At 64.5% G+C, this 56,276-nt stretch carries 52 protein-coding genes (1 of these 52 running past the window's edge); 36 read left to right on the top strand and 16 right to left on the bottom strand.

What is annotated here, in order from left to right; all coding sequences use genetic code 11:
* Nucleotides 1-138 precede the first annotated feature (138 nt).
* Nucleotides 139-1,092, bottom strand: a complete 954-nt coding sequence (locus M2320_RS16390; RefSeq protein ID WP_264598194.1) for a D-2-hydroxyacid dehydrogenase — start codon at nucleotides 1,090-1,092, stop codon at nucleotides 139-141.
* A 220-nt stretch (nucleotides 1,093-1,312) separates the two neighbouring features.
* Between M2320_RS16390 and M2320_RS16395 the strand changes: the two genes are divergently transcribed.
* The 3 genes from M2320_RS16395 (at nucleotide 1,313) to M2320_RS16405 (ending at nucleotide 6,255) form a co-directional block, all read left to right on the top strand.
* The gene (locus M2320_RS16395; RefSeq protein WP_264598195.1) at nucleotides 1,313-2,575 is read left to right on the top strand and encodes an NAD(P)/FAD-dependent oxidoreductase; all 1,263 of its coding nucleotides are present in this window, start codon (nucleotides 1,313-1,315) and stop codon (nucleotides 2,573-2,575) included.
* A 115-nt stretch (nucleotides 2,576-2,690) separates the two neighbouring features.
* Nucleotides 2,691-4,898 carry a sensor histidine kinase NtrY-like gene (locus M2320_RS16400; protein ID WP_264598196.1) on the top strand — a complete coding sequence of 736 codons (2,208 nt, stop codon included), beginning with the start codon at nucleotides 2,691-2,693 and terminating at the stop codon, nucleotides 4,896-4,898.
* Complete coding sequence (locus M2320_RS16405) at nucleotides 4,888-6,255, top strand: sigma-54-dependent transcriptional regulator (RefSeq protein WP_264598197.1); 1,368 nt, start codon at nucleotides 4,888-4,890, stop codon at nucleotides 6,253-6,255. Before M2320_RS16400 ends, M2320_RS16405 begins: the two co-directional genes overlap by 11 nt.
* Before the next feature lie 55 nt (nucleotides 6,256-6,310).
* Here the strand turns inward: M2320_RS16405 and M2320_RS16410 are convergent, their stop codons facing one another.
* Nucleotides 6,311-6,550: a DUF378 domain-containing protein gene (locus M2320_RS16410; RefSeq protein ID WP_184427943.1), complete on the bottom strand. Its 240-nt coding sequence runs from the start codon at nucleotides 6,548-6,550 to the stop codon at nucleotides 6,311-6,313.
* 221 nt (nucleotides 6,551-6,771) lie between these two features.
* Here M2320_RS16410 and M2320_RS16415 point away from each other — a divergent pair, with 221 nt between their 5' ends.
* Both M2320_RS16415 and M2320_RS16420 read left to right on the top strand, forming a co-directional pair.
* Nucleotides 6,772-7,800: a Ppx/GppA phosphatase family protein gene (locus M2320_RS16415; protein WP_264598198.1), complete on the top strand. Its 1,029-nt coding sequence runs from the start codon at nucleotides 6,772-6,774 to the stop codon at nucleotides 7,798-7,800.
* Nucleotides 7,801-7,812: 12 nt separating this feature from the next.
* Nucleotides 7,813-8,517, top strand: coding sequence for an RlmE family RNA methyltransferase (locus tag M2320_RS16420; RefSeq protein ID WP_184427945.1), 705 nt, complete (start codon nucleotides 7,813-7,815; stop codon nucleotides 8,515-8,517).
* 344 nt (nucleotides 8,518-8,861) lie between these two features.
* On the opposite strand, the gene M2320_RS16425 is transcribed toward M2320_RS16420, so the two are convergent.
* From M2320_RS16425 to M2320_RS16445, 5 genes are all read right to left on the bottom strand, one after another.
* Nucleotides 8,862-9,548, bottom strand: a complete 687-nt coding sequence (locus tag M2320_RS16425; protein ID WP_184427946.1) for an outer membrane protein — start codon at nucleotides 9,546-9,548, stop codon at nucleotides 8,862-8,864.
* A 219-nt stretch (nucleotides 9,549-9,767) separates the two neighbouring features.
* Nucleotides 9,768-10,520, bottom strand: a complete 753-nt coding sequence (locus M2320_RS16430; RefSeq protein WP_264598199.1) for an outer membrane protein — start codon at nucleotides 10,518-10,520, stop codon at nucleotides 9,768-9,770.
* A 139-nt stretch (nucleotides 10,521-10,659) separates the two neighbouring features.
* Nucleotides 10,660-12,087, bottom strand: coding sequence for a DHA2 family efflux MFS transporter permease subunit (locus tag M2320_RS16435; RefSeq protein ID WP_264598200.1), 1,428 nt, complete (start codon nucleotides 12,085-12,087; stop codon nucleotides 10,660-10,662).
* A complete protein-coding gene (locus M2320_RS16440; protein ID WP_264598201.1) occupies nucleotides 12,087-12,416 on the bottom strand; it encodes a type II toxin-antitoxin system RelE/ParE family toxin in 330 nt (109 codons plus the stop codon). Before M2320_RS16440 ends, M2320_RS16435 begins: the two co-directional genes overlap by 1 nt.
* A 6-nt stretch (nucleotides 12,417-12,422) precedes the next feature.
* Complete coding sequence (locus M2320_RS16445; protein ID WP_264598202.1) at nucleotides 12,423-12,680, bottom strand: CopG family ribbon-helix-helix protein; 258 nt, start codon at nucleotides 12,678-12,680, stop codon at nucleotides 12,423-12,425.
* Nucleotides 12,681-12,914: 234 nt separating this feature from the next.
* Here M2320_RS16445 and guaB point away from each other — a divergent pair, with 234 nt between their 5' ends.
* The gene (gene guaB, locus M2320_RS16450) at nucleotides 12,915-14,396 is read left to right on the top strand and encodes an IMP dehydrogenase (RefSeq protein ID WP_264598203.1); all 1,482 of its coding nucleotides are present in this window, start codon (nucleotides 12,915-12,917) and stop codon (nucleotides 14,394-14,396) included.
* A 143-nt stretch (nucleotides 14,397-14,539) separates the two neighbouring features.
* Nucleotides 14,540-15,532 carry a glycosyltransferase gene (locus tag M2320_RS16455; RefSeq protein ID WP_264598204.1) on the top strand — a complete coding sequence of 331 codons (993 nt, stop codon included), beginning with the start codon at nucleotides 14,540-14,542 and terminating at the stop codon, nucleotides 15,530-15,532.
* Between the two features lie 55 nt (nucleotides 15,533-15,587).
* On the opposite strand, the gene M2320_RS16460 is transcribed toward M2320_RS16455, so the two are convergent.
* The gene (locus M2320_RS16460) at nucleotides 15,588-15,899 is read right to left on the bottom strand and encodes a hypothetical protein (RefSeq protein WP_264598205.1); all 312 of its coding nucleotides are present in this window, start codon (nucleotides 15,897-15,899) and stop codon (nucleotides 15,588-15,590) included.
* Between the two features lie 207 nt (nucleotides 15,900-16,106).
* On the opposite strand from M2320_RS16460, the gene M2320_RS16465 reads away from it, so the two are divergent.
* On the top strand, nucleotides 16,107-17,402 hold the full coding sequence (locus tag M2320_RS16465; RefSeq protein WP_264598206.1) for an RsmB/NOP family class I SAM-dependent RNA methyltransferase: 1,296 nt from the start codon (nucleotides 16,107-16,109) through the stop codon (nucleotides 17,400-17,402).
* A 118-nt stretch (nucleotides 17,403-17,520) separates the two neighbouring features.
* Here the strand turns inward: M2320_RS16465 and M2320_RS16470 are convergent, their stop codons facing one another.
* The gene (locus M2320_RS16470) at nucleotides 17,521-18,408 is read right to left on the bottom strand and encodes a hypothetical protein (RefSeq protein ID WP_264598207.1); all 888 of its coding nucleotides are present in this window, start codon (nucleotides 18,406-18,408) and stop codon (nucleotides 17,521-17,523) included.
* Nucleotides 18,409-18,605: 197 nt separating this feature from the next.
* On the opposite strand from M2320_RS16470, the gene M2320_RS16475 reads away from it, so the two are divergent.
* From M2320_RS16475 to dnaE, 3 genes are all read left to right on the top strand, one after another.
* Nucleotides 18,606-19,886 carry a lipoprotein-releasing ABC transporter permease subunit gene (locus M2320_RS16475; protein ID WP_264598208.1) on the top strand — a complete coding sequence of 427 codons (1,281 nt, stop codon included), beginning with the start codon at nucleotides 18,606-18,608 and terminating at the stop codon, nucleotides 19,884-19,886.
* Complete coding sequence (locus M2320_RS16480) at nucleotides 19,879-20,568, top strand: ABC transporter ATP-binding protein (protein ID WP_264598209.1); 690 nt, start codon at nucleotides 19,879-19,881, stop codon at nucleotides 20,566-20,568. The genes M2320_RS16475 and M2320_RS16480 overlap by 8 nt, the downstream gene beginning before the upstream one ends.
* 324 nt (nucleotides 20,569-20,892) lie before the next feature.
* The gene (gene dnaE, locus M2320_RS16485; protein WP_264598210.1) at nucleotides 20,893-24,357 is read left to right on the top strand and encodes a DNA polymerase III subunit alpha; all 3,465 of its coding nucleotides are present in this window, start codon (nucleotides 20,893-20,895) and stop codon (nucleotides 24,355-24,357) included.
* Between the two features lie 160 nt (nucleotides 24,358-24,517).
* On the opposite strand, the gene M2320_RS16490 is transcribed toward dnaE, so the two are convergent.
* Nucleotides 24,518-25,393: an alpha/beta hydrolase gene (locus M2320_RS16490; protein WP_264598211.1), complete on the bottom strand. Its 876-nt coding sequence runs from the start codon at nucleotides 25,391-25,393 to the stop codon at nucleotides 24,518-24,520.
* A 197-nt stretch (nucleotides 25,394-25,590) separates the two neighbouring features.
* On the opposite strand from M2320_RS16490, the gene M2320_RS16495 reads away from it, so the two are divergent.
* Both M2320_RS16495 and tsf read left to right on the top strand, forming a co-directional pair.
* Entirely contained in the window at nucleotides 25,591-26,589 is a 999-nt protein-coding gene (locus M2320_RS16495) for a 30S ribosomal protein S2 (RefSeq protein WP_184427956.1), read from the top strand.
* Between the two features lie 232 nt (nucleotides 26,590-26,821).
* Nucleotides 26,822-27,748: a translation elongation factor Ts gene (tsf, locus tag M2320_RS16500; RefSeq protein WP_264598212.1), complete on the top strand. Its 927-nt coding sequence runs from the start codon at nucleotides 26,822-26,824 to the stop codon at nucleotides 27,746-27,748.
* 213 nt (nucleotides 27,749-27,961) lie between these two features.
* Here the strand turns inward: tsf and M2320_RS16505 are convergent, their stop codons facing one another.
* Both M2320_RS16505 and M2320_RS16510 read right to left on the bottom strand, forming a co-directional pair.
* Nucleotides 27,962-28,156 carry a hypothetical protein gene (locus M2320_RS16505; protein WP_264598213.1) on the bottom strand — a complete coding sequence of 65 codons (195 nt, stop codon included), beginning with the start codon at nucleotides 28,154-28,156 and terminating at the stop codon, nucleotides 27,962-27,964.
* A gap of 124 nt (nucleotides 28,157-28,280) precedes the next feature.
* On the bottom strand, nucleotides 28,281-29,204 hold the full coding sequence (locus M2320_RS16510; RefSeq protein WP_184427959.1) for a LysR family transcriptional regulator: 924 nt from the start codon (nucleotides 29,202-29,204) through the stop codon (nucleotides 28,281-28,283).
* 175 nt (nucleotides 29,205-29,379) lie between these two features.
* Between M2320_RS16510 and M2320_RS16515 the strand changes: the two genes are divergently transcribed.
* From M2320_RS16515 to M2320_RS16570, 12 genes are all read left to right on the top strand, one after another.
* A complete protein-coding gene (locus M2320_RS16515; RefSeq protein WP_264598214.1) occupies nucleotides 29,380-30,447 on the top strand; it encodes a class 1 fructose-bisphosphatase in 1,068 nt (355 codons plus the stop codon).
* A gap of 16 nt (nucleotides 30,448-30,463) precedes the next feature.
* Nucleotides 30,464-31,339: a phosphoribulokinase gene (locus tag M2320_RS16520; RefSeq protein ID WP_264598215.1), complete on the top strand. Its 876-nt coding sequence runs from the start codon at nucleotides 30,464-30,466 to the stop codon at nucleotides 31,337-31,339.
* A 49-nt stretch (nucleotides 31,340-31,388) separates the two neighbouring features.
* On the top strand, nucleotides 31,389-33,386 hold the full coding sequence (gene tkt, locus M2320_RS16525) for a transketolase (RefSeq protein WP_264598216.1): 1,998 nt from the start codon (nucleotides 31,389-31,391) through the stop codon (nucleotides 33,384-33,386).
* A 217-nt stretch (nucleotides 33,387-33,603) separates the two neighbouring features.
* Nucleotides 33,604-34,686: a class II fructose-bisphosphate aldolase gene (gene fba / locus M2320_RS16530; RefSeq protein WP_184427963.1), complete on the top strand. Its 1,083-nt coding sequence runs from the start codon at nucleotides 33,604-33,606 to the stop codon at nucleotides 34,684-34,686.
* 42 nt (nucleotides 34,687-34,728) lie between these two features.
* On the top strand, nucleotides 34,729-36,114 hold the full coding sequence (locus tag M2320_RS16535; RefSeq protein WP_184427964.1) for a ribulose-bisphosphate carboxylase: 1,386 nt from the start codon (nucleotides 34,729-34,731) through the stop codon (nucleotides 36,112-36,114).
* A gap of 165 nt (nucleotides 36,115-36,279) precedes the next feature.
* A complete protein-coding gene (rpe, locus tag M2320_RS16540; RefSeq protein WP_264598217.1) occupies nucleotides 36,280-36,984 on the top strand; it encodes a ribulose-phosphate 3-epimerase in 705 nt (234 codons plus the stop codon).
* 217 nt (nucleotides 36,985-37,201) lie between these two features.
* Nucleotides 37,202-37,663: a preprotein translocase subunit YajC gene (gene yajC / locus M2320_RS16545; protein WP_184427966.1), complete on the top strand. Its 462-nt coding sequence runs from the start codon at nucleotides 37,202-37,204 to the stop codon at nucleotides 37,661-37,663.
* Nucleotides 37,664-37,678: 15 nt separating this feature from the next.
* Entirely contained in the window at nucleotides 37,679-39,256 is a 1,578-nt protein-coding gene (gene secD, locus M2320_RS16550; RefSeq protein ID WP_264598218.1) for a protein translocase subunit SecD, read from the top strand.
* Nucleotides 39,257-39,265: 9 nt separating this feature from the next.
* Complete coding sequence (gene secF, locus M2320_RS16555; protein WP_184427968.1) at nucleotides 39,266-40,219, top strand: protein translocase subunit SecF; 954 nt, start codon at nucleotides 39,266-39,268, stop codon at nucleotides 40,217-40,219.
* Nucleotides 40,216-40,605: an Mth938-like domain-containing protein gene (locus M2320_RS16560; RefSeq protein ID WP_319801443.1), complete on the top strand. Its 390-nt coding sequence runs from the start codon at nucleotides 40,216-40,218 to the stop codon at nucleotides 40,603-40,605. The genes secF and M2320_RS16560 overlap by 4 nt, the downstream gene beginning before the upstream one ends.
* Before the next feature lie 163 nt (nucleotides 40,606-40,768).
* Entirely contained in the window at nucleotides 40,769-41,125 is a 357-nt protein-coding gene (locus tag M2320_RS16565) for an endonuclease domain-containing protein (protein ID WP_264598219.1), read from the top strand.
* 203 nt (nucleotides 41,126-41,328) lie between these two features.
* The gene (locus M2320_RS16570) at nucleotides 41,329-42,135 is read left to right on the top strand and encodes a phytoene/squalene synthase family protein (protein ID WP_264598220.1); all 807 of its coding nucleotides are present in this window, start codon (nucleotides 41,329-41,331) and stop codon (nucleotides 42,133-42,135) included.
* Between the two features lie 141 nt (nucleotides 42,136-42,276).
* Here the strand turns inward: M2320_RS16570 and M2320_RS16575 are convergent, their stop codons facing one another.
* Nucleotides 42,277-42,516, bottom strand: a complete 240-nt coding sequence (locus M2320_RS16575; protein WP_264598221.1) for a hypothetical protein — start codon at nucleotides 42,514-42,516, stop codon at nucleotides 42,277-42,279.
* A gap of 55 nt (nucleotides 42,517-42,571) precedes the next feature.
* Nucleotides 42,572-43,978 carry a methylenetetrahydrofolate--tRNA-(uracil(54)-C(5))-methyltransferase (FADH(2)-oxidizing) TrmFO gene (gene trmFO / locus M2320_RS16580; protein WP_264598222.1) on the bottom strand — a complete coding sequence of 469 codons (1,407 nt, stop codon included), beginning with the start codon at nucleotides 43,976-43,978 and terminating at the stop codon, nucleotides 42,572-42,574.
* Nucleotides 43,979-44,304: 326 nt separating this feature from the next.
* Here trmFO and M2320_RS16585 point away from each other — a divergent pair, with 326 nt between their 5' ends.
* The gene (locus M2320_RS16585; protein WP_319801444.1) at nucleotides 44,305-44,724 is read left to right on the top strand and encodes a GIY-YIG nuclease family protein; all 420 of its coding nucleotides are present in this window, start codon (nucleotides 44,305-44,307) and stop codon (nucleotides 44,722-44,724) included.
* 74 nt (nucleotides 44,725-44,798) lie between these two features.
* On the opposite strand, the gene M2320_RS16590 is transcribed toward M2320_RS16585, so the two are convergent.
* Nucleotides 44,799-45,014 (bottom strand): YbdD/YjiX family protein, encoded by a 216-nt coding sequence (locus tag M2320_RS16590; protein ID WP_264598223.1) that lies wholly within the window; start codon nucleotides 45,012-45,014, stop codon nucleotides 44,799-44,801.
* On the bottom strand, nucleotides 44,986-47,073 hold the full coding sequence (locus M2320_RS16595; protein WP_184430219.1) for a carbon starvation CstA family protein: 2,088 nt from the start codon (nucleotides 47,071-47,073) through the stop codon (nucleotides 44,986-44,988). Before M2320_RS16595 ends, M2320_RS16590 begins: the two co-directional genes overlap by 29 nt.
* A 194-nt stretch (nucleotides 47,074-47,267) precedes the next feature.
* Between M2320_RS16595 and M2320_RS16600 the strand changes: the two genes are divergently transcribed.
* From M2320_RS16600 to M2320_RS16645, 10 genes are all read left to right on the top strand, one after another.
* Complete coding sequence (locus tag M2320_RS16600; protein WP_264598224.1) at nucleotides 47,268-47,942, top strand: HAD-IA family hydrolase; 675 nt, start codon at nucleotides 47,268-47,270, stop codon at nucleotides 47,940-47,942.
* On the top strand, nucleotides 47,911-48,729 hold the full coding sequence (locus tag M2320_RS16605) for an ATP12 family chaperone protein (RefSeq protein WP_264598225.1): 819 nt from the start codon (nucleotides 47,911-47,913) through the stop codon (nucleotides 48,727-48,729). Before M2320_RS16600 ends, M2320_RS16605 begins: the two co-directional genes overlap by 32 nt.
* A gap of 296 nt (nucleotides 48,730-49,025) precedes the next feature.
* Complete coding sequence (ssb, locus tag M2320_RS16610; protein ID WP_184427977.1) at nucleotides 49,026-49,535, top strand: single-stranded DNA-binding protein; 510 nt, start codon at nucleotides 49,026-49,028, stop codon at nucleotides 49,533-49,535.
* Nucleotides 49,536-49,739: 204 nt separating this feature from the next.
* Complete coding sequence (locus M2320_RS16615) at nucleotides 49,740-50,171, top strand: hypothetical protein (RefSeq protein ID WP_184427978.1); 432 nt, start codon at nucleotides 49,740-49,742, stop codon at nucleotides 50,169-50,171.
* 119 nt (nucleotides 50,172-50,290) lie between these two features.
* Complete coding sequence (locus M2320_RS16620) at nucleotides 50,291-51,913, top strand: ABC-F family ATP-binding cassette domain-containing protein (protein ID WP_264598226.1); 1,623 nt, start codon at nucleotides 50,291-50,293, stop codon at nucleotides 51,911-51,913.
* 15 nt (nucleotides 51,914-51,928) lie between these two features.
* Nucleotides 51,929-52,159, top strand: coding sequence for a DUF6429 family protein (locus M2320_RS16625; RefSeq protein ID WP_264598227.1), 231 nt, complete (start codon nucleotides 51,929-51,931; stop codon nucleotides 52,157-52,159).
* A 120-nt stretch (nucleotides 52,160-52,279) separates the two neighbouring features.
* The gene (locus tag M2320_RS16630) at nucleotides 52,280-53,806 is read left to right on the top strand and encodes a leucyl aminopeptidase (RefSeq protein ID WP_264598228.1); all 1,527 of its coding nucleotides are present in this window, start codon (nucleotides 52,280-52,282) and stop codon (nucleotides 53,804-53,806) included.
* A gap of 193 nt (nucleotides 53,807-53,999) precedes the next feature.
* Nucleotides 54,000-54,455, top strand: a complete 456-nt coding sequence (locus M2320_RS16635; RefSeq protein ID WP_264598229.1) for a DNA polymerase III subunit chi — start codon at nucleotides 54,000-54,002, stop codon at nucleotides 54,453-54,455.
* A gap of 212 nt (nucleotides 54,456-54,667) precedes the next feature.
* Nucleotides 54,668-55,609 (top strand): septal ring lytic transglycosylase RlpA family protein, encoded by a 942-nt coding sequence (locus tag M2320_RS16640; protein WP_264598230.1) that lies wholly within the window; start codon nucleotides 54,668-54,670, stop codon nucleotides 55,607-55,609.
* Between the two features lie 103 nt (nucleotides 55,610-55,712).
* Nucleotides 55,713-56,276, top strand: the beginning of a protein-coding gene (locus M2320_RS16645; protein ID WP_264598231.1) for a D-alanyl-D-alanine carboxypeptidase family protein. The gene runs 627 nt beyond the window's last position; 564 of the gene's 1,191 nt are visible here — the first part of the coding sequence; it begins with the start codon at nucleotides 55,713-55,715; the stop codon falls past the right edge of the window.

The raw sequence follows: 56,276 nt of genomic DNA on the forward strand, positions 1-56,276 counted from the left end.
TCGCATCCACAGGCCGGAGACATGACCGCACCCGAAATGTTCATACCACGCCAAGAAAACCCTTGATCTAGGGGCGCCGTCCAGACAGGACAGGATCGAATTGCGCCTGACGTCGCAATTCGATCCAGTCCCCTGGTGTCAATCCAGGCGGTTCATCCTTCCGCCCGCGACAAAACTTTCCAGGACCTCGCCAAGCTGGTCCAGCAGCGTCTGCTGCGCCTCCAGGCTGGCCCAGCCGACATGGGGCGTCACCAGCACGTTGGGGCGCTGCGCCAGCCGCATGATCGCGCTGTCGGCGGGCGGCGGCTCGGGGCGGGTCACGTCAATGCCGGCGCCGGCGACATGGCCGGCGTCGAGGGCGCGCTCCAGCGCCGCCTCGTCGACAATGCCACCTCTCGCCGTGTTGATCAGCAGCGGCTTTTTCGCCATCAGCGCGAATTCGCGGTCCGACAGCAGGTTTTCCGTTTCCGCGTTGAGCGGGCAATGCAGTGAGATCACCTCTGACGTCGCGAGCAATTCGTCGAAGGCGATCCGGCCCTCGCTGGCCGGCGCGCCTCTGCGGGCCGCGAACACCACATCCATGCCGAAGGCGCGGCCGATCTCGGCGACGCGCGACCCCAGCGAGCCCGAGCCGATCAGGCCCAGCCGTTTGCCGGAGAGATCGAAAATCGGAAAATCGTGGAAGCAGAACTGGCCGGCCTCCTGCCAGCGGCCGGCGCCCACGGCGTTCGCGTAAGCCAGGATGTTGCGGCTGAGCGCCAGAATCAGCGCGAACACGTGGTCGGGCACCGCGCCCACGGAATAGCCGCGGATGTTGGTCACCCCGACGTTTTTCGCGCGCGCGGCGGAAACATCGACATTGTCGTGGCCGGTGGCCGAGATGGCGATCAGTTTCACGCCGGGCAGGGCGTCGAGCTCGCGCGCGCCGATCCGCACCTTGTTGACCACGACGATCTCGGCGTCGCCGACATGCGCGGCCAGCTGATCCGGCGCCGTGGATTCGTGGTTGATCCAGCGATGCGGAAATTTTGGCTTCGGCAGTCTGACGCCGGGCGCCAGGGTTTTCGCGTCGAGAAAGACGATTTTGTGCATAAATCCTCCGGGGCGCGGCAGGCTAGCGCCGGTCCTGCGCCGCGCCTAGCCGATTTTTGCGCTTAAGCCCGCGATCAGGTAGGAGAAAACTCGGTTCAAGAGGGCGCGTCATGCCCGGCCTTGTGCCGGGCATCCACGCGGGGCTGCCGCCTCGGTTGCGCAGGACGGGACGAAACGTCGTTCCTGACGCCGCCGTATCGGCTGTTCCATGACGGCGTGGATGACCGGGACAAGCCCGGTCATGACGACCGGGTTGCAGCAGGTTTTGCGCATGGGCGAGCGGATCATCATCATCGGCGCGGGGCAGGCGGGGCTGCAGATCGCGGAAAGCCTTCGGGCGGAGCAGTTTGCAGGCGAAATCCTGCTGCTCGGCGAGGAGGGCGTCGCGCCCTACCAGCGGCCGCCCTTGTCCAAAGCCTGGCTCGCCGGCGAGACCGCGACCGAAAAACTCACGCTGCGCGGTCACGATTTTTTCGCCGCCAAGGGCATTGATCTGCGGCTTAGCGTCCATGTCGCCCATGTGGACATCGCCGCGCGAAAAATCACCCTGGCGGAGGGCGAGACGCTGGACTGGACCGGGCTCGCTTTCGCCACCGGCGCCAGCGCCCGCCTTCCAAAACTTGAAGGCGCCGATTTGCCTGGCGTCTGCGTGTTGCGCGGGCTGAAGGATGCGCGCGAAATTTCCGCTCGGCTCGGTATGGCCAAGCGGGTGGTGGTGGTCGGGGGCGGCTTCATCGGTCTGGAAGTCGCCGCCGCCGCGCGGAAGAAAGGCGTGGAGGCGCTGGTGCTGGAGGCGCAGGACCGTCTCATGGCCCGCGCCGTGACCCCAAGAATTTCGGAGTTCTTCGCCGACACGCACCGCGCCAAAGGGGTGGAACTGCATTTTGGCGCGCAGGTCGCCGGGCTCGAGGGCTCCGAGGCCGTCAGCGCCGTGGCGCTCGCAAATGGCGGCGGGTTCAAGGCGGATCTGGTTGTGTTCGGCATCGGCGCTAGCGCCAATGACGCCACCGCCGCCGCCGCGGGGCTCGCCTGCGACCGGGGCATTATTGTCGACGCCTGCGCCCGAACCTCTGCGGCAAATGTGGTCGCGGCCGGCGATTGCACCGTGTTCCGGCGCGCCGATGGCGTGATGCTCCGGCTGGAAAGCGTGCAGAACGCGGTGGAGCAGGGCAAGGCCGCCGCCGCCGCGCTGATGGGGCGCTCAAAACCCTTTGTCGCCACGCCCTGGTTCTGGTCGGACCAATATGACGTGAAATTGCAGATGGCGGGGCTATCGGCCGGCTTCGACCTTCAGGTCGCGCGCGCCCAAAGCGAAAACGCCTTCTCCCTGTTCAATTATTGCGGCGAAAAGCTTGTGTCGGTCGAATCGGTCAACCGCCCCGGCGACCATCTGCTCGCCCGCCGGCTGCTCGACGCCAGCCTGACCCCGGCGCCCGAGCAGATCGCCGATTCAACGGTCGAGCTGAAATCCCTGTTGCGCTGATCTTTTTTTTGCCCTTATCCTGTCGCAAAGAAGCAACAGCGTTGCATTATTGCAACGAATCGGAGCCTCGGCTATGGCTTGAGCCGAGAGCAAACGAACAAGATTTGCGGGCGGGATGATCGGCACGGGCGAACGGGAGGAGATGCGCAAGCAGCGCCGCAGCGAGCGCCGTCTGCTGCCGCGACTCGGCCCCTTCATCGTCACCTTCGCCATTTTCTGCGCGGTCGCGTCCTTCCTGATCTTCGCTGGCCTGACGCCGATCACGCCGACCGACGAAAAAGTCACCATCCTCTTCCTGGTCGATTTCGGCGTCCTGCTGCTGCTGGTCCTGCTGGTCGCCTTCGAGACCGCGATTCTGGTGCGCGCCTGGCGGGCCAAGACCGCCGCCGCCGGCCTGCATATCCGCATTGTCGCGCTGTTTGCGGTGATCGCCGCGGTCCCCGCTCTGTCCATGGCCATTGTCGGCTCGGTGACGCTCGATCGCACCTTGAACCCCGCTTTTATGCGCGACGTCAGGGGTTTTATCGGTGGCGCGACCGAAGCCGCCGACCTGTTCAAGGAGGACCAGTGCCGGTCGCTGTTGCAGGAGGCGCAGCTCACCGCTGGCGATCTCGACCGCGGCAAGCCGATGTTCGACGCCGACCGCGGCCTGTTCAAGGAGTTCTTTTCCTCCCGCGCCAAATTTCTGGGGTTCACGGCCGCCGCTTTGATCAAGCGCGACGGGACCATTGTCGAGCAGGCCGATGTCGCGAGCGGGCGCCCCGACCAGATCGTCAAGCCGCAGCCCGCCGATTTCGACGACGCCGCCAAGAACGAGCCTTTGTGCCTGATCCCCAATGAGGGCCGCAATTTCGTCGCGCTGCGGCCGCTGCCGGCTTTTTCGGATGTGTTCCTCTACGCCAGCCGTCCCATCAATCCGTTCACCATCGAATTTCCCAAACAGGCCAAGGCTTTGGTCGACCTGTTCGGGGCCTTCGAGGCGCACCGGCACAATCTGCAGCTCACCTTCGCCATCATGTTCGGCCTGCTCGCCGCCATCCTGCTGCTGTCCGCCGTCTGGCTCGGTCTCGCCTTCACCAACCTGCTGGTGGCGCCGATCCGCCGCCTGATCGCGGCGACCGATCAGGTCACCGCCGGCAATTTCTATGTGCAGGTGCCGGTGCGCGCGGCGGAAGGCGACCTCGCCCATCTCGGCGAAACCTTTAACAAGATGACCACCGAGCTGCGCTTGCAGCAGAACCGGCTGATCGCCGCCAACCACATGCTCGACGAGCGCCGGCTGTTCACCGAGGCCGTGCTCTCCGGCGTGCCCGTGGCGGTGCTGGGGGTGGGCGCGCGCGGCGATCTTACCGTCGCCAATCCCTCCGCCCGCGACCTGATCGGCGACGAGGAGGGGGTAGGCAAACCGGTGGCGGAGATCATGCCGGAACTGGAGCCCATTCTTGACGAAGCCCGGGGCGGCCACGCCCGGCTCACGCAAAAGCAGATGCAGATGACCCGCGCGGGGCGCGAGCGCATCTACAATGTCCGCATCGCGCCGGGGCCGCTCAATCGCGGCGACCGCACCTTTGTCGCCACGCTCGACGATATGACGGACCTCGTCACCGCGCAGCGCACCTCGGCCTGGGCCGATGTCGCCCGGCGCATCGCCCATGAGATCAAGAACCCGCTCACCCCCATTCAGCTTTCCGCCGAGCGGTTGAAGCGCAAATACGGGCGGGTGATCGTCAACGACAAGGATATTTTCGATCAGTGCACCGACACGATCATCCGCCAGGTCGACGACATCAAGCGCATGGTGGACGAATTCTCGTCGTTCTCGCGCATGCCCAAGGCGCAATTGCAGGACGACGATTTGCGCGCCTGCATCGAACAGGTGCTGTTCCTGATGCGGGTGGGCCACCCGGACATCGAGATTGTCGACCATCTGCCCGAGGGGCCGCAAAGGATGCGCTTCGACCGGCGGCTGGTGTCGCAGGCGCTGACCAATGTGGTGAAGAACGCCACCGAGGGCATTGCCGCCACCGAGATGGAGGATCGGCTGCCAAGAATCGTCGTCAGCCTGCGCTTCGAGGAGGGACAGGCGATCATTGACGTCGAGGACAATGGCAAGGGTTTTCCGCGCGAAAACCGGGCGCGCCTGCTCGAGCCCTATATGACGACGCGCAAGGAGGGCACCGGCCTCGGCCTGCCCATCGTCCAAAAGATTTTCGAGGACCACGGCGGCGGCATCGAGCTGCTCGACGCGACCTCGGGGCAGGGCGCGCTGGTGCGCCTGCACTTCCCCTTAAACAAGCCCAGCCAGGTGGATCATGGCGCATGACATTCTGATCGTCGACGACGAAGCGGACATTCGCGAACTTGTCTCCGGCATCCTCCAGGATGAGGGCTATTCGACGCGCACGGCGCGCAATTCCGACGAGGCGCTCGCCGCGATCGAGGCGCGCCGCCCCTCGATGATCTTTTTGGACATCTGGATGCAGGGGTCCAAGCTCGACGGGCTGCAATTGCTGGAGAACGTCAAGCGCCACCATGAAACCCTGCCGATCGTGATGATCTCCGGCCATGGCAATATCGAGACGGCGGTCACCGCCATCCGCCACGGGGCCTATGATTTCATCGAAAAGCCGTTCAAGGCCGACCGGCTGGTGCTGGTGGCGGAGCGGGCGCTGGAAAATTCGCGGCTGAAGCGCGAGGTCAGCGAATTGAAGGCGCGCAGCGCCGCGGTGACCACGCTGTCAGGCCATTCCGCTTCTTTGCAGCATCTGCGCCAGCTCATCGAAAAGGTGGCGCCGGCCAATTCCCGCATCCTGATTTCCGGCGCCCCCGGCGTCGGCAAGGAATTGGCCGCCCGCGCCATTCATGCGGCGTCGAGCCGGGCGAGCGGCCCGTTTGTGGTGATCAACGCTGCGGCGATCGCCGCCGAGACCATGGAGACAGAGCTGTTCGGCGTCGAGGCGCGCGACGGCCGGCCGCGGAAAACCGGGGCGCTGGAGGAGGCCCATGGCGGCACGCTCTATATCGACGAGGTCGCCGATATGCCGCGCGACACCCAGGCCAAAATCCTGCGCGTGCTGGTCGACCAGAATTTTACGCGTGTGGAGGGGACGACCCGCGTCCATGTCGATGTGCGCGTCATCTCCTCGACGGCGCGCGACCTGCCGCGCCTGATCGCCGAAGGCTTGTTTCGCGAAGACCTGTTCCATCGCCTGTCCGTGGTGCCGATCCGCGTGCCCTCGCTGTCGGAGCGGCGCGAGGACATTCCTGAGCTGATCACCTTCTTCATGGACCAGCTTGCCGCCAATTCCGGCCTGCCCAAGCGGCGCATCGCCGAGGACGCCATGGCGGTGCTGCAATCCCATGACTGGCCGGGCAACATCCGCCAATTGCGCAACAATGTGGAGCGGCTGATGATTCTCACCGGCGGCGAGCCGGACGCTGAGATCACCGCGGAAATGCTGCCGCAGGAGATCGGCGCGCTGGTGCCCTCCACGCCCGGCGGCGCCGGCGGCGAGAAGCTGATGGGCCTGCCGCTGCGCGAGGCGCGCGAGGTTTTTGAACGCGAATATCTGGTGGCGCAGATCAACCGGTTCGGCGGCAATATTTCACGCACCGCCGAATTTATCGGGATGGAGCGCTCGGCGCTGCACAGGAAATTGAAATCTCTGGCGATCGATTGAGGAAAAAGAGGCCGCGCGCCAAAAAACGCGCGCGGCTCTGTTTTGGGAGGTCATTTCAGTACCGGCCGCGTTCGGCGGACACTTCGCCAACCGAAAAGGCCTGTGACAGCGGCGCGATTTGATAGACCGCGGACAGGCCGACGATCACATAGATCAGCTTGGCGACGGCGTTCTGGGCGCTTCCGAACAGGGACGCGATTCCCGTCACAAAATTGGCGTCGGTGAGGCCGACAAGGCCCCAATTCAGGCCGCCGACGATGATGAGGATGAGCGTGATCAGGTTTAGGGCTTTCATGGGCGTCTCCGGGGTGCTGCGCTGCACACCCAACGCGGCCTGCCCGGAAATTGTTCGACGCGCCGGGCGAGGAGACTGCGAAAAGTCTTGTCGGGCCCGGACTGCAAGGAATATGGTACGATGTTAAAGATTGCGCTCATTGCAAGGGCGCGTGGGGGGAGAGAGGTTTGACATCCTTGGGCGCGACTGAAGCGGGAAGCTTCGTTGGCGGGTCGGCGGCGATGCGTCTCGCCCGCCTCGGCGATTCCGCTTCCCGTGAGGTGCGGAAAGGGGTTTATGCGGCGCTCGACCTCGGCACCAACAATTGCCGCCTGCTGGTCGCGCGCCCGATCCGCGACGCGGGCTCCGAATCTTTTCGCATCATCGACGCTTTCTCCCGAATCGTGCGGCTCGGCGAGGGTCTGGCGCAGAGCGGGCGGCTGTCGGAAGCCGCCATCAGCCGCACCATCGACGCGCTGCTGGTCTGCCGCGACAAAATGGCGGCGCGCGACGTCTCCCGCGCCCGGCTGATCGCCACCGAGGCCTGTCGCGCCGCCGAGAACGGCGGGGAATTCGTCGCCCGCGTGCGCGAGCAGACCGGCCTGGAGCTCGAAATCATCAGCCGGGAGACCGAGGCCCGCCTCGCCGCCGCCGGCTGCGCGGCCCTGGCCGACACCGCGGCCAAGAGCGTTCTGTTGTTCGACATCGGCGGCGGCTCCTCGGAAATCGTCTGGCTTTCGCCGGGGCGCGCCGAGAAGGAGGGGCAACCGGACGGGCAGGTGCGGCACTGGACCTCGCTCCAGCTCGGCGTGGTGACTTTGGCCGAAAAATTCGGCGGCGCCGAAGTCAGTTTCAAGCAATTCACCGCGATGACCGAACTGGTCGTGTCCGAATTGCAGCATTTTCTCGCGCGCTCCGCCCAGGAGGAGCGCTGCGGTCGCTTCCATCTGCTCGGCACGTCCGGGACGGTCACCACGCTGGCCGGCGTCCACCTCAATCTCGCCCGCTATGACCGGCGCCGCGTCGACGGCCTGTGGATGTCCCATGCCGAGATCGACACGGTGATGAACCGGCTGCGCGGCATGTCCTATTCGGAACGGGCGCGGAACGCCTGCATTGGGCCGGACCGCGCCGATCTGGTGCTGGCGGGTTGCGCGATTCTCGAGGGCATTCGCCGCTGTTTCCCCTCCGAACGCATCCGCATCGCCGACAGGGGGTTGCGCGAAGGCATGCTTCTGGAGTTGATGCGGGCGGACAAAAGTTTTGCCTGACGGAAACTCACTTTGACGAAATCTTCCGGCGGCGGTTCGGGCGGCGAAGGCGGCCGGGGCCTCAAGATCCGCGTGAAAACCGCGCGCAAGCGCACCTTGGCCTCGACCCTCTGGTTACAGCGCCAGCTCAACGATCCCTATGTCGCCCGCGCCAAGCGCGAGGGTTTGAGGTCCCGCGCGGCCTTCAAGCTGATCGAGATCGACGAAAAATACCATTTGCTCAAGCCTGGGCAAAAAATCGTCGATCTCGGCGCGGCGCCGGGCGGCTGGTCGCAGGTCGCGGCGAAAAAGGTGAAATCCGTGGACGGCAAGGGCAAGGTCGTCGGCATCGACCTCCTGGACATCGAGCCGATTCCCGGCGTTGCATTCGCGGTTCAGGATTTCTTGGCCGATGAGGCGCCCGAGCTGTTGAAAACCATGCTGGGCGGCGAGGCCGATGGCGTGATTTCCGACATGGCCGCCAACACCACCGGCCACAAGCGCACCGATCACCTGCGGATCGTCCATCTCGCCGAACTCGCCGCAGCCTTCGCCGGCGAAGTTTTGGCGCCCGGAGGTTACTTCCTCTGCAAGCTGTTTCAGGGCGGGGAAACCGGCGAACTGGTCACCCAGCTCAAGCGCGATTTCGCCCTCGTCCGCCACGTCAAGCCGCAGGCGAGCCGGGCTGATTCCTCCGAACTCTACGTGCTGGCGACCGGTTTTCGCGGCGCCCGCTGACGGGTTTTGTAAGGCTTACTAAAAAAAACCGTGGCCGCCCCCGCCCTTCGAGACGCCCGCTGACGCGGGCTCCGCGGGGTGAGGGCCAGAGCGCGTTCGGTGAACTCCCGTTCACCGAACGCGCTCTAACTTTTTGGTTTGACGCATTTTCTTCACGCGAACCGGCATCCACTTCGCTCGAAAATGCTCTAATGTATTGTTAGGTATAAACCGAACGCAATTGCGCGCTCGTCGCTCATATGAGCGGGCCGCCTTTCGATCCCATCCCCGAAGATGACAAATAAAAAATCCGCGGCCAAGGGGGCCGCGGATAAGTCTATGCGTTTCGCTGGACTGAGAAAAACTCAGTACTTGGCGACGACCGGAGCCGGAGCCGGGAGGCCGAACTTGTAGGCGACGCCGATGTTGAACGTGTTGTCGGTCTTCTGGAAGCCAAAGTTGACCGGGGCGGCGACGGGGCCGTAAGTCCCATTGAACGTGCCAAAGTTGTAATAGCGATACTCGCCGCGCACGGTCCAGTTGGGCAGGAAGGCGTATTCGAGACCGCCGCCAACGTCGTAGCCGACGTTCGAATCGGCATAGGTGCCGCCGACATTCGAGACCTTGGTGTCGGAGAAGGCGACGCCGCCGATGGCGTAAACCATCACATGGTCGAAGGCGAAGCCGAGACGGCCGTTGAGCGCGGCGAGCAGGTTTTGCTTATAGCCAAACACGAGACCGTTCGTGTCGACGCCCAGGCCCTGGACGTCGCCTTGAACGCCGAGGACGAAGCTGCCGATCTGACGGTTGTAGCCGACGAAGCCGCCGCCCATGATGGAGCTGGCGTTCCGCGTGTTGTTGAGCACGCCGCGGGTGTACTTGCCCTGGGCCCAGGCGCCGCCGAGATCGGCGCCGACATAGACGCCGGTCCAGTCATAGGGGAACACGACCGGCGGAGGAAGCGGAGCATCCTTCACGCTGGGGAGGTCGCCGGCGACGGCCGGGGCGGCCATGGCCAGAGCGGCGAGGGCGGGGGCGAAGCGTTTCAGCATAAGGAAGGTTCCGTGAATAGCGTTGTAAGACTCTACTTGGAGTTAACATACACTTGAGCCTGACCAAGACCTAGATGTGGTTGAGGCCAGTGTAGGGATTCTTAAACAGTGTGGCTGAAAAGAGACACGAGACTTGGCGCGCCGTTCGATGCGTGCGGCGCAAAAAAAATCCGCGACCCCGTGGGGTCGCGGACAATGTCTTTGCAGACTGAGACGAACTCAGTACTTGGCGACGACCGGAGCGGCGGCCGGGCCACCGAACTTGTAGCTCACGCCAACGGTGAAGACGTTGTTGTTGAGGGTCGCGTTGGTGCGGGACAGGACGGCGTTGCCGCCGTAGTTCCAGGAGCCGAAGCCATAGTGGCGATATTCGACGCGGCCGATCCAGTTCGGGGTGAAGGCGTACTGCACGCCGCCGCCGACGTCGTAGCCGGTGTAGGTGTGGTTGATGTTGAAAGAATAGGCCGGGAACAGGGTGCTGTTCCAGGTCGCGGAGGCGCCGGCCCAAGCCACACCGCCGATGACGTAGATCAGGGTGCGGTCGATGGCGTAGCCGAGGGTGCCGTTGACCGAAGCCAGCCAATCCTGGTTGGTCTTGGTGCTCGAATAGTAGCCGTAGAACGGAGCGGCATAGTTGGTGGTCTTGCCGATGCTGGTGCCGTAGAAGTCGCCTTCGACGCCGATCACGAACTGGTTGAACTGGTAGTTATAGCCGATGCGGCCACCGCCAACGACGCCAGCGGCGCTGGTGTTGACGTTGTTGCCGATGTAGTTGCCGAACAGGTCGTACGGCTTGGCGTTCACTTCGCTCCAGCCGCCGCCGATGTCGGCGCCGATGTAGAAGCCGGTCCAGGAGAAGACGGGAACGGGAGCGATGTAGACGGGGGCTTCCTTGCGCGAGGGCAGGTCAGCGGCGAGCGCGGGAGCGGCGATCAGGATCGCGGCGAACGCAGGAACGATCTTTTTCAACATGACAAGGTTTCCACTTATTGAGGCTGACAGCGTCAGTCCATTGAACTTGCCTGAAACTACGCTCTACCGACGCGCATGCCTAGCGGAGTCTCGGGCGCCCCCGTTGATTTCGAGGTGGTGTTGCGCGAACGCCACATGATCATGTCGCATCATCCTTAATATTCTGTCTGTGGCCGGATAAATACGCACCGGCGTTTCCGGGAAGCGGCAGAAAAGCCAGCAAAGCCGCCGCCGAGACCAAGGCGACGCCGAAAAAGGCCGGCGGAAACTGTGCAGCGCCGAGCGCGCCGCCCGACAGTTCGCGGGCGATTTCCAGCGCCCCCGCCGCGACCGTGACCCCCGCCGAAAGCGCGAGTTGCTGCGCCACCGCGTAAAAGCTGGTGGCCTTGCTCAGGCGCGTCTCCGTGATGTCGGCATAGGCGAGCGCGTTCATTGCGGTGAATTGCAGCGAGCGGAAGAAGCCGCCGACAAACAGCGCCGCCATCAGCAGGGCGTGCGGCGAATCCGGGCCGAACAGGCCGACGGCGGCGAGCGACAGGCTCGACAGCACGCCGTTGATCAGCAGCGTGGCGCGAAATCCGAATTTTTGCAGCACGCTTGCGGCCGTCGCCTTCATGATCAACGCCCCCGCCGTGGAGACGAAGGTGGTGAGGCCCGATTCGAACGGCGACATGCCGAATCCCAGTTGCAGCATCAGCGGCAGCAGGAAGGGCGTCGCGCCCGCGCCGATCCGGAACAGCGAGCCGCCGATGACGCTGGCGCGATAGGTGCGCACCTTGAACAGGCTGAGATCGAGAATCGGATTGGTCGCCGTGCGCGCGTGGCGCACGTAGAGAAGGAGACCGATCAGGCCAAACAGGACCAGCGCGCCGGCGGCGGGAAGAGGGATGAAGCCGCGCCCGAGCACGGTCAGCCCGAAGATCAGGCTGGACAGGCTGATGGCGGAGAGAAGGAAGCCGCGCGAATCGAATTTGGCGGGGTTTTCCTGGCGAAACTCGCCAATGTACAGGCTGACCAGCACCATGCCGGCGAGGCCGATGGGGACGTTGATCCAGAAATTCCAACGCCAATGAAAGTAAGTGGAGATGAAGCCGCCCACCGGCGGCCCGAGCATCGGGCCGATCAGCGCGGGAATGGTGAGCCAGGCGAGCGCCCGGACCAATTCGCTGCGCTCGACCGAGCGCATCAGCGCGAGTCGCCCGACGGGGGCCATCATCGCGCCGCCGCAGCCCTGGACGATTCGCGCGGCGACGAATTGCGGCAGGCTGCTCGACAGGCCGCAGAGAATCGAGCCGAGGGTGAAGACGAGAATCGCCGCGCGAAACACCGTGCGGGCGCCGAACCGGTCCGCCGCCCAGCCCGACGCCGGGATGAACACCGCCTGCGCCAGCAGGTAGGAGGTCATCGACAGTTTTAGCGCGATCGGGTCCTGGTGCAGGTCGGCGGCGATCGCGGGCAGGGAGGTGGCCACGATCGTGGAGTCCAAATTCTCCATGAACAGGGCGCAGGCGACGATCAGTGGGGTGATGAAAGGGCGGGGGCGGGAGATCGAACCTTGATCTCGCATTACAGATTATTCTCGCGGCGCACGGTCTTGATGAATTCGCGCAGCGCCTCTGCGCTGCGATTGCCCCTGACATCACGCACGTCGATGATCCAAATCGTTTCCGAGGACACAGTGTAGAGGAGAGAGAATGACGTTCCAGATATCTGGCGCTCCCTCACCTCTTCAAAATCCTCGTAGCGTTCGCCGCTAAAGGGAAATTCAACCAGCGTCCGCTCGGCGTGCTTCAACGCGGCGGCGGCGGCCTTGAGATCGAGTTGCGGATTCTCTCGATAATACCGTCGCATCCACCTGAGGCCATACGCGGCGGTCGGAAGATATTTTACGCCCATCCGGCCTTAGGCTTTCGGAAACGGGGCGTCTTCGTAGGACAGAAGCCAGTCGTGAACGGCGTCGCTGGAAACGCCTTCCACGTTGTTTTCCTTGAGGGCCAGCCCGGTCGCGATCAGGTCGCGGGTCGCCCGACGCTCCTCCACCAGGTTGCGAATCGCCTGGTTGGTCATGAACGAGACCGACCTCTTGTCGAACCGGGCGATCCGCTCGAGTTCGGTCTTCAAATCCTGATCGAGGCGGGTCGTCAGTGAAGTCGTGGGCATCGGCGGGTCGTCAGTGAAGTCGTGGGCATCGGCGGGTCCGGCTGTCAGCGTGTGTCTTACACTGTCATCAGCGCGCAGAAGGTGTCAAATTGATGGGCCTTGCGATGAAAGGCGCGGCGTGCGCGCCAAATTCTGTTGGTTTGCCGCCGATGAGATGCTATGAGCACCCGCCAACTCACCTCAACCGCCGCCGCCGCACTTTTCCGTGCATGGCGCCCAAATCCGGAGCTGGCCTTGACCCATATCCCCGTTCTGACGGAAGCCCTGACCTTCGATGACGTGCTGCTGCGTCCGGGGCATTCGGAAGTCATGCCCTCCGGCGTGACCATCCAGACCCGTTTGACGCGCGGCGTGACCCTGAACCTGCCGATCATTTCCTCCGCCATGGACACGGTCACCGAAGCCCGCCTCGCCATCGCCATGGCGCAGGCCGGCGGTCTGGGCGTCATCCACCGCAACCTCGAGCCCGAGCTGCAGGCCGAGGAAGTGCGCAAGGTCAAGCGCTATGAAAGCGGCATGGTGGTCAATCCCATCACCATCCATCCCGACGAAACCCTGGCGGACGCGCTGGCGCTGATGAAGCGCCATTCCATTTCCGGCATTCCGGTGGTCGAGCGCGGCGAAGGTTTTTCCGGAAAGCTGGTCGGCATCGTCACCAACCGCGACGTGCGTTTCGCCGAAAACATGGCGCAGCCGATTTCCGAGCTGATGACCAAGAAACTCGTCACCGTGGCCGAGGGTTTCGCCAAGGACGAGGCGCGCCGCCTGCTCCACCAGAACCGCATCGAAAAGCTGCTGGTCGTCGACGACGAGTATCGCTGCGTCGGTCTGGTGACCGTCAAGGACATTGAAAAGGCCACCCAGCATCCGGAAGCCGCCAAGGACGAGGCCGGACGCCTGCGCGTCGCCGCCGCCTCCACCGTGGGCGACAAGGGTTATGAGCGCGCCGAGCTGTTGATCGACGCGGGCGTGGACTGCATCGTCATCGATACCGCCCATGGCCATTCGCAGAGCGTGCTCGACCAGGTCACGCGGATCAAGAAAATCTCCAACAGCGTCGGCGTGATCGCCGGCAATATCGCGACCGCCGAGGGCGCCAAGGCGCTGATCGACGCCGGCGCCGACGCGATCAAGGTCGGCATCGGCCCGGGATCGATCTGCACCACCCGCATTGTCGCGGGCGTCGGCGTGCCGCAGCTGACCGCCGTGATGGAAGCCGCGAGCGAGGCGAGGAAGGCCGGCGTGCCCGTGATCGCCGATGGCGGCATCAAATATTCCGGCGACCTCGCCAAGGCGATCGCCGCCGGCGCCGATGTCGTCATGATCGGCTCGCTGCTGGCCGGCACCGAAGAGGCGCCCGGCGAAGTGTTTTTGTACCAGGGCCGCTCGTTCAAGAGCTATCGCGGCATGGGCTCGGTCGGCGCGATGGCGCGCGGCTCCGCCGACCGCTATTTCCAGCAGGACGTGCGCGATTCGCTCAAGCTGGTTCCCGAGGGCATCGAGGGGCAGGTGCCTTATCGCGGTCCGGTGGGACCGATTCTGCACCAGCTCGCCGGCGGTCTGCGCGCCGCCATGGGCTATGTCGGCGCGCCGAACATCGCCGAGTTCCAGCAGAAGGCGCGATTCGTCCGCATCACCGGCGCGGGCCTGCGCGAAAGCCACGTCCATGATGTGGCGATCACCCGCGAGAGCCCGAATTATCCGACCGGGCTGTAACGGGATCGGGGACAGGAACGCATTGCGCCTTTGAAGCGCCGCCATTTCCGGCGGCCGCGTCCGCGCCATGCGATCCAGTCCCCTTCGGCGCTGGGGAACTGGGGTCTTAGGCTAAATTTTTTTTCGTTTCGCCGGTTTTCGCCATGCATGTGCTTCTCGTCCACAACGCAATCATTCCGGTGTTCGCCTATGGAGGCACCGAGCGCGTGGTTTGGGATCTCGGCAAGGCGCTGGTCCGGCTCGGCCATAAAGTGACTTTTTTGGCGCGGCCGGGGTCGCGCTGCGATTTCGCCGACGTGCTGCCGCTTGACCGGAAAAAACCGCTGAAACCGCAGATTCCGCGCCATGTCGACATCGTTCATGTCCAGACTCTGCCGGATTTCGACGCCGATACGGATTTCGATCTGCCGTTCCTGATGACCGAGCACGGCAACGCCACCACGGCGCCGACTCACCGGTTTCTCAACACCGTGTTCATCTCGAAGGACCAGGCGGCGCGGCACAATTCCGACCAATATGTCTATAATGGCCTGGATTGGGACGCTTACGGCCCCGTCGATTTCGCCCGGCGGCGCGATTACTATCATTTCCTCGCCAAGGCGGCGGCGCCGGAGAAGAACGTGCGCGGCGCCATTGACGTCGCCCGCGCCGCCGGCGAGCGGCTCGAAGTTTTGGGCGGAAGGCGGCTCAATTTCCGGCGCGGCTTCCGCTTCACCCCCTGGCCGAGCATCGGCTTCAACGGCATGGTCGGCGGCGAGAAGAAATCCCGTCTGCTCAATGGTTCGCGCGGCCTGATCTATCCGATTCGCTGGACCGAGCCGTTTGGGCTGGTGGTGATCGAAAGCCTGTATTTCGGCTGTCCGGTGTTCGGAACGCCCTATGGCTCGCTTCCCGAACTGGTGGGAGGCGAAGTCGGTTTTCTCTCAACCTCGGCGTCCGAACTCGCCCGCGCTGTCCGCGACAACGCCTTCGATCCCCGCCGCTGCCACGATTATGCGCGGGAGTCTTTCAATGCGACGGCCATGGCGCGCGGCTATCTGGAGAAATACGAGATCATTCTCAACGGCGGCAAGCTCAACGCGTCGCGCCCCTGGCTGACCGACAAGAGCGTCGATCTGCTGCCCTGGAAAGCGTGAGTCCTGCTCATGAAAACGCCGCCGGAGGTCCGGCGGCGTTCGTTTGCGCTTCCGCTCACCAATAATAGTGGCGGTGATAGTAGTGGCGGTGCGGGCGGTAGTAGTAATGCCGATAGGGTCTGTAATAGGGGCGATAATAATAGCGCGGCCGATAATAATGGCGGCGATAGCAGGGGCCCCAGTGCAGGAAACGGCCGGTGTAGCGGTTGTAGCAATAGACGCGGGCTTGTTCGATGAGATCGGAGGCGAGCGTTTGCTTGCCGAGACTGGACGCGGCGACTGGAGCGGCCTTTGCTGAATCAGGCGTGAGTGTTGGCGCCGCCAGGCCGAGCGTCACGGCGAGCAGCAGAAAACGAATGAGACGCATCAGGCAACTCCTTCGAAGCGCAAAACGGAGGTCTTAGCCTCCATCGTCAATCTGCGCTTCCGCCGCGTTCAAGGCAAGGCGCATGATTGCGGAGGCCGAGTTGGCAAAGTCAACGGGATCAATAGGTTGTGCGATGGGTGCGGACGGGCGTTGCGCGGCTCGCATCTTCGTGAAAAGACGGGCGCAGACAAACCGCGAGCTCCCTTCATGCATCCTTCCGCCCGCATCTCCGCTGCGATCGAAATCCTTGGCGATCTGGAAAGCCGCCGCCGCCCGGCCTCCGATGCGCTGAAGGATTGGGGGCTGTCGCACCGATTCGCCGGCTCCAAGGACCGCGCCGCCATCGCCTCGCTGGTCTATGACGCCTTGCGCCGCCGCGCCTCCGCCCGCTTTCTGATGAAATCCGAAACGCCGCGTGCGGAAATGATCGGCGCGCTGTTTTTCGCGCGGGACATGAGTGTTGATGAGATTGCCGGCCAGTTTTCCGGAATCGGCCACGCGCCCGCGCCGCTGAACGAGGCGGAGCGCCAAAGTCTCGCCGCGCAAAATCTGGAGGGCGCGCCGGACTGGGTGCTCGGCGATTATCCGGAATGGCTCGGCCCGCATTTCTCCCGCGCCTTCGGCGACGAGGCGGTGGCGCAAGGCCGGGCGCTCGCCACCCGCGCGCCGCTCGATCTGCGCGTCAACACGCTCAAGGCGACGCGGCCGGAAATGCTGGTCGAACTCGAGCATCTGGGCGCGCAGACCTGTCGTTCCGCGCCGTTCGGCCTGCGCATCCCGCAGGGGGCGGCCGGTCGGGGCGCGGCGCTCGACGCTGAGCCGGCTTACGCGCGGGGCATGATCGAGATTCAGGATGAGGGCTCGCAACTCGCCGCCGCTTTGTGCCGCGCCGCGCCGGGCGAAAAGGTTTTGGATTTGTGTGCGGGCGGCGGCGGCAAGACTCTGGCGCTCGCGGCGACCATGGACAATCGCGGCGAGCTTTTCGCCACCGATTCCGATGGCCGGCGACTCACCCCGATCTTTCCGCGCCTGGAGCGGGCGGGGGCGAAAAACGTTGTCGTGCGCGCGCCGCGCGGAAAGAACGATCCGGTCGCCGATCTCGACGGTCAATGCGATCTGGTGGTCGTGGACGCGCCCTGCACCGGGGTCGGCACCTGGCGGCGCAATCCCGACGCCAAATGGCGGATGCGCCCTGGCGCGCTCGAGCAGCGGCAGGCGGCGCAGGACGAGGTTCTGGCGAAAGGCGCTGCGTTTGTGAAGGCTGGCGGGCGGCTGGTCTATGTCACCTGCTCGCTGTTGTGCGAGGAGAATGAGGACAGGGTCGCGGCCTTCCTGTCGCAAAATCCCGATTTTGCCTGCGAAAGCGCTGGCGACAGCCTTCGTCTGGCAGGGCTGGACGGGCTGGAGGGCGCGGCCTCGCCCCATGGCCCCGGTCTGCGGCTGACCCCGGCGCGCCACGATGTCGACGGGTTTTATGTTGCGGTGCTGATCCGGAAGGGCTGAGGGGCTACCTTTGGGTCATGAACGAACCCCTCATCCGTCGCGCTTCGCGCGCCACCTTCTCCCGCAAGGGGAGAAGGAGGGCGCCGTCACTGGATGAGCGGCCCCGAATGGGGCTCCGTTACGCCGCCTGGCGCGCCGGGCGCGCGGACTCCCCGTCGCGCCAGCGGCCGGGGCGCGCGCCGCCGGGCTCCGCCAAAAGGGCGTCAAAATCCTGGCGCGCCAAGATCTCGATCGGCAGGCCGTTGAGGTGCGGCGAGGGGGTGCGAAAATCCATCGCCAGAAAATGCCGGTCCTCCAGGCGTTGCGCCAGTTCCGCGACGGCGAAGGCGAAGGCCGGGCGACTGCTGGCGAAAAAGCACTCCACGGTGAAGACGCCGCCCACCGCAACGCCGATGATCGCCGCGCAGGTCTGCTCGCCCTCGCGCATCTCCAGCGCATGGGCGAGGCCGCGGCCGAACAATTCGCGCAAATGGGTCCGGCCCGGCGGACGGCGCCCGGCGCCGGAGGTTTGCGCCTCGCAGAGGTCGAGCAGGCGCTCGAAATCGCAGTCGAGCCGCAGCTCCAGGGCGCGGCAGTCGGCGCAGCCCGGGACGTGAAGCGCCCCCGCCCGCACGATGGCGCGCTTGGGCGGCGACCACAGCGAGGCGAGGCCCGGAAAGGCCTCGAAATAGAGGCCGCGGGCATAGAGATCGAGCGCCGAATCGGCGTCGGGCGTCGGCGACAGCCCGCAGAACCCGTCGGCGCGCTCCGGCGCGCGGCCGAGCGACATGGGTTTCGAGTCGAACAGGAAAGCGCGCGTCAGGGCGGCGAGGGCGGTGAGCGCGATCGGCAGCCGCCGGGGATGCGCCCATTCGCCGATCACGCGCGCCAGCCGTTCGACACGGCCGCGCGTCGCCGGCCGGCGCGGCGCGAGCGGCTCGCCGCTTTCCGCGAACAGCCGCGCAATATGCGCGGCGCGCTGGTCGAGCGGCAGCAGCGCGATTTCCTGCAGGCGGACGTTGGACATGTCTTCGGGCTCCGTTCTGGTCCGAAGCCACTGTCGCAGGGTCAGATTGCCGCCCGCTTGGGGAAAAACCTAAAATGCGGGTTTAAAATGATAAAGGATTTCCGGCATTGTGACGAACGCCCGAATCGCGCACAAAAGGTCTTCTTTTGCCCGCAATTCACGCCTAACTCGCGCAAAGCTGAAGAAACCGGAGCGCGATGAATCCGCTGCTGAACAGACCCAAAGCCACGCCTTTCGGCGCCTATGAACGCATGCTCGCCCTGCGCTACATGCGCGCGCGAAAGCATCGTTTCCTGCCCTCGGCCATCGCCGGGCTGTCCGTCACCGGCATCACCGTTGGCGTGATGGCGCTCATCGTCGTCATGGCGGTGATGAACGGCATGCGCGTCGAACTGATGAGCAAGATCATCGGCGGCAACGGCCATTTCTTCCTGCAGCCGATCGACACGCCGATGACCGACTACAAGGAGGTCGCGGCGCAGCTGGAAAAAATTCCCGGCGTCAAGCGCGCCATCCCCATGGTCGAGAGCCCGGCCGGCATATCCTCGCCGACCCAGCAGACCGGCGCGCTGGTGCGCGGCGTCTCCGGCGAGGATCTGAAGCGCCTGCCCGGCATGGCCGGCAATGTGCGCCAGGGGACGCTGGAGGATTTCGATTCCTCGGTCGGCATCGCCATCGGCCAGCGCATGGCCGACAATCTCGGCGTGCGCGTCGGCGACACCGTGTCCGTGCTCACCGCCAAGGGGGCGCAAACCCCGTTCGGCGTGACGCCGCGCATGAAGGCCTATCCGGTCAAGGCGATCTTCCAGTTCGGCCTGTCCGATTTCGACCAGCTGTTCGTCTATCTGCCTCTGGAGGAGGCCCAGGCCTTCTTCAACAAGCCCGGCGAGGTCAGCGTCATCCAGGGATTCGTCGACGATCCCGCCCATATGGACGACGTGCGCATGAAGATCGAACAGGCCATCGAGCGCCCCAACATTCTCACCGACTGGCGCCAGCGCAACAAAGGTTTTTTTGACGTGCTCAAGGTCGAGAGCGACGCCATTTTCCTGATTCTCAGCATTATCGTCGCCGTGGCCTCGCTGCTGATCGTGCAGGGGCTGGTGCTGCTGGTGAAGGACAAGACCCGCGAGATCGCCATCCTGCGCACCATGGGGGCGTCGCGCGGCGCGGTGCTGCGCATTTTCATTCTGACCGGCGTCGCCATCGGCCTGATCGGGGTGACGCTCGGCGTGGTGCTGGGCGTGCCGCTGGCGCTGCATCTCGACGACGTCCGCCAGTTCCTCAATCGCGCCTTCAGCTTGAACCTGTTCCCGGCGCAATATTATTTTGGTCTGTCGCAATTGCCGACCGTGGTGGAGAAGAGCGAAGTCGTCGGCGTGGCCCTGCTCACGCTCGGCCTGTCCTTCGTCGCCACCATCTATCCCGCCTGGCGGGCGGCGCGGCTCGATCCCGTTGAGGCGCTGCGCCATGAATGAGTCCCTTCCGGTCCTCGCCCTCAACGGCGTCACCCGCCGCTATCCCGAAGGGGACGGGTTCCTCGAAATCTTGCGCGGCGCCGACGGCATGCTCTGGCCGGGGCAGGCGGTGGCCCTGGTCGCCCCCTCGGGCGCCGGCAAATCGACCCTGCTGCATATCGCCGGCCTGCTGGAGCGGCCGGACGGCGGCGTCGTCGCCATTGACGGCGAGGTGGCATCGGAACTCGACGATCGCGCCCGCACCGCTTTGCGCCGCGACAAGATCGGTTTTGTCTACCAGTTCCATCACCTGCTGCCGGAATTCACCGCGCTGGAAAACGTGATGACGCCGCAGCTGATCGCGGGCTTGAGCAAGCACGAGGCGCGCGAGCGGGCCTATGAGCTGCTGGACTATCTGGGTCTTGGGGCGCGCGCAAACCACCGGCCCTCCGAATTGTCCGGCGGCGAACAGCAGAGGGTCGCCATCGCGCGCGCGGTCGCCAATGCGCCGGCGCTGCTGCTGGCGGACGAGCCGACCGGCAATCTCGATCCGCAGACGGCGGAAAAAGTATTTTCGGCTCTGATGACGCTGGTGCGCGCCACCGGACTCGCCGCGGTGATCGCAACGCATAATCTTGAGCTCGCCGCGCGGATGGATCGGCGCTGGACCCTCCGCAATGGACTTCTGGTTGAGCTGGAGTAAAAGCACAACCTTATGTCTTGGCGGCGCCCGTGTTTCATTCCATGAGCTGGCGTCGCCAAGCGATTGGATTTGCAGCGCCATGCCTCAAGCTTCGCGCTGGGCTCATCCACAGAAAACGGGCTGTTATCCACAGGACCAATTGATCCGAAGCGCATGAATTTTCGGCCCGTTTGTCCGTTTGCGGAAAAAAATACTTTGCGTTCGATGTTTAGGGGAACGCACGCGCAATGGAACGGGAACAAAAAACTGTGATCCTTTGTCGCAGTCCCGATCCTTTCGCAGGCTGTGCGGGGGGCGGGATACAACCTGAAGGGGACGAGGCGGATGCAGCACATCGCTGATTTGATCGAGCGGGTCGGCTTCGTTCATCTTCACGCCCACACCGCCTTTTCCCTGCGCGAGGGCGCGCTGCCGCTGGCCAAACTGCTGAAACTGGCGGAGGCCGACGGCCAGCCGGCGCTGGCGGTGACCGACACCAACAATTTGTTCGGCGCGCTGGAATTTTCGGAAAAGGCGTCGAAGGAGGGGCTTCAGCCGATCGCCGGCGTGCAACTCGCGGTCGATTTCGCCGACGCCGAATCACTGCGCGTCCCCGGCGAGCCGCTGGCGGGCGACGCCTCGCTCGGCAATCTGGTGCTGCTGGCCATGGACGAGGCCGGCTATCTCAATCTGATGAGGCTGGTGTCGGCGGCCTGGACCGGCGTCGATCCCGGCGACGCCGCCCATGTGACGCTCGCGCAATTGCGTGAATCGAACGAGGGTTTGATCGCGCTCACCGGCGGTCCCTCCGGTCCGCTCGACCGCGCGCTCGCCCTGCACAAGGACGAAGCCGCCGAGACCCGGCTCGACGCGCTGGTCGCGCTTTTTCCCCAGCGGCTTTATATCGAGCTTCAGCGCCATGGCGTGGAGCTGGAGCAGCAGGTTGAGCCGCTGCTGCTCGACGTCGCCTATCGCCGCCACGTGCCGCTGGTGGCGACCAACGAGCCCTATTTCGCCGCCAAATCCGACCATGACGCCCATGACGCGCTGCTGTGCATCGCCCAGGGCGCGCTGATGTCGGACGACAACCGCAAGAAACTGACGCCCGAGCACCGGTTCAAGACGCGGGCGGAAATGCTGGAGCTGTTCGCCGACCTGCCCGAGGCCACCCGCAACACGGTGGAAATCGCCTTGCGCTGCGCCTTCCGGCCGAAAACCCGCGGGCCGATTCTGCCGAATTTCACCGAAGGCGCGGATGAGGCCGCCGAATTGCGGGCGCAGGCTGTGGCGGGGTTGAAGGCGCGGCTCGACGCCCACGGCCCCGCGCCGGGCCAGACGCTGGAGGATTATGACAAGCGCCTCGAATTCGAGCTGTCGATCATCGAGAAGATGAAGTTTCCGGGATATTTTTTGATCGTCTCCGACTTCATCAAATGGGCGAAATCGCAAGGGATTCCGGTGGGGCCCGGGCGCGGCTCCGGCGCGGGCTCGCTGGTCGCCTATGCGCTGACCATCACCGATCTCGACCCGATGCGCTTTTCGCTGCTGTTCGAGCGATTCTTGAATCCCGAACGCGTGTCCATGCCGGACTTCGATATCGATTTCTGCCAGACACGGCGCGACGAGGTGATCGCCTATGTGCGCCGCCGCTATGGCGCAGATCGCGTCGCGCAGATCATCACGTTTGGCTCGTTTCTGGCGCGCGGCGTGTTGCGCAATGTCGGCCGCGTGCTGGAAATGCCGCTGGGCCAGGTCGACAAGCTGGCGAAGATGGTGCCGCAGAATCCGGCGGCGCCGGTGTCGCTGAAACAGGCGATCGAATCGGAGCCGCGCCTGCAGGAGGAGGCGGAACGCGATTCGAAAGTCGCCAAGCTGTTGGAAATCGCCGAAAAGCTCGAAGGCCTGTATTCCAACGCCTCGACCCATGCGGCGGGCATCGTCATCGGCGACCGGCCGCTCGACCGGCTGGTGCCGCTCTACCAAGACCCCAAGTCGGAAATGCCGGCCACCCAGTTCAACATGAAATGGGTGGAGCCGGCCGGGCTGGTGAAATTCGACTTTCTGGGACTGAAAACGCTTACGACTCTTTCAACCTGCGTGAATCTGCTGAAATTGCGCGGGATCGAGGTGGACCTGTCGAAAATCCCGCTGGACGATATCAAGACTTACGAAATGCTCGGGCGCGGCGAGACCGTGGGCGTGTTCCAGCTGGAAAGCGCGGGCATGCGCAAGGCCTTGTCCGAAATGCGCGCCGACCGTTTTGAGGACATTATTGCGCTGGTGGCGCTCTACCGGCCCGGCCCCATGGCCAACATCCCCACTTATTGCGCGGTGAAACTCGGCGAGGAGGACGCCGACTACATCCACCCCAAGATCGAATGCGTTCTGAAGGAGACGTTTGGCGTCATCATCTACCAGGAACAGGTGATGCAGATCGCCCAAATCCTGTCCGGCTATTCGCTGGGCGAGGCCGACATGCTCCGCCGCGCCATGGGTAAGAAAATCAAGGCGGAGATGGACAAGCAGCGCGAACGATTCGTCGATGGCGCGGTGAAGGGCGGTCTGGAAAAAGCCAAGGCTGACGAAATTTTCGATCTGTTGGCGAAATTCGCCGACTATGGGTTCAACAAGAGCCATGCGGCGGCCTATGCGCTGGTCGCCTATCAGACCGCCTGGTGCAAGGCGAACTATCCCGTCGAATTTTTGGCGGCGTCGATGACGCTCGACAAGAGCAACACGGATAAACTCGCGGAATTCCGCAATGAGGCGCGCCGGCTGGGAATCAAGGTCGAGCCGCCGTCGATCAATTTTTCCGGCGTCGATTTCGAGGTTCACTCCGATCCGGAGGGCGCGCTGACGATTCGCTACGCCTTGTCCGCCGTAAAGGGCGTGGGCGAGGGGCAGGCGGCGGCGCTTGTGGCGGCTCGGGGGGAGCAAAAATTCGTCAGCCTTGCGGAAATGGCGCAGCGGCTGAACCCGCGCGAGGTCAACAAGAAGGTCTTGGAGAGTCTTGCTGCTGCCGGCGCGTTCGACGAGCTGGAGCGTGATAGGTCGAAGGCGTTCGCGTCGATGGAAAAGGTTTTGGCGCACGCCAATGTGGCGCAGGACGAAGCGCGGGCCGGGCAGAACGCTTTGTTCGGCGGCGGCGAGCCGGAGCCGCTGCGGCTGGGCAAGTGGGACAATTGGTCAGCCGAGGAACGGTTGAAGCGCGAGTTCGATTCGATCGGATTCTTTTTGTCCGGGCATCCGCTCGATTCCTATCAGGCGGTGCTGCAAAAATTGCGGGTGCGCAATTGGGCGTCGTTCGCCCGCGCCGTGAAACAGGGGGCGTCGGCCGACCGGCTCGCCGCCACCGTGCTCGACCGCACCGAGCGGCGGACAAAATCCGGCAACAAGATGGGCATTGTCACTTTGTCGGACGCTTCCGGCCAGTACGAAGCCATCATGTTCCAGGAGGGGCTGAACCAGTTCCGCGAACTGCTTGAAAAAGGCGCGTGCGTGCTGGTGACGCTGGACGCGCGGCTCGACGGCGAGGATGTGCGCGCCCGCATCACCCTCGTCGAAAAACTCGACGAGGCGGCGGCGCGGATTCAGAAGGGTTTGAGGATCGCTCTGCGCGACGGCGCGGCGCTGCCGATCCTGGCGGAGCGGCTGAAGGGCAAGCCGGAAGGCGAGGTCACGCTTCTGCTTCGGCTTGACGAGGATGAGCGGGAGGTCGAGGTTAAGCTGCCCGGCAAATATCCGATCAATCCCGCGGTCTCCAATGCGATCAAGAGTTTGCCAGGGGTGGCGGAGGTGGAGCTGGTCTAGCAAGCTGCTGAAAAACCCGTGGACCGCCCCCGCCCTGGCGCGCGCGCCCGAGACGCCCGCCAAGGCGGGCTCCTCAGGGTGAGGGCTACTCGAGGAGGCTGCGCAGCAGCCTGCCGAGCTTGTCGAAGCATCGAACCATAGACATGAGAACGGGACTTTTTCAGCAGCCCGTTACGGCCCATCGGTCGAGCGCGCTGACGAAAAACGTCTTGAGCCGTTCGCGATAGACTGGCGTGTCGGCCCAGGTCGCCTGGGCGTGGTTCAGGCCGTCGAGGACCAGCAGGTCCGAGCGGCCACCTGCCGCCGCCTGCATTTCCCGGCCTTCCCGCGGCGGCGTATAGGCGTCGGCGCCGCCGACGACAATCAGCGCCGGCGCCGTCACTTTGCGCAAGGCGTCGATCGGACGCAGGCGCTCCGGCCCGACGCCGAAGCGCAGCCTGGACTGGTGTTTCAGCAGCGGCGTCAGCAGATTGGCGAGCGGCGCCGGCGCATGGGCGGCGATGCGGTTGCGGATGGCCCTGTCGATATCGGCGAAGACGCAGACGAGAGCAAAGGCCTGAGCGGACAGGGGGCCGTCGTCGCCGAGCAGCGCGGCGGCGCCGCCCAGCGAAATGCCGATCACGCCGATGGGGGCGCCGTGCTGTTTGGCCTTGAGCCAGTCGAAACCAGCGCGGGCGTCGCGCGATTCCGTCAGGCCAAAACTGTGGGCGGCGGCGTCGGACTCTCCGTGGCCGCGCAGATCGAGGGTGAGGACAGCAAAACCCTGTTTCGAAAACCATTGCGCTTGCGCGGCATAGCCGGTCCGATGGGCGAAAATGCCGTGCAGCAGCAGAATGCCGGGCGAATCCGGTTTCGCGCCGGGCCAATAGGTGGCGGCGAGTGTCACGCCATCGGCTGCGGTGAGAGAAATGTCCTGCGCCGGCGCGGCGGCGGCGATCCGGGGGGCGGGCGTCCGGCCCCAGACCATGGCCGAGCCGGCGAGCCAGGCGAGCGCGGGAACGGTAAGGGCGAGGCTCAGCAGGACAAGGGGGATCATGAGTCGGCGCGCCATCGGTTCGAATCGGCGCGAGCTTAGCCTGCGAATGTGACGACCGGCTTGCCATTCTTTCCGGCCTGATATAAAGGGGCCCCTCCAATCCACACGCGAAGGACGGCGGCCTGTTCCAAGGCTCGCTCCGGTGGCTTTGATCCTCAAAGCCAAAACTTCGCGGCGGCTCAACCGGAGAATTTGTAATGGCGCTTCCTGATTTCACCATGCGCGGCCTGCTCGAGTCCGGCGCCCATTTCGGCCACCAGGCTCACCGCTGGAACCCGAAAATGGCCCCCTATATTTTCGGCGTGCGCAATAACATCCACGTCATCGACCTCGCCCAGACCGTGCCGCTGCTGCACCAGGCGCTGAAGGCCGTGTCCGACACCGTCGCCAAGGGCGGCCGCGTGCTGTTCGTCGGCACCAAGCGCCAGGCCCAGGAGCAGATCGCCGACGCCGCCAAGCGCTCCGCGCAGTACTACATCAACGCCCGCTGGCTCGGCGGCATGCTGACCAACTGGAAGACCATTTCCGCCTCGATCGCCCGTCTGCGCAAGATCGACGACCAGCTGAACTCCGGCGCCTCCGGCCTCACCAAGAAAGAGCGCCTGATGATGTCGCGCGAACGCGACAAGCTCGAGAAGGCGCTGGGCGGCATCAAGGACATGGGCGGCGTCCCGGACCTGATCTTCGTCATCGACACCAACAAGGAGCAGCTGGCGATCAAGGAGGCGGCCCGCCTTCACATTCCGGTCGCGGCCATCCTCGACACCAATTGCGATCCGGACGGCATCACCTATCCGATCCCGGGCAATGACGACGCCGGCCGCGCCATCGCGCTGTACTGCGACCTCGTCGCCCGCGCCGCGCTCGACGGCATTTCCCGCAGCCAGGGTTCGCTCGGCTTCGACCTCGGCGCCGCCGAGGCCCCGGTCGCCGTCGAACTGCCGGCCGACGCCGAACTCGCCTCGACCGACGTGTTCGAGCTTCTGTCCGCCCCGCGCGGCGCCCCGGACGATCTGTCCAAGCTCGCCGGCGTCGGTCCGCAGGTGGAGAAGAAGCTCGCCGACGCCGGCCTCTACCACTACTGGCAGTTCGCCGCCATGACGGACGCCGACGCCGCCAAGGTCGACGCCGATCTCAAGCTCAACGGCCGCGTCGCCGGCTGGGTGCAGCAGGCCCGCGAACTGATCGCCGTCTGACACTTTTCGTTTCCGACGACGTTTTCCGCGGCGCGCCAAAATGGCGCGCCGTCTGTTTAACCGGCCAATCCGGTTCGCGCAGAGAGCGGGTTGAAGCGCATGCAATCCGGTCCGCGCGGCGGGCCGGCCGAAGAGCATCAAGAGAGCTGTCGCCGGTTCTTCACATTCCCAAGTTTCCATAGGCCGCGAACGCTTGAGCGATTCGCAGGCCAAGCCCAAGAGGATGACGTTCATGGCCACGATCACCGCCGCCCTGGTGAAGGATCTCCGCGAAAAAACCGGCGCCGGCATGATGGACTGCAAGCAGGCGCTCAACGAGGTCGACGGCGACATCGAAGCCGCCATTGACTGGCTGCGCAAGAAAGGCCTGTCCAAGGCCGCCAAGAAATCCGACCGCGTCGCCGCCGAGGGTCTGGTGGGCATCGCCACCTCCGGCACCACCGGCGTCGTCGTCGAGGTGAACTCCGAGACCGACTTCGTCGCTCGCAACGAAGAGTTCCAGGCTCTGGTCAAGACCATCGCGCTGGTCGCCGCCGAAAAGGGCGAGACCGACGTCGAGGCGCTCAAGGGCCAGCATTATCCCGGCGCCTCGGGCACGGTGGCCGACGCCATCTCCAACGCCATCGCCACCATCGGCGAAAACATGACTCTGCGTCGCGCCGCCAAACTCACCGTGTCGGACGGCGTGGTCGGCCATTACCTGCACAATTCCATCGGCGAGGGCCTCGGCAAGATCGGCGTGCTCGTGGCGCTGGAATCGACCGGCGACAAGATCGCGCTCGCCGAGCTCGGCCGCAAGATCGCCATGCATGTCGCCGCGACCAATCCGGTGGCGCTCGATTCGACCGGCGTCGATTCGGCCACGCTGGAGCGCGAGAAGAACGTGCTGCGCGAGAAGAACGCGGGCAAGCCGGCTCATGTGCTGGAGAAGATCGTCGAATCCGGCCTCAAAACCTATTTCAAGGAAGTCACGCTGGTCGAGCAGGCCTACATCCATGACGGCGCCAAGACGGTGGCCCAGGCCGTCGCCGAAGCGGCGAAAGTGGTCGGCGCTCCCGTCGCGCTGAAGGGTTTTGTTCGCTACGGCCTCGGCGAAGGCATCGAGAAGCAGGAAGCCGATTTCGCGGCGGAAGTTGCGGCGGCCGCCTCGGGCGCCTGAGCGTTTTCGCAAAGGTGAAATCAGGGGGCGGCTCCAGCGAGCCGCCCTTTTTCTTTGGCTGGGAAAGTCAAAAATAAACCCGCCCCAGCGTGTAGCGGCGCTGGGACGGGTCCTGAACGCTGTCGCGCCCGCGACAGCAGCGTCATGCTAGCTGATTCGAGGGGACCGCGTCATCTGGGCGCCGCGACCTGGGCGCGAATTTTTTTAGCCAGATCAGGCGGCTTTGCCTTCGTGCGCCGCCTCGGCTTGCGGCGGCGTCAGCGTTTGCAGGTCGTCCAGCGCGTCATCGAGATGCGCGAGCACGCGAAGGAAGGCTTCGCTGTCGAGATGGCTTCTCATGACCTCGGCGCGCGCATAGGCGATGCTGATCCACGCGCGTTCCGCCAATTCCTGTGCTGTGCTTGTCATTGTTGGCGCCCTCCCGGCGCGGCCTCGACTCATCGACCGCAGGACGAGTATGGCGCGGGGAAGGCAACGCGTTAAGGTTGTGTTGAGCTTCGTTAACACAATTCTAGGTTGTGTTGCCGCACGCTCACACTTTGGGCCACAGCCGGGCGCGATTGGCGATAAAAAAATCACGGAATTTCAATGCGGCGCGGCTTGGGGCGGGCTCGATTCGGGTCAGCAGAAACCATTGCCGCACCAGGGGCAGGCCGGTCACCGGCAAAGCGATCAGGTGGCGGTCGGCCAGCTCCATCCGGCAGGTGTGCGCCGAAATGATGGCGAGGCCGAGCCCCGCCATCACCGATTGCTTGATGGTCTCGTTGGTGCCCATTTCCACCACATTGAAGGGGCGCCCGCCGCCGAGCCGGGCGAGAAAACGCTCCATCAGCAGCCTTGTGCCCGATCCCGGTTCGCGCGCCAGAAAGCGCTCCTCGACCAAATCTTCGGCGAGAATTTCATTGTCGGTTTCGAGCCGGTGGCCGGGCGGCGCGATCAGGACGTGCGGATGATCGCCGAGCGTAAAAGTTTCGACGCGCAGATGCGCGGGCGGGCGGCCCATCATGGCGATGTCGAATTCGTCGCGCTCGAGCGCCGCGATGATTTCCTCGCGATTGCCGATTTCCAGCGTCACGCGAATGTCGGGGAAGGCGCGGTTGAAGGCGGCGACGAAATAGGGGGCGAGATATTTGCCGGTGGAGACCACGCCGAACACCACGGAGCCCGTGGCGCCGGCGATCAGCGCGTCGACCCTTTCGCCGGCGCGCGCCGCCAGCCGCTCGAAATCCAGGGCGAGCGACAGCAGTTCGGCGCCGATTTCGGTGGGCGCAAAGGGTTTTGAGCTGTCGCGATGGAACAGCGGCGCGCCGACCATCTCCTCCAGCAGTTTCAACTGGGTGGAAATGGCGGGCGGGGTGACGCCGAGGGTCAGGGCGGCGCCGCTCACCGAGCCGCGCTCGACCGTCGCCGAGAAGGCGCGCAATTGCCTGCGGGTCAATCCGCGAAAATCCGGCATGTCTCTCCCCGTCGTTTTAGATTATCTAAATCAGATTTCCATTTTTTAAAATTTATTTTTCTCCAGGGACGGCGTTATTAGGCCCCGTCGCCTGAGGGAACTCGGCGTCAAGCCCCAGAGGGACATCCCGCAAGGGGGAAATAAGCAACCGGCTCAGAGCCGGGCGGAGACGACAATGACCGCACATCATGCGCCGGGACAGCACGCCGTGGGCGAGAGCCTTGACGCCTATCTGACCGCCTGGGCGGGGGGCGACGCCAGCCGCGCCACTCTGGCCCAATGCATAGCGGCGCTCGCCGAAGCCGGCGCCGCCATCACCGAAGCCGTGGTGCGCGGCCCGCTCGAGGGCAGCCTCGGCGTCGAGATCGGCGCCGCCAATGCCGACGGCGACAAGCAGCGCGCGCTCGACGTGCTCGCCGACCAGAAAATCGTCGCGGGGCTGAAGACGGCGGATGTCGCCTATTACGCCTCCGAGGAAGAGGAAGCGATCCTGACGCTGAACCCGCGCGGCGCGCTGGCGGTGGCGGTGGATCCGCTCGACGGCTCCTCCAATATCGACGCCAATATTTCGGTCGGCACGATCTTTTCCGTGTTCCCGGCGAGCCCGGCCGGCGCGACCGCGAGCTTCTTCCGCCCCGGCCACGAGCAGATCGCCGGCGGCTATATCGTCTATGGCCCGCATGTGGCTCTGGTGTTCACGCTCGGCGAGGGCGTCGCCCATTTCGTCCTCGATCCCATCGACGAAACCTTCAAGCTGGTCGCCGATGGCGTCAAGGTCACGCCGAGCACCCGCGAATATGCGATCAACGCCTCGAACTACCGCCACTGGATTCCGCCGATCCGCACCTTCATCGACGATTGCGTCGAGGGCGCGCAGGGGCCGCACGGCAAGGATTTCAACATGCGCTGGGTGGCGTCGCTGGTCGCGGAAACCCACCGCATTTTTGTCCGCGGCGGCGTTTTCCTTTATCCGGCCGACCAGCGCCGCGGTTATGAGCAGGGCCGGTTGCGCCTGCTCTACGAGGCCAATCCGATCGCCTTCCTGGTCGAGCAGGCCGGCGGCGGCGCCATCGACGGGTTCAACCGCATCCTCGACAAGCAGGCTTCGACCCTGCACCAGCGCACGCCGCTGATCTTCGGCTCGGTGGAGAAGGTCAAACGCATCTCCTCCTATTACACCAACGTCCACTTCGAGAGCACGCCTTCCCCCCTGTTCGGCCAGCGCGGCCTGTTCCACGCCTGAGAATCGGAATTAAAAAATGTCGATCCAGCACCCCATCATTTCCGTCGTCGGCTCCTCGGGCGCGGGCACGTCCACCGTCAAGCACACGTTCGACGGCATTTTCCGCCGCGAGGGCTATGTCGCCGCCTCCATCGAGGGCGACGCTTTTCATCGCTTCAACCGCGCCGACATGAAGGCCGAAATGGCCAATCGCAAGGCGGCGGGCGACGCCACCTTCAGCCATTTCTCCGTCGAGGCCAATCTGCTCTCCGAGCTGGAAGGCGCCATGCGGACCTATGGCGAAACCGGCAAGTGCAAGGCGCGCACCTATGTCCACGACGAGCGCGAGGCGGAACTGCACGGCGTGCAGCCCGGCCATTTCACCGACTGGCGCGAGGTCGGCGAGGGCTCGGACCTGCTGTTCTACGAAGGCCTGCATGGCGCGGTGAAGGCCGACGGCATCGACATCGCCAAGCATGCCGATTTGAAGATCGGCGTGGTCCCGGTGATCAACCTGGAGTGGATTCAGAAAATCCATCGCGACCGCGCGCATCGCGGTTACAGCACGGAAGCCGTCACCGACACGATTTTGCGCCGCATGCATGCCTATGTGCATGTCATCACGCCGCAATTCACCAACACCGACATCAATTTTCAGCGCGTGCCGGTGGTGGATACGTCCAACCCCTTCATCGCGCGCTGGATCCCGACCGCCGGCGAGTCGCTGGTGGTGATCCGCTTCCGCAATCCCCGCGGGATCGACTTCCCCTATCTCACCGCCATGATCCACGATTCCTGGATGAGCCGGGCGAATTCCATTGTTATCCCCGCGGATAAGCTTGATCTGGCCATGCAACTCATCCTAACCCCTCTGATCACCCGGCTGGTCGAACGCGGCCGGCGCGCCAAGTGAGCCAAGTTGAGCCAACTGAGCCAAGTGACGGATTGAAAGGACAAAATCCATGAACCAGGCTGTTACTGCCGAAAAGGCGACCGCCGTTCCCTTCAAGGACATGGCCAACGCCATCCGCGCCCTGGCGATGGATGGGGTGGAAAAAGCCAAATCGGGCCATCCCGGCATGCCCATGGGCATGGCCGACGCCGCCGCGGTGCTGTTCACCAAATTCATGAAGATCGACCCGGCCGATCCGGCCTGGCCCGACCGCGACCGCTTCGTGCTCTCCGCCGGCCATGGCTCCATGCTGATCTACGCCCTGCATTATCTGCTCGGCTATGACGACATGCCGATCGAGCAGCTCAAGAATTTCCGCCAGCTCGGCGCGCGCACCGCGGGTCACCCGGAATATGGCCACGCCAAGGGCATCGAGACCACCACTGGCCCGCTGGGGCAGGGGATTTCGACCGCCGTCGGCATGGCGCTGGCCGAACGCCTGCTCAACGCCCGCTTCGGCAATGAGCTGGTTGACCACTATACCTATGTGATCGCCGGCGACGGTTGTTTGCAGGAAGGCATTTCGCACGAGGCGATCGATCTTGCCGGCCATCTGAAGCTCGGCAAGCTGATCGTGCTCTGGGACGACAATTCCATCTCGATCGACGGCGCCACCAGCGTCTCGACCTCGATGGACCAGCTCAAGCGTTTTGAGGCCGCCGGCTGGAATGTGGCGAAGGTCGACGGCCATAACGAGGCTGAACTGACCGCCGCCATCGAAAAGGCCCGCGCGCATTCGGACAAGCCCTGGTTGATCGCGTGTAAAACCGTGATCGGTTTCGGCGCCCCGACCCGGGCCGGCACCGCCAAGGCGCATGGCGAGGCGCTGGGCGCTGAAGAGATCGCCGGCGCGCGGAAAAATCTCGGCTGGTCTTACGAGCCGTTTGTGATCCCGGAGCCGATCCTGTCGCAATGGCGCGAGGTCTCGCGCAAAGGCGCCAGCGCCCATGCCGAATGGACCAAGCGCCACAATGCCTCGGCTTTGGCGCAAAAATTCGACAAGCAGATCTCCGGCGCTGTGCCGGAGGCGCAGGAGGCGCTCAAGGCGCTGATCGCGCAGCATGTCGCCGAAAAGCCCAAGCTGGCGACCCGCAAGGCGTCGGAAGTGGCGCTGGCGGCCATCAATGGCGCGACCGAACTGACGCTCGGCGGCTCCGCCGACCTGACCCACTCCAACCTGACGATCACCAAGGTGTTGGAGTCCGTCAAACCCGGTTCGTTCGGCGGCCGCTACATGCACTATGGCATCCGCGAACACGCCATGGCCGCTGCGATGAACGGCGTGGCGCTGCATGGCGGGTTCATCCCCTACGGCGGCACCTTTCTGGTGTTCTCCGACTATATGCGCGGCGCCATTCGCCTCTCCGCGCTGATGGGCGTGCGGGTGGTCTATGTGCTCACCCATGATTCCATCGGCCTCGGCGAGGACGGCCCGACCCACCAGCCCGTGGAAACCGTGGCGTCGCTGCGCGCCATCCCGAACCTGCTGGTGTTCCGTCCGGCGGATGCGGTGGAGACGGCGGAAGCCTGGGCGGTGGCGCTCGACAGCCTGCACACCCCCTCGGTTCTGGCCCTGACCCGTCAGGCGCTGCAGCCTTTGCGGGTGACCCCGAGCGAGAATCTGACCGCCAAGGGGGCTTATGTTCTGCGCGAGCCGGAAGGCGGACGCGACGTGACCCTGTTGGCGACCGGCTCGGAAGTCGAAATCGCGGTGGCCGCCGCCGATCTGCTCGCGGCGCAAGGCAAGAAGGCGGCTGTCGTCTCCATGCCCTGCTGGGAGCTGTTCGAGGCGCAGAGCCCCGAGTACCGCAAGTCCGTGCTGGGTTCGGCGCCGCGTGTCGGCGTGGAGGCGGCGCTGCGCTTCGGCTGGGACCGCTGGATCGGCGACAATGGCGCTTTCGTCGGCATGACCGGCTTCGGCGCCTCGGCTCCGGCGCCGGAGCTTTACAAGCACTTTGGCATCACGGCGGAAGCCGTGGCCGATGCAGCGAAAAAGCTGATCGGATAACACGGCCAGCCTTCTCCCCTTGCGGGAGAAGGTGGCGCGAAGCGCCGGATGAGGGTTCGTCCCTTCCGGCGCAAGCTTAAAAAAACCCCTCATCCGTCTCGGCGGCTGCGCCGCCGAGCCACCTTCTCCCGCCATAGGCCGTCCGAAAGACGGACGTTCTGACGAACGTCCTATGGGGAGAAGGAAGGCGCCCGTGCGCGCATTTACCGGAGGAAACATGGCCCGCATCACCCTTCGACAGCTTCTCGACGCCGCCGCCGAGCGCTCCTATGGCGTTCCCGCTTTCAACGTCAACAATATGGAGCAGGCGCTCGCCATTATGGAGGCGGCGCGGGCGACCAATGCGCCCGTCATCATCCAGGCCAGCCGCGGCGCCCGCGCTTATGCCGGCGACATCATGTTCGCCAAAATGATGGAGGCGCTGGAGCTGATGTATCCGGAGATTCCGCTGTGCATCCATCAGGATCACGGCGAGCGCGTCGCCACCTGTCTTTCCGCCATCGCCAACGGGTTTACTTCCGTGATGATGGACGGCTCGCTCAAGGAGGACGGCAAGTCGCCGGCCGATTATGATTATAATGTCGCCATCACCTCGGAAGTGGCGCGGCTCGCCCATATGGTCGGCGCTTCCGTCGAAGGCGAACTCGGCTGCCTCGGCTCGCTCGAAACCGGCCATGGCGAGGCCGAGGACGGCCATGGGTTTGAAGGCAAGCTCGACAAGAAAGACCTTCTCACCGACCCGGACGAGGCGCAGCGTTTCGTCGCCGCCACCAAGGTGGACGCGCTCGCCGTCGCCATCGGCACCTCGCATGGCGCTTACAAATTCACCAAAAAGCCGACCAGCGACGTGCTCGCCATCGACCGCATCGCCGAAATCCACGCCAAAATTCCCAACACCCATCTGGTGATGCACGGCTCCTCCTCCGTGCCGGAGGAATATCGCAACCTGTTCAACGAGAACGGCGGCGAAATGCGCGAGACCTATGGCGTGCCGGTGGAAGAGATCGTGCGCGGGATAAAATTCGGCGTGCGCAAGGTGAATATCGACACCGACCTGCGTCTGGCCGCCGCTGCGGAGTTCCGCCGCGTCGCGACGAAAAACAAGTCCGAGTTCGACCCGCGCAAATTCCTGAAACCCGCCATGGACGCCATGAGCAAGGTCTGTCGCGACCGTTTTGAAGCGTTCGGCTGCGCGGGGCAGGCGCAATACATCAAGGTCAAGCCGCAGGCCGAAATGGCCAAGGCCTATGCGTCCGGCAAGCTCGATCCGGTGATCCCGGCCCAGGCCGCCGCCGAATAAACCGAATTTTCCGTTACGCTCGCGAATTCAGTGGAGAAGACAATGGACCAGTCCGCTCGTTACGCCAATCTGAACCTGAAAGAGGCCGACCTCATCGCCGGCGGCAAGCACGTCCTGTGCGCCTATACGATGAAGCCCAAGCCCGGCCACGGCACCTATCTCCAGGCCGCCGCGCATTTCGCCGCGGAATCCTCGACCGGCACCAATGTCGAAGTCTCGACCACCGACGATTTTACCCGCGGCGTTGATGCGCTCGTGTACGAGATCGACGAGGCCAAGGAGATCATGAAGATCGCCTATCCCGTGGACCTCTTCGACCGCAACATCATCGACGGCCGCGCCATGATCGCGTCCTTCCTGACGCTCACCATCGGCAACAACCAGGGCATGGGCGACATCGAATATGGCAAGATGCACGATTTCTACGTGCCGCCGGCCTATCTGCGCCTGTTCGACGGCCCGTCGACCGGCATCAAGGATTTGTGGCGCGTGCTCGGCCGCCCGGTGGTCGACGGCGGTTTTATCGTCGGCACCATCATCAAGCCGAAGCTTGGCCTGCGTCCCGAGCCCTTCGCCAAGGCTTGCTATGATTTCTGGCTCGGCGGCGACTTCATCAAGAACGACGAGCCCCAGGGCAACCAGGTGTTCGCGCCGTTCCGGGAGTCCGTGCGCCTCGTCAATGACGCCATGATCCGCGCCCAGGACAAGACCGGCCAGGCCAAGCTGTTCTCGTTCAACATCACCGCCGACGACCATAACGAAATGGTGGCGCGCGGCGAATATATCCTCGAAACCTTTGGGCCGAACGCCGACCACGTCGCCTTCCTCGTGGACGGCTATGTCGCGGGCCCGGCCGCCGTGACCACCGCGCGCCGCCGGTTCCCGAAGCAATATTTGCACTATCACCGCGCCGGCCACGGCGCCGTGACCTCGCCGCAGTCGGATCGTGGCTACACCGCCTTCGTGCTGTCGAAAATGGCCCGCCTGATCGGCGCCTCCGGCATCCACACGGGCACGATGGGCTATGGCAAGATGGAAGGCGACGCCTCCGACAAGAACCAGGCCTTCATGCTGGTTCAGGACAGCGCCGACGGCCCGTTCTACCATCAGGAATGGCTCGGCATGAACCCGACCACGCCGATCATCTCCGGCGGCATGAACGCGCTGCGCATGCCCGGCTTCTTCGACAATCTCGGCCATTCCAACCTGATCATGACCGCGGGCGGCGGCGCCTTCGGCCATATCGACGGCGGCGCCAAGGGCGCGGTCTCGCTGCGCCAGGCGGAGCAGTGCTGGCGCGCCGGCGCCGATCCGGTCGAGTATGCCAAGGACCACATCGAACTCGCCCGCGCCTTCCACAGCTTCCCGCAGGACGCCGACAAGCTCTATCCGGGCTGGCGCGAGAAGCTTGCGTTCGCGGCCAAGTAAGCATGCGTGACGCCCTCGCCCTTCGAGACGGCCCCTGCGGGGCCTCCTCAGGTGAGGGCTTCTGATAGAACGTGGACATGAAGTGGCCCTCATGGTGAGGAGCCCGCGCAGCGGGCGTCTCGAACCACGAGGGCGGTCCATGCCCCTGACCAACGGAACCTCCCCATGTCCTTCGACCGCAGCATCAAGATCGCGCCTTCCATCCTTTCCGCCGATTTCGCCAATTTCGGCGCGGAATGCCGCGCCATCGAGGCGCAGGGGTGCGACTGGGTCCATGTCGACGTGATGGACGGCCATTTCGTCCCCAACATCACCTTCGGCCCCGCCACCTGCGCCGCGATTCGCAAGCACATCAAGGGCGTCATGGACGTCCATCTGATGATCGCTCCGGTCGACCCCTATATCGAAGCTTTTTGTAATGCCGGCGCGGATTTTTTGACCGTCCACGCCGAGGCCGGGCCGCATCTCGACCGCTCGCTGCAATTGATCCGCGCTTGCGGCAAGAAAGCCGGCGTGTCGCTCAATCCGTCCACTCCTGCGAGCGCCATCGAATTCGTGCTCGACCGCATCGACCTCGTGCTGGTGATGACAGTCAACCCCGGCTTTGGCGGTCAGAGCTTTATCGAATCCCAGGTCGAAAAGGTGCGGCAGATTCGCGCCATGATCGGCGATCGCCCGATCCATATCGAGATCGACGGCGGCATCACCCCGGAAACCGCGCCGCTGGTGGTCGCCGCCGGCGCCGACGCGCTGGTCGCCGGCTCCGCCGTGTTCAAGGGCGGCTCCGTCGACACGCCCGAAGTCTATGGCCGCAACATCGCCGCCATCCGCGCGGCGGCCGAGGCGGCGCGGATCAAGTCCGCGGCGTGACCCGCCGCTGCTGATAGGTTCGTGGACCGCCCTCGTGGTTCGAGACGGACGCCTTGCGGCGTCCTCCTCACCATGAGGGCTATTTCATTTTAGCCCCATCTGGTTCGAGACGGTTCCTTCTCTATAGACAGGGACATGACGCGGCGCCGCATCACCTTGCTTTCGTTCTGCCGCGCGTTATAGTCCGCGCCGAAATCTAGAGGTGAAGAGGCTTTCCATGTTCTTTGTCACGCCCGCCTATGCCCAGGCCGCCGGCGCCGCTGCAAGCGGGACCGACATTCTCGTCCAGATGGCGCCGTTCGGCATCATCCTCCTCATCATGTACGTGCTCATCCTTCGCCCGCAGCAGAAGCGCGCCAAGGAACATGAGACCATGGTCAAGAACATCCGCCGCGGCGACACCGTCGTCACCAACAGCGGCCTGATCGGCCGCGTGTCGCGCGTCGCCGACGACTCGGAAATCGAAATCGAAATCGCGCCGAACGTGCGCATTCGCCAGTTGCGCGCCGGCGTCGCCGAAGTGCGCTCCAAGGGCGAGCCGGTGAAGGACGAGCCGGCTAAGAAGGAGCTTCCGGGCAAGCCGCAGAAGGGCAAGGGGCCGGTCGCCAAGGCCGAGCCGCCGAAGACCCCGCCGGCCAATGACGAGCCGGCCAAGGACGATTCCAAGGACCAAGCCTGAAAGTTCTAGCCGATCATGCTGCGGTTCCCCCTCTGGAAAACCCTCCTCACCCTCGCCGCGACGCTGATCGCCATCGCGATCTGCGTTCCCAGCATGATCGGGCCGGACAACCGGGCGAAGCTCGCCTCGGTCCTGCCGTCGTGGTTTCAGCCGCAAAGCATCGTGCTCGGCCTCGACCTGCAGGGCGGCGCGCATCTCCTTTATGAGGTCGATCGCGCCGATGTCGTGAAAACCATGACGCAGAACCTGCGCGACGATCTGCGCCGGTTGCTGCGCGAGGAAAAGGTGGGCGTTTCCGGCGGCGTCGGCGTCACCGCCCGCGGCGTGCAGGTCCGTCTCGCCGATCCCAAGGATTTTTCCAGAATCCAGACCAAACTGTCGCAGCTCGTGCCGCTCGCGGCCAATGGGCCGGGCTCCGGCCTGGAGGTCAGTAATGACGATGGTCTGGTGCGCCTGACCATCACCGACGCCGCAATCGACAACAAGGTGAAGCGCGCGGTCGAGCAGACCATCGAAGTCTTGAACCGCCGCGTCAACGGCCTCGGCACCACCGAGCCGAACATCCAGCGCCAGGGCGCCGACCGCGTGCTCGTCGAAGTGCCGGGCCTGCAGGACACCAACCGGCTGAAGGAAATCGTCGGCACCACGGCGAAACTGGAGTTCCGCCTGGTCGCCGAGCCGGGCGCGCCTCCCGGCGACGTCGAACAGCTCGAGCAGACCGATCAGCCGGGCAAACTGCCGGTGGAAAAGCAGGTGATGGTGGAGGGCGAGGACCTCACCGACGCCCAGCCCGGTTTCGACTCGCGCACCAACGAGCCGGTCGTCAATTTCCGCTTCAACATCAGGGGCGGCCAGAAATTCGGGCAGGTGACCTCCGCCAATGTCGGCCGGCCCTTCGCCATCGTGCTCGACAACAAGGTGATTTCCGCGCCGCGCATCCTCGGGCCGATCACCGGCGGCTCCGGCCAGATTTCCGGCCGGTTCACCGTCGAGCAGGCCAATAATCTGTCGATCCTTTTGCGCGCTGGCGCGTTGCCCGCCAAACTCACCATTGTCGAGGAGCGGACCGTGGGTCCGGGTCTGGGCCAGGATTCGATCGACGCCGGCAAGCGCGCCGCCTATTGGGCCGCAGGTCTGGTCGTCACCTATATGTTGATCACCTATGGCACGTTCGGCGTGTTCGCCAATATCGCCTTGCTGATCCACATTTCCATGATTTTTGCGGCTCTGGTGCTGCTGCGGGCGACTTTGACCCTGCCGGGCATAGCCGGGATCGTCTTGACCATCGGCATGGCGGTGGATTCCAACGTTTTGATCTACGAACGCATCCGCGAAGAATCGCATGCGGGGCGCTCGATCATTTCGGCGCTGGACGCCGGTTTTAACCGCGCCTTTGCAACCATCGTCGACTCCAATGTCACCATGTTCGTGGTGGCCGCCATCCTCTACTTCCTCGGCTCCGGTCCGGTGCGCGGCTTCGCCGTCTCGCTGGCGCTCGGCATTCTGACGACCATCGTCACCGCCGTGACCATGACGCGCATGATGATCGCGCTGTGGTACAAGTACCGCCGTCCGACCAAGCTGCCGATCTAAGGTTTGACCATGAAACTGCTGCGGCTTGCGCCCGAAAACACCAAATTCCCGTTTATGCGCTTCCGGCGCGTGTCCTATCCGTTCTCGGCCGTGCTCTCCATCGTGTCGGTGCTGCTGTTCCTGTTCGTCGGGATGAATTTCGGCATCGACTTTTCCGGCGGCACGCTGCTGGAAATCCAGGCCAAGAACGGCAAGGCCGATCTCTCCTATATTCGCGATCTCTCCGAGCATCTGAACCTCGGCGATCTCGAAGTTCAGGGCTTTGGCAGCGACGCCGACGCCTCCATCCGCTTCGGCATGCAGCCGGGCGGCGATGTCGCCCAGCAGGCGGCGGTCGAGAAGGTGAAAAAGGCGCTCGGCGACGCCTATGAATTCCGCCGCGTCGAGGTCGTGGGGCCGCGCGTCTCCGGCGAACTGGTGCAACAGGGTACGCTCGGCGTGGTCATCTCGATCTTCGCCGTGCTCGCCTATCTGTGGTTCCGCTTCGAATGGCAGTTCGCCATTGGCGCGATCATCGCCACCATGCACGATCTGTTGCTGACGGTGGGCTTCTTCTCGATCACGCAATTGGAGTTCAACACCACCTCGATTGCGGCGATTCTGACCATTGTCGGCTATTCGCTCAACGAGACCGTGGTGGTGTTGGACCGCATCCGCGAAATGATGCGCAAGTACAAGAAAATGCCGACGGACCAGCTGATCGACATGTCGGTCAACGCCGTGCTGCCGCGCACCTTGATGACGGCGACGACCGTGTTCCTGGCGCTGCTGTCGCTGGTGATCTTTGGCGGCAACGTGATTCGCTCGTTCTCGCTGGCGATGATGTGGGGCATTTTCGTCGCCACCTATTCGTCGATCTTCATCTGCTCGCCGACGCTGATCTATCTCGGCCTGCGCAACGAGCGCAGCGGTCGCGACGAGACCACGGCCGGCGCAAAGCCGCTGGCGAGCGGGAAGCTTTGATCCCAGAGCGCAAGTACGAGGGGTTTCTGCCCGGCGCCCATATGATCGAGGGCATCGGGCAGGGGGCTTTCGAGTTCGGCGGCATGTCGCATGTCGGCTCGCTGCTGCTGCTGCCTGATGGCGTGCGCGCCATTTCGGTCACGCGTTTTGCCGAGGTGGACGAGGGCGTGCTGGCGCCCTTGTTCGCTTTGCCGCGCGGAAACGTGGAATTGCTGCTGTTCGGCTGCGGGCCGTCGCTGCAGCCGGTTCCTCCCGGTTTGCGCCAGCGGTTGCTGGAGGCGGGGGTGCGCTGTGATCCCATGAGCACCGGCCATGCCGCGCAGACCTATAATATTTTGCTGGGTGAAAAACGCCGGGTTGGAGCGCTGTTGATCGCCGTGGCTTAGGGCTGCTTCTATCGGAAAGAACCCCTCATCCGGCGCTTCGCGCCACCTTCTCCCGCAAGGGGAGAAGGGACATCCCGCAACTTTGTAGGAGGTGGACTCCTTCGCCCCTTGCGGGAGAAGGTGGCTCGCGGCGCGAGCCGCGAGACGGATGAGGGGCGCTGCGATGCGCAATACCGATGTTTCACCCCTGCTGAAAGCGCGGGCGCGCGCCATGCGACATGGTCCGACCGAGGCCGAGGCCGCGCTCTGGAAAATCTTACGCGGACCCCGTCTCAGCGCGTTGAAGTTCCGGCGGCAGGCGCCCATTCCCCCTTATATTGTTGATTTCTTATGTTTTGAGCATCGGTTGATCGTGGAGGCGGATGGGTCTCAGCATGCGGAAAATCCGCGGGATGATCGTCGGGACGCCTTTCTGCTGTCGCAGGAATTCACAATAGTGCGATTTTGGACTCACGAAATCTTGCACGCGCGCGCGGCTGTGGAAAATACCATACTTGCGCGTTGCGGGTTGCCGTGGTGAGGAGTTGGCATGTTGAGATTCGTCGGGGGCGCCCCCTCATCCGTCTCGCGCTTCGCGCGAGCCACCTTCTCCCGCAAGGGGAGAAGGGTGAGCCCGTTCTGCGGTATTGCGGCGCTTTCTGTCTTCCACGACGATGAGCGCCGGCTTTCCTTCTCCCCTTGCGGGAGAATGAGGCGCGAAGCGCCGGATGAGGGGTTTTTCGCATGACCGCCTCTCCCGACTCCTACGCCCATTGCGAGGCCCTCCTGCGCGACGGCGACAAGGATCGCTGGCTCGCCACCATGTTCGCGCCGGCCGAAAAACGGCCCTATCTGCACGCGCTCTACGCCTTCAACCTGGAGGTGTCGCGCATCGCCGGTCAGGTCACCCAGCCGCTGCTCGGCGAAATGCGGCTGCAATTCTGGACCGATCTGCTCAATGGGGGCGGCGGCGAGCAAAATCCGGTGGCCGAGGCCCTACTCGACACGCTCGACGTTTGCCGCCTGCACCGCGAGGTGCTGCTGGAGCTGCTGGAGGCCCGGCTGTTCGATCTCTATGACGAGCCGCATCCCGATCTCGAGGCGCTCGATCATTATTGCGACCTCACCTGCGGCGCGCTGTTCCGTCTTGCCGGCCAGATCCTTGACCCCTCCGCGCCTGGACTCGCCGCCGCGCCGGCCGGGCGCGCCTATGCGCTCACCGGGCTGATGCGCGCGTTGCCCTGGCTGGCGGCGGAGCACAAATCGCTGGTTCCCGCCGATGTGGCGGCGCGCCATGGGGTGAGGGGCCTGCAGAACTCGCCGGCCTTGCGGGCGGCGCTGGAGGAATTGCGCGCCCACGCCCGCGAAAATCTGGGAAAAACCCGCGCGGCCCTGGAGCGCACGCCGGCCGCGGAGCGCCCCGCCTATCGCGCGTTGGCGCTGCCGAAGCTTTATCTCGCCCAGATGGACGACGCGGCCGATCCCTTGGCCCCGCTGCCGGAAATCGCCCAATGGCGCCGGCAATGGGCGCTGCTGCGCGCGAAGGTTTAGAGTCCCGCCGTTCCGATGGCGATGGTTCGATGCTTCGACAGGCTCAGCAGGCTGCTTCGCAGCCTCCTCACCATGAGGGGTTTCTCTATAGGGCGCCGCCTTGGCGGGACGGTTCACGGGTCTGCAGCCTGCTCTCGCGACTCAAAAATCGAAGAACTTTTCGCGCAGCGCGTTCTCGTAATCCTGCTTGGCTTCCTTCGCCCGGTCGCGGGCGTCCTCCTCGTCGAAATGCGCCTGTTCCCAGCGGTCCACTTCGGCGAGGGTGTGATTGACGCAGACCAGCGCCTCCTCAGCGCGGATCGCCGCAATCCATTGCTCCAGCGCCGCCTTATAGGCGCTCTGCAGCGCGTCGAGTTCGGAATAGTCCTGGACGTCGCTCATGGCATCCTCCTGACCTTCAAAACTTAGGCCAGGCGCGTGAAACCGTGATGACGGCTTACGCGGTCGTCAGCCATGTCTTCAGATCGGCCTCGGCGCGGGCGGACAGGGCGCGCTTTTTGGCGATGGCCTTTTCCGGGCCGCGCAGCCTCTTGCCGTCGGGGGCTTTCGGCGTCTCCGCGAGCGGCGGGAACAGGCCGAAATTGACGTTCATCGGCTGAAAGCTTTGAGGGCCGTTGTCGATCGTGTCGATGTGGCCGCCGGTGATGTGGTTGAGCAGCGCGCCGATCGCCGTGGTCGGCGGCGGCGGTTGCAGGATCACGCCCAGGCGCTCGGCCGCCGCCATGCGGCCGGCGATCAGCCCCACCGCCGCGCTCTCGACATAGCCCTCGCAGCCCGTGATTTGTCCGGCGAAGCGAATCCGCGTGTCCGCCTTGAGCCGCAGCCGCGCGTCGAGCACGCGCGGGGAATTGAGAAACGTGTTGCGGTGCAGGCCGCCGAGCCGCGCGAATTCCGCCTTTTCCAGCCCGGGAATGGTGCGAAAAACCTTTTGTTGCGCGCCATAGGTGAGCTTGGTTTGGAAGCCGACCATGTTGTAGAGCGTGCCCAGGGCGTTGTCCTGGCGCAGTTGGATGATCGCGCAGGGCTTTTGCGTGGGATTGTGCGGGTTGGTGAGGCCGACGGGTTTTAACGGCCCATGGCGCAGGGTCTCGCGGCCGCGCTCCGCCATCACTTCGATCGGCAGGCAGCCGTCGAAATAGGGCGTCTTCTCCCATTCCTTGAACGCGACCTTTTCGCCTTCGAGCAGCGCGTCGATAAAAGCTTCGTACTGGTCGCGGTCGAGGGGGCAGTTGATGTAGTCGGCGCCGGTGCCGCCCGGTCCCGTCTTGTCGTAACGCGACTGGAACCAGGCCTTGTCCATGTCGATCGAGTCTTTATGGACGATCGGGGCGATGGCGTCGAAAAAGGCCAGCTCCTGCTCGCCGGTCTTTTGCTTGATGGCGTCGGCGAGGGCGGCCGAGGTCAGCGGCCCCGTGGCGATGATGACATTGTCCCATGTCTCCGGGGGCAGTTCCGAAATTTCCTCGCGGCGGACCCAGATGTTCGGGTCGTTTTCCAGCGCATGGGTGACGGCGGCGGCAAAGCCGTCGCGGTCCACCGCCAGCGCGCCGCCCGCCGGCACCTGATGCGCGTCGGCGCAGCCCATGATCAGCGAGTTCATTGCCCGCATTTCCCGGTGCAGCACGCCCACCGCATTGGTGGAGGCCTCGTCGGAGCGGAACGAGTTGGAGCAGACGAGTTCGGCGAGCGAATCCGTCTTATGGGCGTCGGTCGGGCGGGTCGGGCGCATTTCATGCAGGATCACCGGCGCGCCGGCGCGGGCGATCTGCCACGCGGCTTCGCTGCCTGCGAGTCCGCCGCCAATGACGTGGATGGGATCGATGTCGAATGCGGGATTGGCCATGGGTGCTCCGTCGGGAGCGCGCTTTTAGCGCGGACCGGCGGGGGAGGGAAGCGGGGCGGTGGCGCTGTTTTGGTCTTGTTGACCCGGGCCTTTGGGAGGGGATTTGGTGAATTTTCTACCTTTGGTTGAATGCGATTTGCAAAATGTGATCAGAAATCGCGTTATTTCGCGCAATTTGTGCGAAAAACCGCGCGAAACACGTGCGTTTTCATATGTGCAACTTTGAGGTTGTTACGCGGACCGGGGCGGCGGCGGCGTGAAGGAAGATCTTGAATATCAGAGGTTTGCGGGAAAAAGTTTCACGTGGAACATAACAGGAACAAATTTTGGGCGTTTGTCAAGCCGGGGGGAGCGGTTTTCACTTTTTACAAAATGGCGGTTTTGGCTTGCTGGCCTGGGCGCATCCGCCGTCATGCGCGGGCTTGTCCCGGGCATCCACGCCGGCCCAACATGCCAGGATGAAGGGCGGATGGGTGTACATCGTCACCAACAGGCCGAACGGCATCCTTTACACGGGCGTGACGGCTGATTTGGCGCGACGAATTTATGAGCATCGGACCGGCGCTGGAGCAGGGTTTACCCAGCGCTATGGGTTGCATCGCCTCGTCTATTACGAGCGATATGAAGACATCGTCACGGCCATACAACGTGAGAAGAATGTCAAACATTGGCCGCGCGCCTGGAAGGCGCGGTTGATTGTCGAGTTCAATGAAGATTGGCGAGACCTGTATGACGATCTGGCTTGACCTTATGGCAGTTAGCCCGACGGGTCGGCGTGGATGCCCGGGACAAGCCCGGGCATGACGGTTGATCTTGCGCTTCAGCAGCACCTGAATCCGGCGTTGTTGCCCACCCCGAACCGACGATCCTCGCGATTGCGGAAAAATTCCGTGCGGGTCATCGGCGTCTGGCCCGGATGCGTCCGGGCCATATGGGCGACATAGGCGTCGTAGTCGGGCTGGCCGCACATCAGCGCGGCCGTCTGACTTAAAGCCCGGCCAAAGTTCTTAAGCCCCTGAGGGCAGCACACCGGCATCGCCGACCTCCCTGGTGGAGACGTTGGGATTGCGGCGCGCCTTGAAAATGGTGGCGAAGCCGAACACCACCATGGTCAGCACCACCGCCATGAAAATGGCGGTCAGGCCGGCGTCGACATAGGCGTTCTGCACCACGCGCGCCATATCCTCGGCGGTTTTGGCCGGCGCGAGCGTCTTGCCCTCGGCGGCGGCGGCCGCATATTTGTTGGCCTGCGCCAGGAAGCCGATCGCCGGGTTGGCGTCGAACAGCTTTTGCCAGCCGGCGGTGAGCGTGCACACCAGCAGCCAGATGGTCGGCACGATGGTCACCCAAGTGTAGCGGTCGCGCTTCATCTTGAACAAGGCCGCCGTGCACAGGATCAAAGCGATCGCCGCCAGCATCTGGTTGGCGATGCCGAACAGCGGCCACAGCGTGTTGATGCCGCCGAGTGGATCGACCACGCCCTGGTAGAGGAAATAGCCCCACATCGCGACCGCGAGACCGGTGGCGACCAGATTGGCCGCCCAGTTGCGGGTGCGCGCCATGAACGGCACGAAATGGCCGGTCAGGTCCTGGATCATGAAGCGGGCGACGCGGGTGCCGGCGTCGACCGTGGTCAGGATGAACAGGGCCTCGAACAGAATGGCGAAATGGTACCAGAACGCCTTCATCGCCGAGCCGCCCAAGAATCCTGAGAGGATTTCGGCCATGCCCACGGCGAGAGTCGGCGCGCCGCCGGCGCGCGACAGAATGGTCTTTTCGCCGACATCGGCCGCGGCCTGGGTCAGCATTTCAGGGGTGACCGTGAACCCCCAGCCGGAGATCACCGAGGCCGCCTTGACCGCGTCGGTTCCGATCACGCCGGCCGGCGCGTTCATGGCGAAATAGACGCCCGGCTCCAGCGCGGTGGCGGCGATCAGCGCCATAATGCCCACGAAGCTTTCCATGAGCATGCCGCCATAGCCGATGAAGCGCAGCTCCGATTCGCGCATCGCCATTTTCGGCGTCGTGCCCGACGCAATGAGCGCGTGAAAACCGGAGACGGCGCCGCAGGCGATGGTGATGAACAGGAAGGGGAACAGCGCGCCCTTGAACACGGGCCCCGTGCCGTCGATGTACTGGGTCACGGCCGGCATTTTCAGCGCGGGCATGACGAAGGCGATGCCGATCGCCAGCGCGAAGATCGTGCCGATCTTGAGGAAGGTCGACAGATAGTCGCGCGGGGCCAGCAGCAGCCAGACCGGCAGGACCGAAGCGACGAAACCATAGCCGATCAGCAGCAGCGCCAGCGTCTCGCCCTTGAAGGTGAACAGCGGCGCGAGCGTCGCGCTTTCCGCCACGGTGCGGCCGAACAGGATGCCGGCGATCAGCAGCACGAAGCCGATGATCGACATTTCCATGATGCGGCCCGGCCGGATGAAGCGGTTGTAGAGGCCCATGATGATGGCGGTGGGCAGGGTGGAGAACACGGTGAACGTGCCCCACGGGCTGCCGGCCAGCGCCTTGACCACCACCAGCGCCAGCACGGCGAGCAGGATGACCATGATGGCGAGCACGCCGAACTGGGCGATCAGGCCGGCGGTGACGCCCATTTCCGTCTTGATCATGTCGCCGAGCGAGCGGCCGTCGCGACGTGTGGAGAGGAACAGGACGGTGAAATCCTGGACCGCGCCGGCGAAGACCACGCCGACCAGCAGCCAGAGCGTGCCGGGCAGAAAGCCCATTTGCGCCGCGAGCACCGGGCCGACCAGCGGGCCGGCGCCGGCGATGGCCGCGAAATGGTGGCCGAACAGCACATATTTGTCGGTCGGGACGTAATCGAGCCCGTCATTGTGGCGCACAGCCGGCGTTGGGCGGGAATCGTCGAGGCGCAGGGCGCGGCGCGCGATGACGAGGCTGTAGAAGCGGTAGGCGATCAGATAGACGCAGATGGCGGCGGTCACCACCCAGAGCGCGTTGATGGTTTCGCCGCGGTGCAGGGCGACCCACCCCAGCGCGAAGGCGCCGAGCGCCGCGACGGCGATCCAGGCAAAATAGGACAAAATCCCCGCTTTGCGGGGCTCCGCTAGGCTCGTCATCTACGTTTCCTCCGCCGCTCAGAGCGGCTTTTTTATGGCGGTCCAGGCGCATAGGGATGACTCGTCGCCACAGACCCGTCAAGGTTTTAGCGGCACAACGCGTGAGCGCGCCGGCGAGTTTCTGCGCTGATGTTCGAATTGGCGGCGCGTTCCGGCGGGTCTATAGTCCGGCCGGACTCGTTTGGGAGGGCGCGATGAAGCTCGTCATGTTCGATATCGACGGCACGCTGGTGGACAGCCAGAATTTCATCGTCGAGGCGCAGCGACGCGCCTTCGCCGCCCATAACCGCCCGGCGCCGAGCCGCGAACGCGCTCTGTCGGTGGTCGGCCTGTCGCTGCGCGAGGCCTTTGTCGAACTCACCGACGGCCAGGGGCCGGTGGAGACGCTCGCCGCCTCCTACAAGGCGGCCTATAGCGAGTTGCGCGCCCAGGCCACGCCGGACGAGGACAAGATCTATCCGGGAATCGACGCGCTGCTGCGCCGTCTGGCGGCGCGGCCGGATTGCAAGCTCGGCATCGCCACCGGCAAGAGCCGGGTCGGCGTGCAAAAGCTGTTCGCGCGGCAGAATTGGGGCGAGCTGTTCGCCACGGTGCAGACGGCCGATGACGCCATTTCGAAACCGGCGACGGAAATGTTCGAGCGCGCCTTGCGCGAGACCGGCATTGAGGTGAAAGACGCCTGCATGGTCGGCGACACCACATTCGACATCACCATGGGCCACCGCGCCGGCGCCCATTGCATCGGCGTGTGCTGGGGCTATCACTGCCACGACAAGCTGAAGGTCGCTGGCGCAAATGTGCTCGTCCACAGCGTGGACGAATTGGAGACGAGGCTGGATGAGTTCTTCCAACGATCCGACACTCCGTGACGATCTGACCGCCCTGTTCGTCGCCGACGAGGAGCGCAATCCCGTCAAGGCGGCGCAGCGCGAGATGGCGCGTCCGCTGCCCAAGCGGTTTTATACGGATGTGGCGGTCGTTCCCGTCGAGAACGGGTTTGGCCTGAGCCTCGACGGCAAGGCGGTGCGCACCCCGGCGCGGGCGGCGCTCGCCCTCCCGACTCTGGCGCTGGCCGAAGCGATCGCCGCGGAATGGCGCGGGCAGGGGGAGCACATCAATCCCGCGACCATGCCGCTGACCCGCATGGCCAATACCGCGCTCGACGGCGTCGCCGCGCAAATGGCGCAGGTGGCGGCGGAAGTGGCGAAATTCGCCGGCTCCGACCTGATCTGCTACCGCGCCGGCGAGCCCGAGGCTTTGATCGCGGCGCAGAACGCCGCCTGGACGCCGGTGCTCGATTTCGCCCGCGATTTTTTAGGGGCGCGCTTCAATCTCGCGGAGGGCGTGATGTTCGTGGCGCAGCCGGAGGAGACGCTCGCCGCGGTGGCGCGGGCGATCGAGGACGAGGCGGCCAAGCCCGACGGCGCGTTCCGCCTCACCGCGCTGCATGAAATGACGGCGCTGACCGGCTCGGTCCTGATCGCGCTGGCGCTGGCGCGCGGCGCGGAGACATTCGAGCGGGGCTGGGCGGCGGCGCATGTGGACGAGGACCACCAGATTCGCCTCTGGGGCGCCGATGCGGAGGCGCAGGCGCGCCGCGACATCCGGCTGAGGGACATGCGCGCGGCCTATGAGATGTATGCGGCGCTGGGATAGGGGCGAATCCTTCTCCCCTTGCGGGAGAAGGTGGCGCGAAGCGCCGGATGAGGGGGCCACGCGGCGGAACCCCTCATCCGTCTCGCACCTAACGGTGCGAGCCACCTTCTCCCGCAAGGGGAGAAGGTTGGGCTGCGGCCACGCCTTTGATTTTTCGGCCCGGCGGCGCCAAATGGCTCGCCTCGCCCATTCCTCCCGCTTCAAACGCGGTAAACGCGTTGTGGACAAGGCCATTGCGCACGCGCGACGGCGCTTTGAACCGTATAAGATGCGCGGCTCGCGAATGGGGGAACAATATGTCGGGTAGCGTCAACAAGGTCATTCTCATCGGCAATCTCGGCCGCGACCCCGAGGTGCGCCGCACCGCCAATGGCGATCCCGTCGTGACCTTCTCGCTCGCCACCACCGAGAGCTGGCGCGACAAGGCGACGGGCGAGCGCCGCGACCGCACCGAATGGCACAATGTCGTCATCTTCAATGAAAACCTGGGCAAGATCGCCGAGCAATATTGCAAGAAGGGCGCGAAGATTTACATCGAAGGCCAGTTGCAGACCCGCGAGTTCCAGGACAAGGACGGCAACCAGCGCAAGACGACCGAAGTGGTGCTGCAACGCTTCCGTGGCGAACTGACCCTGCTTGACAGCCGCGGGCGCGGCGGCGACGAGGGCGCCTATGGCGGCGGCGAGTCCTTCGGCCGCTCCTCGCCGATGCAGCGCGGCTCCTCGGGCGGGCAGGGCGGCGGATTCGGCGGCGGCTCCGGCGGCGGCCGGTCCTCCGACGCGCTCGACGACGACATTCCGTTCTGACCGTCGCCCCTTCCGCGCGCCGTCCCCGAGCAGCGGTGAGATATTGCGGCAGGTCATAACCATAACCCAATGGGCGCCAACAAAAGGGTTTGCGCCGGGCGGCGAGATACAGCACTGTCGGTCGCCGTACTTTGTCTGAACTTGTTCGGCGCGCGCATCACGCCGCGCTTCATTTTGGCGTTGCGCCAGAGACCGGAGGTTTGAATGATCAATCGTCGTCATATCTTTAAGACCGTCGCCGCCGCTGCGGCCGCCGTCTGCATCGCGTCCGCTCCGGCGCTCGCCGATTCCGGCAAGGTCCGGCTGCGATTCGCCAGCGGCGGCTTCATCATCGGCGTCGGCGGCGGCTCGGGCACGTTGACCTTCCGTGGCCGGAGCTATCCGCTGAGCATTGGCGGCCTCAGCGTCGGCGTGATCGGCGCCTCCGGCGGCACCCTGGTCGGCCGCGCGCTCAACCTGCGCCAGCCCACCGACATTGTCGGCACCTATTCCGCCATTGGCGCCGGCGTCGCCGTTGCGGCCGGCGCGCGCGTCTTCCGCATGCAGAACCAGAATGGCGTCATTCTGGAGTTGCGCGGCAATCAGGTCGGCTTCGAGGCCAACGCCGGCCTGAGCGGCTTCAGCCTGTCGCTGTGATCGCCTGAAACCGCTAGACTTTTGGGAGCGGCCTCGCAAGAGGCCGCTCCGTTTGTTTGAGATGAAAGACTTTCTTCGCCCGACCCGGCGCCCTACAAGGCGCGACGAAAGGGCGAGACATGATCCGACTCGATAATATCAGCAAGCAGAACGGCACCCACCTCATCTTCATCGAGGCCTCCGCCGCCCTTTTACGCGGGGAAAAGGTGGGGTTGGTCGGACCGAACGGCGCCGGAAAAACCACTTTGTTTCGTCTCATCGCCGGCCAGGAAAATCCGGACGAGGGGCAGGTCTCGACCGATCGCGGAATCACCATCGGCTATTTCAACCAGGATGTCGGCGAAATGTCCGGCCACAGCGCCGTCGCCGAAGCGATGAACGGCGCCGGACCGGTGAGCGAGGTCGCCGCCGAATTGAAGGCGCTGGAGGCCGAAATGGCCGATCCCGAGGCCATGGATCGCATGGACGAGATCGTCCACCGCTATGGCGAGGTTCAGGCGCGTTTCGAGGAACTCGACGGCTATGCGCTCGAAGGTCGCGCGCGCGAAGTTTTGGCGGGCCTGAACTTTTCCGACGAGATGATGGACGGCGACGTCGGCAAATTGTCGGGCGGCTGGAAGATGCGCGTGGCGCTCGCCCGCATCCTGCTGATGCGCCCCGACGCCATGCTCCTGGATGAGCCGAGCAACCATCTCGACTTGGAAAGCCTGATCTGGCTCGAGGATTTTTTAAAGGGCTATGACGGCGCGCTGCTGATGACCTCGCACGACCGCGCCTTCATGAACCGGATCGTCGGAAAAATCATCGAGATCGACGGGGGATCGCTGAACTCCTATTCCGGCGATTACGAATTCTACGAGCAGCAGCGCGCGCTCAACGAAAAGCAGCAGCAGGCGCAATTCGAGCGCCAGCAGGCCATGCTCGCCAAGGAGATCAAGTTCATCGAGCGGTTCAAGGCGCGCGCGTCGCACGCGTCGCAGGTGCAAAGCCGGGTCAAAAAACTCGACAAGATTGAAAAAGTCGAACCGCCGCGCCGCCGCCAGACCGTCATGTTCGACTTCCCCCCGGCGCCGCGCTCCGGCGAAGACGTGGCGACGCTCAAGGGGGTCAAAAAGGCTTACGGCTCCAAGCGCATCTATGACGGCCTCGATTTCCAGGTGCGGCGGAAAGAACGCTGGGCGGTGATGGGGGTGAACGGCGCGGGCAAATCGACGCTCCTCAAACTTGTGGCGGGGACGGCCGAGCCGGACGCGGGCGCGGTGACCATCGGCTCCGCCACCAAAATGGGCTATTTCGCCCAGCACGCCATGGAGCTTTTGGACGGCGAGGCCACCATTTTTGAGGATCTCGAAGCCACGTTCCCGCAGGCGGGCAGGGGGGCGCTGATGACGCTCGCCGGCTGTTTCGGTTTTTCCGGCGACGATGTGGAGAAAAAGTGCCGGGTGCTGTCGGGCGGCGAAAAGGCGCGGCTGGTGATGGCGAAAATGCTGTTTGACCCGCCGAATTTTCTGGTGCTCGACGAGCCGACCAACCATTTGGACATCGCCACCAAGGAAATGCTGATCAAGGCCTTGTCGGCGTTCGAGGGGGCGATGCTGTTCGTCTCCCACGACCGGCATTTTTTGGCGGCGCTGTCGAACCGGGTGTTTGAACTGACCCCGGATGGCGTGCATCAATATCCCGGCGGCTACAGCGAATATGTGGCGTCCACCGGACAGGAGGCGCCCGGTTTGCGGCATTGAACCGGAGGAGCACATATGAAGGTCAGTCCGGACAAGATCGACGATGCGGTTCTCGCACTGCTTTGGCTGACGCTCCACGACGAGCGCCGCGCCTGGAAAGGCTTTGATTTTGATGTGCTCGACCGTCTCCATCAGAAGGGATTGATCGACGATCCCCACGGGAAGGCCAAGTCGCTGGTCCTCACCGACGACGGTCTGCAACGCGCCGAAGCGCTATTCAAGGAGCTGTTCACGCAGTCCTCTTGACGCCGGGAGGTCATTGAGGTTGCGGATTGACCCTCTTCGCGGCGCCGGCGCATAGTGCCTTCAGGCGCTTCCGCGCGTTGTCCGATTCCGGCGTTCTCGCCGGCCAGCCAAGAGGTTCACATGTCCGCGACCGTCTCGATCGGCGCTCTTCCCCTGTCCGAGGTTTTGACCGCGCCGGAAAAGGGCGCTCTGACCGTGATCGCCTTCGCAGGCAAGGATTTGGCGCTCGGCGCCGAGACGACGAAGATTTTGGGCGACGCCGCCGGCTTGATCGGCTCGTCCGCGGAATTCGCAGGGTTCAAGGGCAAGATCGGCTCGGCGCTGGAGTTTTTGGCCCCCGCCGGCCTCGCCGCGCAAAAACTGATTGTTCTGGGGACCACGCCGGACAAGGACGGCGAAAAGCTGGATTACCTCCGTCTCGGCGGCATCGCCGCGTCAAAACTGGGAAAATCCAAGCTCGCCCGCGTCATTTTCGATTTCGCGGCGGCGCCCGAGGATTTTGCCGCCGCCGCCGGGGATTTCGCCCTGGGCCTGCGGCTGCGCGCCTATAAATTCGACCAGTTCAAGACGAAAAAGGCCAAGAAGGACGAGCCGGAAAAGGACAATGACGAGCCCGTCGAAGTTGTCCTCGCCGGAACCGACGCGGGCGTGCTGGGGCAGGCGATCGCCGAAACCTCCGGCCTCGCCGATTCCGTGAATCTGGCGCGCCGTCTCGTCAACCTGCCGCCCAACCTGCTCTATCCCGAGAGTTTCGCCGCCGAGGCCAAGGAGCTGGAAAAGCTTGGCGTGGAGGTGGAGATCCTCGACGTCCCCGCCATGGAAAAGCTGGGCATGCGGGCGCTGCTCGGGGTCGGGCAGGGGTCCGCGCGGCCGAGCCGCGTGGTGATCATGCGCTGGAACGGCGGCAAGGAGGGCGAAGCCCCGCTGGCCTTCATCGGCAAGGGCGTCTGTTTCGATTCCGGCGGCGTGTCGATCAAGCCCGGCGCCGGCATGGAGGACATGAAGGGGGATATGGGCGGCGCCGCCGCGGTCACCGGCCTGTTGCGCGCGCTCGCCGTGCGCAAGGCCAAAGCGAATGTGGTCGGCGCCATCGGCCTGGTCGAAAACATGCCCGACGGCGGCGCCCAGCGCCCGTCCGACATTGTCACCGCCATGTCCGGAACCACCATCGAAATCATCAATACCGATGCGGAAGGCCGCCTGGTGCTCGCCGACGTGCTCTGGCACGTGCAAAGCGCCTACAAGCCGGCCTTCATGATCGATCTCGCGACCCTGACCGGCGCCATCCTGGTGTCGCTTGGCCAGGAATATGCCGGGCTGTTCTCCAACAATGACGAACTCTCGGAAAAGCTGAAGAAGGCCGGCGAGGCCAGCGGCGAAAAGGTCTGGCGCCTGCCGATGGGCCCCGCCTATGAAAAGATGATCGAATCGAAGTTCGCCGACATCAAGAACACCGGCGGGCGCTTCGCCGGCTCGATCACCGCCGCGCATTTCCTGCAGCATTTCGTCAATGACACGCCCTGGGCGCATCTCGACATAGCGGGGACGGCGATGGGTTCGCCATCGAGCGATCTCAACCAGAGCTGGGGCTCCGGCTGGGGCGTGCGCCTGCTCGACCGCCTCGTGCGCGATTTTTATGAGGAATGACGCCTTCCGCTCACATCACGGCCGTCATGCCCGGGCTTGTCCCGGGCATCCACGCCGGGAGGCGCGACCGTAATCCCAAAGAATTTGCTCGGCGGCGCCGCGTGGATGGCCGGGACAAGCCCGGTCATGACGACATCGGGGCGCGTCGCGCGTCGGACGTTTCCGGACTCGTGGCGTCGGTCCGCCCTCCCCAATGACCGAAGTCTGGTTCTATCAACTCCAGCGCCGCCGGCTGGAACAAGTCTTGCCCAATCTGGTCGAGCGGGTGCTGCAGCGTGGCTGGCGCGCGGTGATCCAAGCGGCGACGCCGGAGCGCCTCGCGACCCTCGACGACCTGCTGTGGACCTATGCCGAGGATTCCTTCCTGCCACATGGCGGCGGAAAGAACGGCGACCCCGAAATGCAGCCGGTCTGGCTCACTCTGGGCGACGATAACCCCAACGACGCCCAGACCCGGTTCCTGCTCGAGGGGGTCGAGGCGACGCATTTTGTCGATCATGGTTACCAGCGACTCATCATCCTGTTTGACGGCCGCGACGAGGATTTTCTGCAGGCGGCGCGCGTCCAATGGAAAAAACTACGCCAAATCAACGCGACGCTCGCCTATTGGGCGGAAACCGACGAGGGCGGCTGGCAAAAGCAGGCGTGAACGCGCGACATCACGCGCCAGGGTCACGCCGTATTTCCGCCTCAATCCTTGACCACCTTTCACCTTCACGAAACCGTGATCTGTCGCGCGCGGCGCGGCCGCGAGGGCCGGTAACCATTTGGAAACTTTCGGCACGCATGGTCGAGCCTGAAAGATTTGAATAAAATCCCGCGCTTTGGGCGGCGCGGCGCAACGAGGATGTCAGATCGCTGATGAAACGTCTCGTCACTCTCGGCCTGGTGATCGCTGCTCTTGGCCTCGGCGGCTGCGCCCAGCGGCAACAGACTGCGTTCAAATCCCACGGCAAGGAATATTTCCCCGAGTCGAAATATGGCCGGGCCAGTCCGCGCGTCATCGCCGAAGGTGAGGACGTGCCGAAGGGCGGCGGCCAGTATCTGGTGGGAAAACCCTATTCCGTCGCCGGCCACACCTATGTGCCGAGCGAACGCAAGTTTTCCGGCGTCGGTCTCGCCTCCTGGTATGGCGACGCTTTCCATGGCCGGCGCACCGCAAATGGCGAGGTCTACGACAAGGCCTCGATCAGCGGCGCCCATCCGACCATGCCGCTGCCGAGCTATGCGCGGGTCACCAACCTGCGCAATCACCATTCGATCATCGTCCGCGTCAACGACCGCGGCCCCTATCACGACAACCGCATCATGGACCTGTCCTCCCGCGCCGCGGAGGCGCTGGGGTACCGCCATATCGGCACCGCCAAGGTCAAGGTCGAATATGTCGGCAGGGCCTCGCTCGGCGGTTCCGACGACAACAAGCTGATGGCGACCCTGCGCGTCGACGGCAAGCCCGCGCAGCTCGACGACTTCTCCCTGTCGCCGACCATGGTGGCGGAGCGCGGGGAGCTTCCGGAGCAGCAGCCCGAACCCGTCCAGGCCGCGCGCGACATCGAGCGCGTCGCCATGGTTCAGCCGGCGAGCGCGCCGCAGGCCGCGCCGCGCTCGGATTACGTAGCGGTGAACCAGCCGCCGCCGCCGAGACGCCCCGCGGCCGAGCCACCGTCGCGGTCCGAAGATCTCGCGCCGGCGCCCGGGCCGGTCGCGCAGCTTCCCGAACATCCGCCCGCGCCGCCGCAGCGGCCGCTTGATCTCGGCGCAAGTTCGCGTACGGACAAGGCGATCCGGCTTTCCCGACGCTGAGGAATTTCCGCGGCTTGGCATCCCCCCGGTCATCGCATAGAAAATGAATAGCCTCCGCGCGCGCTGTGCGGAGACCCAAAGCATTGCCGGAATCGAGGGTCGTGTGAGAAAATTCGCCGTCCTGTTTTTTCTCCTGGGCGCCGCCTCGGGCGCGTGGGCGCAATCTGTTACGACCACCGCGCCACGCGCTTTGGTGATGGATGTGGGCACGGGCGCCGTTCTGTTCGACAAGGCGGCGGATGAGCCGACCGCGCCGGCCTCCGTGGTCAAGCTGATGACGGCGGAACTGGTGTTTCGCGACCTCAAGGGCGGCAAGATCACGCTCGACACCCAATTTCCCATCTCGGAACACGCCTGGAAGACGGCGCGGGGCGGGGCCTCCATGTTCGCGCGGCTCGGCGCCAACATCCGCGTCGAGGATTTGCTGCGCGGCCTGATCGTGCAGTCGGGCGCCGACGCGGCGGTGGCGCTCGCCGAAGGCCTTGGCGGCTCCGAGGAAAGTTTTGCCGGCATGATGAACAAGCGGGCGGACGAACTCGGCATGAGCCGCTCGCATTTCGTCGATTCCTGGGGCTCGGCCAATCCCGCGCAAACCGTCAGCGCCCGCGATCTCGCCCGTCTCGCCGAGCACGTCATAAAAACCTATCCGGAATATTATCACTTCTTC

The sequence above is a fragment of the Rhodoblastus acidophilus genome (assembly GCF_025961575.1).
GTDB lineage: Bacteria > Pseudomonadota > Alphaproteobacteria > Rhizobiales > Beijerinckiaceae > Rhodoblastus > Rhodoblastus acidophilus_C.

Bases quoted from the DNA above. Each gene is read 5' to 3' on its own strand.
- M2320_RS16640 (WP_264598230.1), top strand. From the start codon at position 54,668: ATGAAACGTCTCGTCACTCTCGGCCTGGTGATCGCTGCTCTTGGCCTC.
- M2320_RS16625 (WP_264598227.1), top strand. From the start codon at position 51,929: ATGAAGGTCAGTCCGGACAAGATCGACGATGCGGTTCTCGCACTGCTT.
- rpe (WP_264598217.1), top strand. From the start codon at position 36,280: ATGTCCTTCGACCGCAGCATCAAGATCGCGCCTTCCATCCTTTCCGCC.
- trmFO (WP_264598222.1), bottom strand. From the start codon at position 43,978: ATGGCCAATCCCGCATTCGACATCGATCCCATCCACGTCATTGGCGGC.
- M2320_RS16430 (WP_264598199.1), bottom strand. From the start codon at position 10,520: ATGTTGAAAAAGATCGTTCCTGCGTTCGCCGCGATCCTGATCGCCGCT.
- M2320_RS16445 (WP_264598202.1), bottom strand. From the start codon at position 12,680: ATGCCCACGACTTCACTGACGACCCGCCTCGATCAGGATTTGAAGACC.
- dnaE (WP_264598210.1), top strand. From the start codon at position 20,893: ATGCAGCACATCGCTGATTTGATCGAGCGGGTCGGCTTCGTTCATCTT.
- ssb (WP_184427977.1), top strand. From the start codon at position 49,026: ATGTCGGGTAGCGTCAACAAGGTCATTCTCATCGGCAATCTCGGCCGC.
- M2320_RS16495 (WP_184427956.1), top strand. From the start codon at position 25,591: ATGGCGCTTCCTGATTTCACCATGCGCGGCCTGCTCGAGTCCGGCGCC.
- M2320_RS16605 (WP_264598225.1), top strand. From the start codon at position 47,911: ATGAGTTCTTCCAACGATCCGACACTCCGTGACGATCTGACCGCCCTG.
- M2320_RS16575 (WP_264598221.1), bottom strand. From the start codon at position 42,516: ATGAGCGACGTCCAGGACTATTCCGAACTCGACGCGCTGCAGAGCGCC.
- M2320_RS16425 (WP_184427946.1), bottom strand. From the start codon at position 9,548: ATGCTGAAACGCTTCGCCCCCGCCCTCGCCGCTCTGGCCATGGCCGCC.
- yajC (WP_184427966.1), top strand. From the start codon at position 37,202: ATGTTCTTTGTCACGCCCGCCTATGCCCAGGCCGCCGGCGCCGCTGCA.
- M2320_RS16400 (WP_264598196.1), top strand. From the start codon at position 2,691: ATGATCGGCACGGGCGAACGGGAGGAGATGCGCAAGCAGCGCCGCAGC.
- M2320_RS16470 (WP_264598207.1), bottom strand. From the start codon at position 18,408: ATGTCCAACGTCCGCCTGCAGGAAATCGCGCTGCTGCCGCTCGACCAG.
- M2320_RS16410 (WP_184427943.1), bottom strand. From the start codon at position 6,550: ATGAAAGCCCTAAACCTGATCACGCTCATCCTCATCATCGTCGGCGGC.
- secD (WP_264598218.1), top strand. From the start codon at position 37,679: ATGCTGCGGTTCCCCCTCTGGAAAACCCTCCTCACCCTCGCCGCGACG.
- M2320_RS16465 (WP_264598206.1), top strand. From the start codon at position 16,107: ATGCATCCTTCCGCCCGCATCTCCGCTGCGATCGAAATCCTTGGCGAT.
- M2320_RS16595 (WP_184430219.1), bottom strand. From the start codon at position 47,073: ATGACGAGCCTAGCGGAGCCCCGCAAAGCGGGGATTTTGTCCTATTTT.
- M2320_RS16630 (WP_264598228.1), top strand. From the start codon at position 52,280: ATGTCCGCGACCGTCTCGATCGGCGCTCTTCCCCTGTCCGAGGTTTTG.
- M2320_RS16390 (WP_264598194.1), bottom strand. From the start codon at position 1,092: ATGCACAAAATCGTCTTTCTCGACGCGAAAACCCTGGCGCCCGGCGTC.
- M2320_RS16460 (WP_264598205.1), bottom strand. From the start codon at position 15,899: ATGCGTCTCATTCGTTTTCTGCTGCTCGCCGTGACGCTCGGCCTGGCG.
- secF (WP_184427968.1), top strand. From the start codon at position 39,266: ATGAAACTGCTGCGGCTTGCGCCCGAAAACACCAAATTCCCGTTTATG.
- tkt (WP_264598216.1), top strand. From the start codon at position 31,389: ATGAACCAGGCTGTTACTGCCGAAAAGGCGACCGCCGTTCCCTTCAAG.
- M2320_RS16515 (WP_264598214.1), top strand. From the start codon at position 29,380: ATGACCGCACATCATGCGCCGGGACAGCACGCCGTGGGCGAGAGCCTT.
- M2320_RS16600 (WP_264598224.1), top strand. From the start codon at position 47,268: ATGAAGCTCGTCATGTTCGATATCGACGGCACGCTGGTGGACAGCCAG.
- M2320_RS16455 (WP_264598204.1), top strand. From the start codon at position 14,540: ATGCATGTGCTTCTCGTCCACAACGCAATCATTCCGGTGTTCGCCTAT.
- M2320_RS16565 (WP_264598219.1), top strand. From the start codon at position 40,769: ATGCGCAATACCGATGTTTCACCCCTGCTGAAAGCGCGGGCGCGCGCC.
- M2320_RS16615 (WP_184427978.1), top strand. From the start codon at position 49,740: ATGATCAATCGTCGTCATATCTTTAAGACCGTCGCCGCCGCTGCGGCC.
- M2320_RS16510 (WP_184427959.1), bottom strand. From the start codon at position 29,204: ATGCCGGATTTTCGCGGATTGACCCGCAGGCAATTGCGCGCCTTCTCG.
- M2320_RS16620 (WP_264598226.1), top strand. From the start codon at position 50,291: ATGATCCGACTCGATAATATCAGCAAGCAGAACGGCACCCACCTCATC.
- M2320_RS16480 (WP_264598209.1), top strand. From the start codon at position 19,879: ATGAATGAGTCCCTTCCGGTCCTCGCCCTCAACGGCGTCACCCGCCGC.
- M2320_RS16590 (WP_264598223.1), bottom strand. From the start codon at position 45,014: ATGCCGGTGTGCTGCCCTCAGGGGCTTAAGAACTTTGGCCGGGCTTTA.
- M2320_RS16570 (WP_264598220.1), top strand. From the start codon at position 41,329: ATGACCGCCTCTCCCGACTCCTACGCCCATTGCGAGGCCCTCCTGCGC.
- M2320_RS16635 (WP_264598229.1), top strand. From the start codon at position 54,000: ATGACCGAAGTCTGGTTCTATCAACTCCAGCGCCGCCGGCTGGAACAA.
- M2320_RS16490 (WP_264598211.1), bottom strand. From the start codon at position 25,393: ATGATCCCCCTTGTCCTGCTGAGCCTCGCCCTTACCGTTCCCGCGCTC.
- tsf (WP_264598212.1), top strand. From the start codon at position 26,822: ATGGCCACGATCACCGCCGCCCTGGTGAAGGATCTCCGCGAAAAAACC.
- M2320_RS16535 (WP_184427964.1), top strand. From the start codon at position 34,729: ATGGACCAGTCCGCTCGTTACGCCAATCTGAACCTGAAAGAGGCCGAC.
- M2320_RS16475 (WP_264598208.1), top strand. From the start codon at position 18,606: ATGAATCCGCTGCTGAACAGACCCAAAGCCACGCCTTTCGGCGCCTAT.
- M2320_RS16520 (WP_264598215.1), top strand. From the start codon at position 30,464: ATGTCGATCCAGCACCCCATCATTTCCGTCGTCGGCTCCTCGGGCGCG.
- M2320_RS16440 (WP_264598201.1), bottom strand. From the start codon at position 12,416: ATGGGCGTAAAATATCTTCCGACCGCCGCGTATGGCCTCAGGTGGATG.
- fba (WP_184427963.1), top strand. From the start codon at position 33,604: ATGGCCCGCATCACCCTTCGACAGCTTCTCGACGCCGCCGCCGAGCGC.
- M2320_RS16435 (WP_264598200.1), bottom strand. From the start codon at position 12,087: ATGCGAGATCAAGGTTCGATCTCCCGCCCCCGCCCTTTCATCACCCCA.
- M2320_RS16415 (WP_264598198.1), top strand. From the start codon at position 6,772: ATGCGTCTCGCCCGCCTCGGCGATTCCGCTTCCCGTGAGGTGCGGAAA.
- M2320_RS16405 (WP_264598197.1), top strand. From the start codon at position 4,888: ATGGCGCATGACATTCTGATCGTCGACGACGAAGCGGACATTCGCGAA.
- M2320_RS16395 (WP_264598195.1), top strand. From the start codon at position 1,313: ATGACCGGGACAAGCCCGGTCATGACGACCGGGTTGCAGCAGGTTTTG.
- M2320_RS16505 (WP_264598213.1), bottom strand. From the start codon at position 28,156: ATGACAAGCACAGCACAGGAATTGGCGGAACGCGCGTGGATCAGCATC.